The 55,468-nt window shown below is 41.4% G+C and carries 65 protein-coding genes, 2 tRNA genes, 1 other RNA gene and 1 pseudogene (1 of these 69 cut by a window edge); 39 read left to right on the top strand and 30 right to left on the bottom strand.

The genetic code is table 11. The features are described from left to right. The first annotated feature begins 247 nt into the window (after positions 1–247). The 13 genes from YK48G_RS08390 to YK48G_RS08450 are packed head-to-tail and all read left to right on the top strand — an operon-like array spanning position 248 to position 11,390. On the top strand, positions 248–949 hold the full coding sequence (locus YK48G_RS08390; RefSeq protein ID WP_203630284.1) for a cobalt-factor II C(20)-methyltransferase: 702 nt from the start codon (positions 248–250) through the stop codon (positions 947–949). Positions 950–964: 15 nt separating this feature from the next. Beyond that, on the top strand, positions 965–1,717 hold the full coding sequence (locus YK48G_RS08395) for an energy-coupling factor ABC transporter permease (RefSeq protein WP_203630285.1): 753 nt from the start codon (positions 965–967) through the stop codon (positions 1,715–1,717). Continuing rightward, positions 1,714–2,043 (top strand): energy-coupling factor ABC transporter substrate-binding protein, encoded by a 330-nt coding sequence (locus tag YK48G_RS08400; protein ID WP_203630286.1) that lies wholly within the window; start codon positions 1,714–1,716, stop codon positions 2,041–2,043. The genes YK48G_RS08395 and YK48G_RS08400 overlap by 4 nt, the downstream gene beginning before the upstream one ends. A gap of 21 nt (positions 2,044–2,064) precedes the next feature. Then, positions 2,065–2,778 (top strand): cobalt ECF transporter T component CbiQ, encoded by a 714-nt coding sequence (gene cbiQ / locus YK48G_RS08405; RefSeq protein WP_232365331.1) that lies wholly within the window; start codon positions 2,065–2,067, stop codon positions 2,776–2,778. Further along, positions 2,771–3,598 carry an energy-coupling factor ABC transporter ATP-binding protein gene (locus tag YK48G_RS08410; protein ID WP_203630287.1) on the top strand — a complete coding sequence of 276 codons (828 nt, stop codon included), beginning with the start codon at positions 2,771–2,773 and terminating at the stop codon, positions 3,596–3,598. The genes cbiQ and YK48G_RS08410 overlap by 8 nt, the downstream gene beginning before the upstream one ends. Next, positions 3,595–5,106, top strand: coding sequence for a cobyric acid synthase (locus YK48G_RS08415; protein ID WP_203630288.1), 1,512 nt, complete (start codon positions 3,595–3,597; stop codon positions 5,104–5,106). Before YK48G_RS08410 ends, YK48G_RS08415 begins: the two co-directional genes overlap by 4 nt. Positions 5,107–5,120: 14 nt before the next feature. Further along, entirely contained in the window at positions 5,121–5,585 is a 465-nt protein-coding gene (locus YK48G_RS08420) for a precorrin-2 dehydrogenase/sirohydrochlorin ferrochelatase family protein (protein ID WP_203630289.1), read from the top strand. A 2-nt stretch (positions 5,586–5,587) separates the two neighbouring features. Then, a complete protein-coding gene (hemA, locus tag YK48G_RS08425) occupies positions 5,588–6,850 on the top strand; it encodes a glutamyl-tRNA reductase (protein WP_203630290.1) in 1,263 nt (420 codons plus the stop codon). 12 nt (positions 6,851–6,862) lie between these two features. Continuing rightward, a complete protein-coding gene (gene hemC / locus YK48G_RS08430) occupies positions 6,863–7,774 on the top strand; it encodes a hydroxymethylbilane synthase (protein WP_203630291.1) in 912 nt (303 codons plus the stop codon). 25 nt (positions 7,775–7,799) lie between these two features. Continuing rightward, positions 7,800–8,783 carry a porphobilinogen synthase gene (hemB, locus tag YK48G_RS08435; RefSeq protein ID WP_203630292.1) on the top strand — a complete coding sequence of 328 codons (984 nt, stop codon included), beginning with the start codon at positions 7,800–7,802 and terminating at the stop codon, positions 8,781–8,783. A gap of 2 nt (positions 8,784–8,785) precedes the next feature. After that, the gene (gene hemL / locus YK48G_RS08440) at positions 8,786–10,078 is read left to right on the top strand and encodes a glutamate-1-semialdehyde 2,1-aminomutase (RefSeq protein ID WP_203630293.1); all 1,293 of its coding nucleotides are present in this window, start codon (positions 8,786–8,788) and stop codon (positions 10,076–10,078) included. A gap of 5 nt (positions 10,079–10,083) precedes the next feature. Beyond that, positions 10,084–10,677, top strand: a complete 594-nt coding sequence (locus tag YK48G_RS08445; RefSeq protein WP_203630294.1) for a bifunctional adenosylcobinamide kinase/adenosylcobinamide-phosphate guanylyltransferase — start codon at positions 10,084–10,086, stop codon at positions 10,675–10,677. A 20-nt stretch (positions 10,678–10,697) separates the two neighbouring features. Continuing rightward, positions 10,698–11,390: a uroporphyrinogen-III synthase gene (locus tag YK48G_RS08450; RefSeq protein ID WP_203630295.1), complete on the top strand. Its 693-nt coding sequence runs from the start codon at positions 10,698–10,700 to the stop codon at positions 11,388–11,390. Between the two features lie 128 nt (positions 11,391–11,518). Here the strand turns inward: YK48G_RS08450 and YK48G_RS08455 are convergent, their stop codons facing one another. Continuing rightward, positions 11,519–12,607: a helix-turn-helix domain-containing protein gene (locus tag YK48G_RS08455; protein WP_203630296.1), complete on the bottom strand. Its 1,089-nt coding sequence runs from the start codon at positions 12,605–12,607 to the stop codon at positions 11,519–11,521. A 468-nt stretch (positions 12,608–13,075) separates the two neighbouring features. Here YK48G_RS08455 and eutJ point away from each other — a divergent pair, with 468 nt between their 5' ends. Continuing rightward, positions 13,076–13,930: an ethanolamine utilization protein EutJ gene (gene eutJ / locus YK48G_RS08460; RefSeq protein ID WP_203630297.1), complete on the top strand. Its 855-nt coding sequence runs from the start codon at positions 13,076–13,078 to the stop codon at positions 13,928–13,930. A 438-nt stretch (positions 13,931–14,368) separates the two neighbouring features. Here the strand turns inward: eutJ and YK48G_RS08465 are convergent, their stop codons facing one another. Beyond that, entirely contained in the window at positions 14,369–15,001 is a 633-nt protein-coding gene (locus YK48G_RS08465; RefSeq protein ID WP_203630298.1) for a DUF3862 domain-containing protein, read from the bottom strand. A 289-nt stretch (positions 15,002–15,290) separates the two neighbouring features. On the opposite strand from YK48G_RS08465, the gene YK48G_RS08470 reads away from it, so the two are divergent. The 4 genes from YK48G_RS08470 to YK48G_RS08485 all read left to right on the top strand — a co-directional run bounded on the left by YK48G_RS08470 (position 15,291) and on the right by YK48G_RS08485 (position 18,820). Next, a complete protein-coding gene (locus YK48G_RS08470; RefSeq protein WP_203630299.1) occupies positions 15,291–15,890 on the top strand; it encodes an IS607 family transposase in 600 nt (199 codons plus the stop codon). Continuing rightward, the gene (locus tag YK48G_RS08475; protein ID WP_203630300.1) at positions 15,865–17,046 is read left to right on the top strand and encodes an RNA-guided endonuclease InsQ/TnpB family protein; all 1,182 of its coding nucleotides are present in this window, start codon (positions 15,865–15,867) and stop codon (positions 17,044–17,046) included. The genes YK48G_RS08470 and YK48G_RS08475 overlap by 26 nt, the downstream gene beginning before the upstream one ends. A gap of 155 nt (positions 17,047–17,201) precedes the next feature. Next, positions 17,202–17,843 carry a tyrosine-protein phosphatase gene (locus tag YK48G_RS08480; protein ID WP_232365332.1) on the top strand — a complete coding sequence of 214 codons (642 nt, stop codon included), beginning with the start codon at positions 17,202–17,204 and terminating at the stop codon, positions 17,841–17,843. A gap of 212 nt (positions 17,844–18,055) precedes the next feature. Further along, the gene (locus YK48G_RS08485; protein ID WP_203630301.1) at positions 18,056–18,820 is read left to right on the top strand and encodes a DUF4931 domain-containing protein; all 765 of its coding nucleotides are present in this window, start codon (positions 18,056–18,058) and stop codon (positions 18,818–18,820) included. Positions 18,821–18,879: 59 nt separating this feature from the next. Here YK48G_RS08485 and YK48G_RS13620 read toward each other — a convergent pair whose 3' ends face one another. The 3 genes from YK48G_RS13620 to YK48G_RS08495 form a co-directional block, all read right to left on the bottom strand. Beyond that, entirely contained in the window at positions 18,880–19,008 is a 129-nt protein-coding gene (locus YK48G_RS13620) for a hypothetical protein (RefSeq protein WP_284692030.1), read from the bottom strand. A gap of 64 nt (positions 19,009–19,072) precedes the next feature. Continuing rightward, positions 19,073–20,107, bottom strand: a complete 1,035-nt coding sequence (locus YK48G_RS08490; RefSeq protein WP_203630302.1) for a baeRF6 domain-containing protein — start codon at positions 20,105–20,107, stop codon at positions 19,073–19,075. 225 nt (positions 20,108–20,332) lie between these two features. Further along, entirely contained in the window at positions 20,333–20,944 is a 612-nt protein-coding gene (locus YK48G_RS08495) for a TetR/AcrR family transcriptional regulator (protein WP_203630303.1), read from the bottom strand. 256 nt (positions 20,945–21,200) lie between these two features. Here YK48G_RS08495 and YK48G_RS08500 point away from each other — a divergent pair, with 256 nt between their 5' ends. Then, entirely contained in the window at positions 21,201–22,727 is a 1,527-nt protein-coding gene (locus YK48G_RS08500; RefSeq protein ID WP_203630304.1) for a YhgE/Pip family protein, read from the top strand. Between the two features lie 129 nt (positions 22,728–22,856). Here the strand turns inward: YK48G_RS08500 and YK48G_RS08505 are convergent, their stop codons facing one another. Beyond that, positions 22,857–23,288, bottom strand: a complete 432-nt coding sequence (locus YK48G_RS08505) for a YjdF family protein (protein ID WP_203630305.1) — start codon at positions 23,286–23,288, stop codon at positions 22,857–22,859. A gap of 331 nt (positions 23,289–23,619) precedes the next feature. Between YK48G_RS08505 and YK48G_RS08510 the strand changes: the two genes are divergently transcribed. Together YK48G_RS08510 and YK48G_RS08515 are read left to right on the top strand one after the other, a co-directional pair. Next, a complete protein-coding gene (locus YK48G_RS08510) occupies positions 23,620–23,892 on the top strand; it encodes an AbrB/MazE/SpoVT family DNA-binding domain-containing protein (protein ID WP_203630306.1) in 273 nt (90 codons plus the stop codon). Then, positions 23,886–24,224 carry a type II toxin-antitoxin system PemK/MazF family toxin gene (locus YK48G_RS08515; RefSeq protein ID WP_203630307.1) on the top strand — a complete coding sequence of 113 codons (339 nt, stop codon included), beginning with the start codon at positions 23,886–23,888 and terminating at the stop codon, positions 24,222–24,224. The genes YK48G_RS08510 and YK48G_RS08515 overlap by 7 nt, the downstream gene beginning before the upstream one ends. Before the next feature lie 265 nt (positions 24,225–24,489). Here YK48G_RS08515 and YK48G_RS08520 read toward each other — a convergent pair whose 3' ends face one another. Next, on the bottom strand, positions 24,490–24,714 hold the full coding sequence (locus YK48G_RS08520) for a hypothetical protein (protein WP_203630308.1): 225 nt from the start codon (positions 24,712–24,714) through the stop codon (positions 24,490–24,492). Between the two features lie 247 nt (positions 24,715–24,961). Between YK48G_RS08520 and YK48G_RS08525 the strand changes: the two genes are divergently transcribed. Together YK48G_RS08525 and YK48G_RS08530 are read left to right on the top strand one after the other, a co-directional pair. After that, positions 24,962–25,360, top strand: a complete 399-nt coding sequence (locus YK48G_RS08525) for a pyridoxamine 5'-phosphate oxidase family protein (protein ID WP_203630309.1) — start codon at positions 24,962–24,964, stop codon at positions 25,358–25,360. Positions 25,361–25,571: 211 nt separating this feature from the next. Then, positions 25,572–26,105: a VanZ family protein gene (locus YK48G_RS08530; RefSeq protein ID WP_232365334.1), complete on the top strand. Its 534-nt coding sequence runs from the start codon at positions 25,572–25,574 to the stop codon at positions 26,103–26,105. 80 nt (positions 26,106–26,185) lie between these two features. On the opposite strand, the gene YK48G_RS08535 is transcribed toward YK48G_RS08530, so the two are convergent. Next, entirely contained in the window at positions 26,186–26,548 is a 363-nt protein-coding gene (locus YK48G_RS08535) for a nuclear transport factor 2 family protein (protein ID WP_203630310.1), read from the bottom strand. Positions 26,549–26,615: 67 nt separating this feature from the next. Here YK48G_RS08535 and YK48G_RS08540 point away from each other — a divergent pair, with 67 nt between their 5' ends. Together YK48G_RS08540 and ssrA are read left to right on the top strand one after the other, a co-directional pair. Further along, complete coding sequence (locus tag YK48G_RS08540) at positions 26,616–26,939, top strand: ArsR/SmtB family transcription factor (protein ID WP_203630311.1); 324 nt, start codon at positions 26,616–26,618, stop codon at positions 26,937–26,939. A 76-nt stretch (positions 26,940–27,015) separates the two neighbouring features. Next, positions 27,016–27,382, top strand: a transfer-messenger RNA (tmRNA) gene (gene ssrA / locus YK48G_RS08545). Positions 27,383–28,799: 1,417 nt separating this feature from the next. Here ssrA and YK48G_RS08550 read toward each other — a convergent pair. The 14 genes from YK48G_RS08550 to YK48G_RS08615 all read right to left on the bottom strand — a co-directional run bounded on the left by YK48G_RS08550 (position 28,800) and on the right by YK48G_RS08615 (position 35,868). Beyond that, entirely contained in the window at positions 28,800–29,180 is a 381-nt protein-coding gene (locus tag YK48G_RS08550) for a hypothetical protein (protein ID WP_203630312.1), read from the bottom strand. Continuing rightward, positions 29,177–29,662 carry a hypothetical protein gene (locus YK48G_RS08555; protein ID WP_203630313.1) on the bottom strand — a complete coding sequence of 162 codons (486 nt, stop codon included), beginning with the start codon at positions 29,660–29,662 and terminating at the stop codon, positions 29,177–29,179. Before YK48G_RS08555 ends, YK48G_RS08550 begins: the two co-directional genes overlap by 4 nt. Positions 29,663–29,693: 31 nt before the next feature. Continuing rightward, a complete protein-coding gene (locus tag YK48G_RS08560; protein WP_203630314.1) occupies positions 29,694–30,026 on the bottom strand; it encodes a hypothetical protein in 333 nt (110 codons plus the stop codon). Between the two features lie 106 nt (positions 30,027–30,132). Beyond that, positions 30,133–30,402: a type II toxin-antitoxin system RelE family toxin gene (locus tag YK48G_RS08565; protein ID WP_203630315.1), complete on the bottom strand. Its 270-nt coding sequence runs from the start codon at positions 30,400–30,402 to the stop codon at positions 30,133–30,135. Next, positions 30,399–30,632: a type II toxin-antitoxin system RelB family antitoxin gene (gene relB, locus YK48G_RS08570; RefSeq protein WP_203630316.1), complete on the bottom strand. Its 234-nt coding sequence runs from the start codon at positions 30,630–30,632 to the stop codon at positions 30,399–30,401. Before relB (YK48G_RS08570) ends, YK48G_RS08565 begins: the two co-directional genes overlap by 4 nt. A gap of 76 nt (positions 30,633–30,708) precedes the next feature. Further along, a complete protein-coding gene (locus YK48G_RS08575; RefSeq protein WP_203630317.1) occupies positions 30,709–31,017 on the bottom strand; it encodes a hypothetical protein in 309 nt (102 codons plus the stop codon). An 844-nt stretch (positions 31,018–31,861) separates the two neighbouring features. Beyond that, on the bottom strand, positions 31,862–32,164 hold the full coding sequence (locus YK48G_RS08580; RefSeq protein ID WP_203630318.1) for a hypothetical protein: 303 nt from the start codon (positions 32,162–32,164) through the stop codon (positions 31,862–31,864). 219 nt (positions 32,165–32,383) lie between these two features. Then, positions 32,384–33,337 carry a helix-turn-helix domain-containing protein gene (locus YK48G_RS08585; RefSeq protein ID WP_203630319.1) on the bottom strand — a complete coding sequence of 318 codons (954 nt, stop codon included), beginning with the start codon at positions 33,335–33,337 and terminating at the stop codon, positions 32,384–32,386. Between the two features lie 20 nt (positions 33,338–33,357). Continuing rightward, positions 33,358–33,606 carry a helix-turn-helix transcriptional regulator gene (locus tag YK48G_RS08590; RefSeq protein WP_203630320.1) on the bottom strand — a complete coding sequence of 83 codons (249 nt, stop codon included), beginning with the start codon at positions 33,604–33,606 and terminating at the stop codon, positions 33,358–33,360. Continuing rightward, complete coding sequence (locus tag YK48G_RS08595) at positions 33,596–33,880, bottom strand: hypothetical protein (RefSeq protein ID WP_203630321.1); 285 nt, start codon at positions 33,878–33,880, stop codon at positions 33,596–33,598. The genes YK48G_RS08590 and YK48G_RS08595 overlap by 11 nt, the downstream gene beginning before the upstream one ends. Continuing rightward, positions 33,877–34,080 (bottom strand): hypothetical protein, encoded by a 204-nt coding sequence (locus YK48G_RS08600; protein ID WP_203630322.1) that lies wholly within the window; start codon positions 34,078–34,080, stop codon positions 33,877–33,879. The genes YK48G_RS08595 and YK48G_RS08600 overlap by 4 nt, the downstream gene beginning before the upstream one ends. A gap of 55 nt (positions 34,081–34,135) precedes the next feature. Next, positions 34,136–34,372, bottom strand: coding sequence for a hypothetical protein (locus YK48G_RS08605; RefSeq protein WP_203630323.1), 237 nt, complete (start codon positions 34,370–34,372; stop codon positions 34,136–34,138). A gap of 461 nt (positions 34,373–34,833) precedes the next feature. After that, positions 34,834–35,523, bottom strand: a complete 690-nt coding sequence (locus tag YK48G_RS08610; protein ID WP_203630324.1) for a Rha family transcriptional regulator — start codon at positions 35,521–35,523, stop codon at positions 34,834–34,836. Positions 35,524–35,703: 180 nt separating this feature from the next. After that, positions 35,704–35,868: a hypothetical protein gene (locus YK48G_RS08615; protein ID WP_203630325.1), complete on the bottom strand. Its 165-nt coding sequence runs from the start codon at positions 35,866–35,868 to the stop codon at positions 35,704–35,706. A 332-nt stretch (positions 35,869–36,200) separates the two neighbouring features. Here YK48G_RS08615 and YK48G_RS08620 point away from each other — a divergent pair, with 332 nt between their 5' ends. From YK48G_RS08620 to YK48G_RS08630, 3 genes are all read left to right on the top strand, one after another. Continuing rightward, positions 36,201–36,635: a helix-turn-helix domain-containing protein gene (locus tag YK48G_RS08620; protein ID WP_203630326.1), complete on the top strand. Its 435-nt coding sequence runs from the start codon at positions 36,201–36,203 to the stop codon at positions 36,633–36,635. An 89-nt stretch (positions 36,636–36,724) separates the two neighbouring features. Beyond that, on the top strand, positions 36,725–37,141 hold the full coding sequence (locus tag YK48G_RS08625; protein ID WP_203630327.1) for a hypothetical protein: 417 nt from the start codon (positions 36,725–36,727) through the stop codon (positions 37,139–37,141). Between the two features lie 477 nt (positions 37,142–37,618). Beyond that, positions 37,619–38,767, top strand: coding sequence for a site-specific integrase (locus YK48G_RS08630; RefSeq protein WP_203630328.1), 1,149 nt, complete (start codon positions 37,619–37,621; stop codon positions 38,765–38,767). A 226-nt stretch (positions 38,768–38,993) separates the two neighbouring features. On the opposite strand, the gene relB (YK48G_RS08635) is transcribed toward YK48G_RS08630, so the two are convergent. The 3 genes from relB (YK48G_RS08635) to YK48G_RS08645 form a co-directional block, all read right to left on the bottom strand. Continuing rightward, positions 38,994–39,227 carry a type II toxin-antitoxin system RelB family antitoxin gene (relB, locus tag YK48G_RS08635; RefSeq protein ID WP_203630329.1) on the bottom strand — a complete coding sequence of 78 codons (234 nt, stop codon included), beginning with the start codon at positions 39,225–39,227 and terminating at the stop codon, positions 38,994–38,996. A gap of 189 nt (positions 39,228–39,416) precedes the next feature. Further along, positions 39,417–39,908 carry a hypothetical protein gene (locus YK48G_RS08640; RefSeq protein ID WP_203630330.1) on the bottom strand — a complete coding sequence of 164 codons (492 nt, stop codon included), beginning with the start codon at positions 39,906–39,908 and terminating at the stop codon, positions 39,417–39,419. Positions 39,909–40,120: 212 nt separating this feature from the next. Beyond that, positions 40,121–40,894 carry a Cof-type HAD-IIB family hydrolase gene (locus tag YK48G_RS08645; RefSeq protein ID WP_203630331.1) on the bottom strand — a complete coding sequence of 258 codons (774 nt, stop codon included), beginning with the start codon at positions 40,892–40,894 and terminating at the stop codon, positions 40,121–40,123. Positions 40,895–41,022: 128 nt separating this feature from the next. On the opposite strand from YK48G_RS08645, the gene YK48G_RS08650 reads away from it, so the two are divergent. From YK48G_RS08650 to YK48G_RS08670, 5 genes and pseudogenes are all read left to right on the top strand, one after another. Beyond that, a complete protein-coding gene (locus tag YK48G_RS08650) occupies positions 41,023–41,721 on the top strand; it encodes a C39 family peptidase (protein ID WP_203630332.1) in 699 nt (232 codons plus the stop codon). Positions 41,722–41,737: 16 nt separating this feature from the next. Further along, entirely contained in the window at positions 41,738–42,466 is a 729-nt protein-coding gene (locus YK48G_RS08655; RefSeq protein ID WP_203630333.1) for a response regulator transcription factor, read from the top strand. Beyond that, positions 42,466–43,940 (top strand): annotated as a pseudogene (locus YK48G_RS08660) (ATP-binding protein). The gene YK48G_RS08655 and the pseudogene YK48G_RS08660 overlap by 1 nt, the downstream one beginning before the upstream one ends. Before the next feature lie 37 nt (positions 43,941–43,977). Next, positions 43,978–45,312, top strand: a complete 1,335-nt coding sequence (locus YK48G_RS08665) for a glucose-6-phosphate isomerase (RefSeq protein WP_203630334.1) — start codon at positions 43,978–43,980, stop codon at positions 45,310–45,312. A gap of 194 nt (positions 45,313–45,506) precedes the next feature. Beyond that, positions 45,507–46,301, top strand: a complete 795-nt coding sequence (locus YK48G_RS08670; RefSeq protein WP_203630335.1) for a metallophosphoesterase family protein — start codon at positions 45,507–45,509, stop codon at positions 46,299–46,301. A gap of 349 nt (positions 46,302–46,650) precedes the next feature. Here the strand turns inward: YK48G_RS08670 and YK48G_RS08675 are convergent. Continuing rightward, positions 46,651–46,722, bottom strand: a tRNA-Gln gene (locus tag YK48G_RS08675). Positions 46,723–46,843: 121 nt separating this feature from the next. On the opposite strand from YK48G_RS08675, the gene YK48G_RS08680 reads away from it, so the two are divergent. After that, positions 46,844–46,917: transfer RNA gene (locus tag YK48G_RS08680), tRNA-Glu, on the top strand. A gap of 86 nt (positions 46,918–47,003) precedes the next feature. Here YK48G_RS08680 and YK48G_RS08685 read toward each other — a convergent pair. Both YK48G_RS08685 and YK48G_RS08690 read right to left on the bottom strand, forming a co-directional pair. Beyond that, complete coding sequence (locus tag YK48G_RS08685) at positions 47,004–48,362, bottom strand: matrixin family metalloprotease (protein WP_203630336.1); 1,359 nt, start codon at positions 48,360–48,362, stop codon at positions 47,004–47,006. Positions 48,363–48,558: 196 nt separating this feature from the next. Next, positions 48,559–48,888 (bottom strand): hypothetical protein, encoded by a 330-nt coding sequence (locus YK48G_RS08690; protein WP_203630337.1) that lies wholly within the window; start codon positions 48,886–48,888, stop codon positions 48,559–48,561. A gap of 192 nt (positions 48,889–49,080) precedes the next feature. On the opposite strand from YK48G_RS08690, the gene YK48G_RS08695 reads away from it, so the two are divergent. Beyond that, complete coding sequence (locus YK48G_RS08695; RefSeq protein WP_203630338.1) at positions 49,081–50,085, top strand: serine hydrolase domain-containing protein; 1,005 nt, start codon at positions 49,081–49,083, stop codon at positions 50,083–50,085. A 233-nt stretch (positions 50,086–50,318) separates the two neighbouring features. On the opposite strand, the gene YK48G_RS08700 is transcribed toward YK48G_RS08695, so the two are convergent. Continuing rightward, on the bottom strand, positions 50,319–51,023 hold the full coding sequence (locus tag YK48G_RS08700) for a type 1 glutamine amidotransferase (RefSeq protein ID WP_203630339.1): 705 nt from the start codon (positions 51,021–51,023) through the stop codon (positions 50,319–50,321). Next, on the bottom strand, positions 51,023–52,369 hold the full coding sequence (locus YK48G_RS08705; protein WP_203630340.1) for a Mur ligase family protein: 1,347 nt from the start codon (positions 52,367–52,369) through the stop codon (positions 51,023–51,025). The genes YK48G_RS08700 and YK48G_RS08705 overlap by 1 nt, the downstream gene beginning before the upstream one ends. 176 nt (positions 52,370–52,545) lie before the next feature. On the opposite strand from YK48G_RS08705, the gene YK48G_RS08710 reads away from it, so the two are divergent. The 4 genes in view from YK48G_RS08710 to YK48G_RS08725 are tightly spaced (at most 19 nt apart) and all read left to right on the top strand, a layout consistent with a single transcriptional unit that may run on beyond the window. Beyond that, positions 52,546–53,118, top strand: a complete 573-nt coding sequence (locus tag YK48G_RS08710; RefSeq protein ID WP_203630341.1) for a thymidine kinase — start codon at positions 52,546–52,548, stop codon at positions 53,116–53,118. A gap of 19 nt (positions 53,119–53,137) precedes the next feature. Further along, positions 53,138–54,223: a peptide chain release factor 1 gene (prfA, locus tag YK48G_RS08715; protein ID WP_203630342.1), complete on the top strand. Its 1,086-nt coding sequence runs from the start codon at positions 53,138–53,140 to the stop codon at positions 54,221–54,223. Continuing rightward, a complete protein-coding gene (gene prmC, locus YK48G_RS08720; RefSeq protein WP_203630343.1) occupies positions 54,216–55,073 on the top strand; it encodes a peptide chain release factor N(5)-glutamine methyltransferase in 858 nt (285 codons plus the stop codon). The genes prfA and prmC overlap by 8 nt, the downstream gene beginning before the upstream one ends. Positions 55,074–55,078: 5 nt before the next feature. Further along, positions 55,079–55,468, top strand: partial view of an L-threonylcarbamoyladenylate synthase gene (locus YK48G_RS08725; protein ID WP_203630344.1) — the 5' end (the start) only. The gene runs 633 nt beyond the window's last position; 390 of the gene's 1,023 nt are visible here — the first part of the coding sequence; it begins with the start codon at positions 55,079–55,081; its stop codon lies off the right edge, out of view.

Consider the following 55,468-nt stretch of genomic DNA (forward strand, 5'->3'; position numbering starts at 1 on the left):
CGCAAAGCAGAAAGCTGCACCTAAGCTCCTTTGTCCAAAAATCCAAGCCCGGGATTTCCGGCCAAAGAAACTTAGGCTCCAGCTTCTAACCGCTTTGCTCCGCTCACTATTTTAGGACAGCTGCGCCAGGCAGAAACCTCCATATAAGCACCTTCAACAAAAATCCCAAGCCCGGGGATTTCTGTTGAAGGAGACTTATATTCCGGTTTCTAAGCGCCTGGCTCCGCTCACTTTTTAGGAGGATCTTATGGGAACTTTTTATGGGATTGGTGTTGGGCCCGGCGACAGTGAATTGATTACTGTCAAAGCCGTTAACATCATCAAGAAATTAACAATTTTGTATGCGCCGCAAGCACGAAAAAATGGCCTAAGTTTTGCCGAAAAAATTGCGACACCCTACTTTACAGATTCATTGACAATTAAGCGCCGACATTTTCCAATGACCCATGATTTAGCTGAAAAGCAACAGAGTTGGAACGAAATTGCGGCAGAAATTATAAAAGATGTTAAAGCGGGCAACGAGGTTGGGTTTATCACCCTTGGCGACCCATCCGTTTATAGTACCTATAGTTACTTGGCTGATATTGTCAGAGACGATGTGCCAATCAAGACAATTGCGGGAATTTCTTCGTATAGCCAGATTGCTGCGGAGGTGTCGATTCCACTGACAATCGACAATGAATCATTGGAAGTGATTCCAGCAACCGCATCAATCGACCAGATCAGTCAAGCGCTTGATGTGAATGATAATGTGATTTTGATGAAGGTTTCAGCCAAGTTTGAAGCCATTTATCAATTATTAAGCGATAGAGAACTATTGGGGAATGCGTTGCTTGTATCCGATGCCTCCCTTGAAAGCGAGAGCGCCCGGAAACTTTCAGAAATGGCTATTTCAGAAAAGGTTCCGTATTTTTCAACTGTGCTGATTAAAAAACAGCTCAGATTTTAAAAGGAGGGAACGGCTATGGAGGATGCTACTAAGAAAAAGTTGACTATCACATCGATTGCGTTGAGCAGCTTTTCGTTCATTGCTTATTTATTATATCCAACCAATGCGAATGCCATGCATATCATGGAAGGCATGCTGCCACCAAAATGGTGCATCTTTTGGTTTGCAGTATCCGCACCGTTCTTTGTTTACGGACTTTACCGCATGAACAAAATCGTGAAGTCTTCTACGCAGAATGCCAAAGTGATGTTAGCGCTTTGTGGCGCCTTTGTTTTTGTTTTATCGTCATTGAAGATGCCCTCGGTCACCGGTTCATGTTCTCATCCAACTGGTGTTGGCCTTGGGACCGTGATGTTTGGACCCGGCGTGATGTCCGTTTTGGGCGTGATTGTGTTATTATTTCAAGCACTATTGTTAGCCCATGGTGGCTTGACAACGTTGGGCGCTAATAATTTTTCAATGACGGTAGTGGGGCCCTTCGTGGGGTTTGCCGTTTATAAGATTTGTCGTGCCTTCAAGGTAAATCGTTCCGTATCATTATTTCTCTGTGCCATGCTGGCCGACTGGTCAACCTACGTCACGACCTCATTTCAATTAGCGGTTGTCTTCCCGGATCCAAGTGGTGGCGTTTGGGGAGCCGTTATTAAGTTCCTTGGAATTTATGCCGTCACCCAAATTCCGTTAGCCATTGCCGAAGGATTCTTGACGGTGATCGTTTACAACTTGGTTATCAGCAACAACCTTTGGAAGGAGACTAGTTTGGGATGAAATCGCGATCAAAGACTAAGCAGAATTTGATTTTACTAGGAGCCGTTTTGATCTTGACGATTGTGCCATTCTTCATGGTGAAAGGCGGCAGCTTTACTGGTAGTGACGATCAAGGAACAGCACAAATTAAGAAATTTGATCCAAGCTACAAAGTCTGGGCGCACCCACTATGGACCCCGCCGTCAGGTGAAATTGAAAGTCTATTATTCACTGTCCAAGGGAGCTTGGGAACGGGCATTATTGCCTATATCATCGGCAATGCCCGAGGTAAGAAAAAAGCGTTAAAACAGATGCAGAATCAAAGTGAGAAAACAAGTAGTCGTTAATGATGCCAATCATTTAGAGGAATGGTGATTAAGATGCTGGTGATTGATAAATATGCTTATACCAACCGAATCGTAAATTGGTCACCCAAAGTAAAAGGGCTGGTTTGGCTATTATGTATGGTAATCGCCTTTCAGCCGGTTGTTTGGCTAAAAGCGATCCTCATTGTGGCAATGGCCGGCGATACAATTTTTGTGACGAAGGTTTCAATTCAGCGCTATATTAAGTGGTTCTACGTGATATTGCCGTTCCTGTTGTTAAGTATCATTGGGATTGTTTTTACAATGGCGACTTCAAAAGGCCAGTTGTATTTTCCAATCCGCCTGTTTGGTAATTATTTTGGCATTTCACGAATAATGCTGCCAAAGGGATTGTTGCTAGCGGTTCAAGTTTTAGCTGCTGTGGTAAGTACTTACTGGTTTGCGTTGACAACCCCGTTTCGCCAGATATTAGATTTGTTGGTTTCATTACATCTATCTAATCTCATTATTGAAGAAACGATGTTGATGTATCGATTTATCTTTATTTTCATCGATACGTTTGAAGAGATTCATCGAGCACAAAAATTACGCTTTGGGTATCGAAACATCCGAACCACGATTCATTCATTATCCATCTTGGTCAAAATGCTTTTTGAACAAATCATGATTAACTATGAAGCAATGACCCATGCTTTGGACGCAAAACTTTATGACGGTGAATTTAAGGTAGAAAAGAGCAGGTCTGCAAATGATTGAATTAAAAGATGTGAGTTTTGCTTACGAAAAAAATAAGCCAACCCTCAAGCATATTTCCCTGAAACTTGGTGGAGACCATGAAAATATTGTTGGGATCATTGGTCCAAATGGTTCAGGGAAATCGACATTATTTTTGAATTTAGTCGGGATGTTAAAACCTTCTGAGGGCGAAATTATTGTTGATGGAATGCCAATCAGTTATCACAAACGAGCTCTAAACAATCTGCGTAAAAAAGTTGGCATTGTTTTCCAAAATTCTGACCGGCAAATTTTTTATTCGATCGTCCAAGATGACATTGCCTTTGCGCTTCATAACCTAAAGTTACCCCAAGAAGAGATTGACGAGCGGGTTGATCGGGTCTTAAAGGAATTAGATATCGAGGCGCTGCGTGATAAACCCATCCAGTATCTAAGCGGCGGTCAAAAAAAGCGGGTGGCAATCGCCGGCATTCTGGTTTTGAGATCAGAATGGCTGTTGCTTGATGAACCCACCGCTGGATTGGATCCAGATGGTAAGCGGCGAATGCTGATGTTGATGAAGCGGTTGGCTGCCAATGGTCAAAAGATTATCGTTTCGAGTCATGATATGGACTTTATGTATGAAATCTGTGACCATTTCTTTATCCTAAACGATGGTCAAATTGTGAAGTCTGGTCGGAAACAGGATGTTTTCTTAGATGAGCAGCTTTTACGTGACTGTAAATTAGCGCAACCTTGGTTGGTTAAACTCCATCAAAAGCTTAAGTTACCTTTGTATGCTAACCAACAGGCGTTATTTGAAGCCCAAGAATCTGAATTGAAAGGTGGCGAATCAAAATGAGTGCTCAGCGATTGATGTTTGTGGGAACGACGTCTGATTCCGGGAAGAGTTGGGCGACGACCGCACTATGCCGAATTCTCAAACAAAGGGGGCAAAAAGTGGTCCCGTTTAAATCTCAAAATATGGCTTTAAATTCTTTTATTACGGCTGATGGTAAAGAAATGGGCCGCGCACAAGTCTTTCAGGCCGAAGCGGCGGGCGTTAAACCAGATGTTCGAATGAACCCAATTTTGTTGAAACCATCAACGGATGCCGATGCTCAAATTGTTTTTATGGGTAAAGTAACCAGGAATATGGGAGCGGCGGAATACCAAAATTATAAGCCGAAGCTGCGAGCTAAGGTGGCTGAAATCTTTAATGCACTGGCTCAAGAAAATGACGCTGTCATTCTTGAGGGCGCTGGCAGTCCAACCGAAATTAACCTCAGCGATAACGATATTGTCAACATGGGGATGGCCAAAATGGCAAACGCGCCGGTAGTCCTAGTTGCGGATATTGATCGTGGCGGGGTCTACGCGACAATTTATGGCACGATTAAGTTACTGCCTCAAGAAGATCAACAGCGCATCAAGGGCATTATCATCAACAAATTTCGGGGGGATGAATCGCTGTTAAAATCAGGTAATCAAATGATTGAAAATTTAACCGGCGTTCCGGTAATTGGCGTTTTGCCGATGACAGACATTGATTTGGATGATGAGGATAGCGTCTCGCTTCAAAGTAAGCGAACAACCCGGGATGTAACGAAAGAACTTGACGTCGCCGTAATCGCACTCTCAAAGATTTCTAATTTTACCGATTTTCACAGTTTAGAAATTCAACCAGATGTTTCAGTTCGCTATGTTCGCCACGCGGATCAAGTTGGGACACCAGATATTTTGATTATCCCGGGGAGTAAGAATACCAATCAAGATATGGCGTTTCTTCGTGAAAAGCATTTGGATTTGGCCATCAAAGAAGCATATAAAAACGGCAGCCAAATCGTTGGCATTTGCGGTGGTTATCAATTACTCGGCAATGAATTAAAAGACCCTGAGTCAGTTGAATCTGATCTAAAAACCCAAATCGGCCTTGGCTTATTAGACACCAACACGATCTTTAATGAGGTAAAGACTACCACACAAGCCGAGGCTAAGCATGGGGATCGGCGCTTAACTGGTTATGAGATTCACATGGGGACAACGACATTGGGGCCTAAGATGCGACCATTTGCGAAGATTATTTCAAATAATGGCCAGCCGGCGAATCGCGATGATGGGGCGGTTAACGAAGATGGCAGCGTCTTTGGAACGTATTTACACGGGCTGTTCGACAATATTGATTGGACCCGCCAATTTTTGAATTCAATCCGAGAAAAAAAGGGCCTAAAGCCGCTTGGCAAAGCCGCTGAACGTCAATTTAACCAGTATAAAGAGAATCAATATGATCGATTGGCCGAGGTGTTTAGAAAGCATGTGGATATGAAAAAAATCGATCAAATCTTACTTGATTCTGAAAAATCTGAATAAGGAAGGTCAATCAAATGCAAAAGCCTTATCCGATTTTGTTAGATTTATCGGCTAAAAAAGTCGGTGTCGTAGGTGGCGGCAAGGTGGCCGCCCGAAAGATTAAGGGTTTGTTAGCTGCTGGTGCTGACGTTACGGTTGTCAGTCCGTTCCTGAATGATCAAATTGATGCCGACGCTGTCCACTGGATTCAAGCTCGTTACGCCAAGAAATACATTCGCCAAATGAATTTGGTCTTTGCTTGTACGGATGATTTGGCTGTTAATCAGCAGGTAAAAGCGGAAGCGGCTCAATTTCAGTTAGTCAATAACACGAGTAATAAACACGATTCTGATTTTTATAATGTTGCCAAAATTGATACGGAACACTTCATGATCACAATTTCGACAAACGGCGTGTCACCGAGTGCCGCTAAAGAATTAAAGGCCGAAATGGTGACGTGGCTTACCGGTCAGTATCCAGATGAAAGAAGGTCGCATTAAAATTGTTCATTATTTACGTTGGCATTGACGTTAATTCGGTCCCAATTGATGTCAGGGAAAAGTTTGTCTTTTCAAAAGAAGAACTTGCTGAAGCCAATTCAAAGCTTAACCAAGAAAAAAGCGTGTTGGAAAACGTTATCTTATCAACCTGTAACCGGACCGAAATTTATGCAGTGGTGGATCAGGTCCATACTGGTCGTTACTACTTAAAACGTTTTTTGTCACGGTGGTTTAATTTACCGTTGGAACAAATTGATGGCTGGGTTAATATTGGTGTTAAGGAGAATGCCGTTAAACATCTCTTTGAGGTAGCCGTGGGTTTAGATTCTTTAATTATGGGCGAACCACAAATTTTGGGCCAGGTTAAACAAGCGTTCTTTAATGCAGAAGAAACTGGCACGACCGGGGTTATCTTCAAACATTTATTTCAGCAGGTCATTTCGTTTTCAAAACGGATGCATACCAAGTATCCAACGAGTGAATTATCACTAACATCCCATCAAGCCGGTTTACACCAAATTAAGACCCATTTGGGGACTGTTAAAGGAAAAACGTTAGCAGTTGTTGGCCTGGGAGATGTTGGGATTCACTTACTTAAGAACGCCAGTACCATGGGGTTTCAGCACATTTACACGTTGAATCGAACCGACAGTAAAGCAATTGCTGTCGCGGATCATCTTGGCAACAACGTATCGGCAGTCAGGTATCGAGAATTACCAGACATGGTTAACCGGGTGGATGCCATGGCAACCGCGACTGCTAGTAAAGCACCGATTTTAAAGTTTGATTCAAAGATTGATGCGCCGATTAAAATTTTGGTTGACTTGGGGGTTCCTCGAAACGTTCAAGTTGAAGCAAAAGAAGTCGGCTTTGATTATTTTGATATCGATGATTTGCATGAAATTTTAGATGACAACAATGAATTGCGGGATCAAATGCTGGCAAAAACGGCCCGGGAGATTCCCCAAGAAGTAGCTGATTTTTATGTTTGGCAAAAGGAACTTCATGTTGTCCCCGTTATCCGTGATCTGCGAAAGTCCGCATTGGCAATTGAAAGCAACGTTTATGAAAGCTTGATGAACAAATTGCCTGATTTGGATGAACATGAGCAAAAAGTCATTCGAAAACATCTCAAGAGCGTGATTAACCAGATGATTAAAGGCCCCATTAAGCAAGTGAAGGAGCTATCCGTCAAGGATGATGCCAGCGTTGACTTGGCATTCTTCTGCGACATATTTGGTTTACCTAAGGAAGATATTAAATAAGGACGGGTGCGTATGAAACAGGTAAAAGTTGTTGGTACTAGGGGCAGCAAATTAGCAGTTTGTCAAACCAAGATTGTTGTGCACTCACTAGAAGAAAAATTCCCTGATACCAAATTTGAAATAAAGACAATCACGACTCAAGGGGATCGTAACTTAAAGGACAGCTTGCAAAAAATTGGTGGCAAAGGGGTCTTTGTTAAGGAAATTGAGCAGGAACTTTATGATCACACGATTGATGTTGCCGTTCACAGCTTAAAAGACGTCACCCCAAAATTGTCAGATGGGTTAGTGATTGGCGCGGTTCTCAAACGGGCATCGCCATACGATTGTCTGATTACCCCGCAGCCAATTAGTAATTTTGATGAGGTTCCCAAAGGTGCTCGAATTGGGACAAATAGTTCTCGGCGGCAGGGTCAGTTATTACACTTACGACCAGATCTAACGATTGTCCCAATTCGTGGCAATATTGAAACCCGACTCAAAAAGATTACTACTGAGAATTTGTTTGGCGTTGTTTTGGCCACTTCCGGCCTCAAGCGACTTGGAGTTGATCTTTCGGGTTATACCCAGCTGCCACTAAACGATGTGATTGTCCCAGCCGCCGGGCAAGGGGCCATTGCGGTTGAATGCCGGGAAGCCGACGTTGAGACTCGCCGATTACTCAACGCGGTCAACGATGTGGAAACTCAAAATTGTGTGACCATCGAACGGCACTTTTTGGGCGAACTTGGCGGCAGCTGCAATTTTCCAATTGGTAGTTTTGCGGTTAAAACGGGTTCTGACTACACCTTTAGTGGCTTGGTCGCATCAATTGACGGCCAACATTTATTTAAGAAACAAGCGCACCAGTCATCGATCGACGGTTTTGGTGAACGAATTGCCGATGAATTGATTGATGAAGGTGCTTTGAAACTCATTCAATAATTTAATTTGAAAGGAAGCAATTATTTTGGTTACTTTTGATCGTCATCGTCGTTTACGAACCAGTCCGGAAATGAGGGCGCTTGTCCGCGAGACACATTTAATGAAGGATGATTTAATTATGCCGGTATTTGTGGATGCCAATATCAGCGACCGAAAAGAAATTCCATCGATGCCAGGGGTCTATCAATACAGCTTAGCTTCAATTTTAGATGAAATTAAGGATATTGTGACGAAAGGAATTAAGGCCATCATTTTGTTTGGCCTGCCTGACCATAAAGATGAAGTTGGCACAAGTGCTTTTGAAGATAATGGGATTGTACAAGAAGCTATTCGAAAAATTAAGCAGACTTATCCAGATTTGATTGTCATTGCCGATACCTGTTTGTGTGAATATACTTCAACTGGGCACTGTGGCGTGGTAAAAGATGGTGTGGTGCTAAACGACGAGTCGTTGAAGTACATAGTTAAAACGGCGGTTAGTCAAGCAAAGGCCGGTGCCGACATCATTGCGCCGTCAAACGCAATGGACGGCTACGTGGCTGCCATTCGCGCGGGGCTTGATGATAACGGCTTTAAAAACTTGCCAATCATGTCGTATTCAATTAAATACGCCTCCAGTTTCTATGGCCCGTTTCGGGATGCGGCTAATAGTGCGCCTGAGTTTGGTGACCGCAAAGGGTATCAAATGGATCCGGCCAACCGCTTGGATGCTTTGCGAGAAGCTGCCAGTGACGTTAAGGAAGGCGCAGATTTTTTAATGGTTAAACCCTCGATGGCCTTTTTAGACGTCATGCGAGAAGTTCGCGATCGATTCGACCTGCCACTTGTTGCCTACAACGTTTCTGGTGAGTATGCCATGATTAAGGCAGCCGCCCAAAATGGGTGGATTAACGAAGACCAGATCGTGCGTGAAACCTTGGTCGGCATGAAACGAGCTGGTGCGGATTTAATCATTACGTATTTCGCCAAAGAAGTTGCCGATCGGATGAATAATGGGGAGGACTTTTAAACGTGAGATCAATTGAAAAATCACAACAAGCTTTCAAAGACGCCAGTAACTATTTTCCGGGCGGCGTTGATAGCCCAGTTAGAGCTTTTAAAAACGTGGGCGGAAATCCTTTGTTCATCAAAAAAGGTGCCGGCTCGCACATTTACGATATTGATGGTCATGATTACATTGATTACGTTCTTTCGTGGGGACCGCTGATTTTGGGGCACGCTGATGCTAAAGTGGTAACGGCACTTAAAGCGGCGGTTTCAAATGGCACCAGTTATGGGGCGCCGACTTTATTGGAAACGACATTGGCTAAAAAAATTCAGTCAATTGTGCCTACTATGGAAATGATGCGGATGGTTTCTTCCGGGACTGAAGCGACCATGAGTGCTATTCGGGTTGCCCGTGGCGTGACTAAACGGGATAAAATTGTTAAGTTCATTGGTAATTATCATGGCCATAGTGACTCGCTATTAGTAGATGCTGGCTCTGGAGTTGCCACCTTTGACATTAATACCTCACCCGGCGTTCCCAAAGCGCTGGCTTATGACACGCTGACATCACCGTACAATGACGTGGCAACGATTAAGCAGATTTTTGAAAAGCACGGTGATGAAATTGCTTGTGTCATCGTAGAACCAGTGGCTGGTAACATGGGGGTTATCCCAGGAACTCAAGATTTTCTACAAACGTTACGCGAGCTTACACAACAGCATGGGTCAATTCTAATCTTTGATGAGGTCATGTCAGGCTTTCGGGCGGCTTATCGTGGCGCTCAAAGTCTATATGGCATTCAGCCAGACATGACAACGTTAGGTAAAGTCGTGGGTGGTGGCCTGCCAGTCGGCGTCTTTGGTGGTCGGCGTGACATCATGAAACAAGTTGCCCCACAAGGCCCAATTTATCATGCGGGCACACTGTCTGGGAATCCATTGGCAATGACTGGTGGAATTAGTACCCTTGAGCAATTAACGCCGGCGCTATACGACCAAATGACTGAAAAGGTTAATCGGCTTGCAAAAGGCATTAAGGACGCCGCGGCTTCTCATCATATTCCAATTGTGGTTCATCACGTGGGCACCATGTGGAGCTATTTCTTTAACCAAGGGCCGGTAAACAATTTTGACGACGTTCAAAGAAGCGATATGGCCTTTTTTGCCAAGTTCTTTAACGCATTGCTGGCGCAGGGAATCTACACCGCGCCTTCAGAGTATGAAACCAACTTTATGTCAAGCAAACATACAGATGATGAAATTGATCAAACGATTGCCGGGTTTAACCAGGCCTTCGATGACGTTTTGAAAGGTTAATTTAAATGGCAAAGCTAACTTTGATTACTGGTGGTGCCAAAAGTGGTAAATCTGAAGTTGCTGAAGATCTATATGGCAAGGAACATGGGGTTTGCTACATTGCGACCAGTGTCGTTCGAAAAAATCAAGATTCGGAAATGACGTTAAAAATTAAAAAGCATCGTCAACGTCGCCCAGCCGATTGGACAACCGAAGAGCGTTACAAGGATGTGAGCATTTTTGTGCTGATGACAAATTATCACAAGTATTTGCTGGATGATGCAACGATGATGGCAACCAACTTATTTTTTGACTTGGTCGCAAAAATGTTTAATGATTTTCCCGGTAACGTCGATGAAGACATTGAAAAAATGGATCAGGACCAAATTGAATCCATCCAATCAACGATTCTTCAGGAGTTCGCTAAAATAGCGGATTCTCTAAAGCGGACCGATCAAGAAATGATGATTGTGACCAATGAGGTGGGGTTGGGGTTAGTACCGGCCTCCAAAGAATCACGAATTTTGCGGGATACTTATGGCTTGGTCAATCAGCTGTTAGCAAGGCAAGCCGATGAGGTTTATTTTGTCGTTTCAGGATTGGCTCAAAAAATCAAGTAAGCGTTGAGAGAAGGGAAACGATGGCTTTTTTAATCACATATCCTAAGCAAGACGTGAGTGAAGCCTTGCGTCAACAGCTAGCAGCAACGGCGCCGACCCTTTATTTGCCGCTCAGAAAATTTCAGCCGTTAAGTTTGTCCGATGCAGCGATTGCCAAAATTCGAGCTAGTCATTTTCTTATTTTGACCAGCCCAGTTACCGTTAATTTATATTTAGAAAAGTTACGGTCATTGAACCCTACCGCTGTCTTGTTGGTATTAAGTCAAAAAATGGCCGTAAAATTAAAAGCAGCAGGCGTTGACGCCGTTTGGCAGGCAACGGCTGAAAACGCCCGTTCCTTGGCAGACCTGGTAACGCCAACAATCGAACGTGAAGCCTGTCTACTACGAGGTGATCGAAGTGTCATCCAGACATTTTTGCCGTCAACGGTTAAACAAGTCATGGTTTATCAAAATGTATGGGATCAACAAGCTCAACAAGCCGCAATGGCGCAACTAGCTGGTAAACAATTTACGAAAGTACTGGTAACCAGTCCCTCCAGTTTTCAACGGCTGGCTCGATTGATGGCTGACCTACCGGCGGCCTTTACTAAGGTAACGTATTACACCCTTGGCCAAACGACTGCCAAAGCAATCCCGTCAAGAAACGTTGTGGTTGCCAAAGGCCCCGGTGTTTTACAAAACGCGATTATGCAGATGTGTGAAGACAAATAAATCAAAGTGGGCACTGAATTAATTGGTTGCTCTGTTCGACTTAATGTCAACATTAAAAGACCTCATCTTGGCTGGATCATCCAGCTAAAATGGGGCCTTTTAACGTTATCGTAAGTTGTTATCGGCAATTATTTAATGTAAGCCGCTGCATAAGTCCATTGAATAACTGATTTTTTGTTAACCGTGATTTCTGCGGCAGGGGCCATTGGCTGGCCGCAATCGATGGTATAAATCCAGCCACGTTCATCACCGGAATCAGTGTAGTCGCCGATTCGGCTAATATAGGGATAACCGTTGACAGAATGGAAGTAGTAGGGAATATGATGCCGGTTAAAGAATCGTTTGGAAACATCATAGACGCTGTCACTACTACTCCAAGAAAGGTCCCGAGGAATCGTATAAATTTTGTCGACTGAGGCGTTTCGCTTTCGGTAGACAAGGGGGGTCATCCCGGCATAAGATTTAAATATTTTGGTGAAGTAACTTGTTTGAGAATATCCTAATTGACTGGCAATTGCACTTACCTTTGAATTGGTTGTTATTAATTTTTCACATGCAAACGCGATTTTTAGACTGTTGACGTAATTGATAAAATTAACGCCTAACTTTTGTTTAAATGCTTTGCTTAGATATGATGGTGATAAGAAAACGGCTTTAGCAACCGATTCAAGCGACAGGGGCTGGTTAATATTGGATTTAATAAATGTTAGGGCCCGTTGGATGTTAACTTGTGAATCGTTATTAAGATGCGTCATTGAATTGATTGCCAAAGTCGTTGAGCGCGAATCATTTAGCCCGCTGATATCGATTAATTTGCGTAAAACGGTCACGTTGGCCAGGTCATCGATTTTAAGTGAGTTAAGAACGGCCACTTCGCCTGGGTTGGTGGGCTTAAAAGCATTATTAAAAATATTTCCCAAAAAGGTTCGGGCAAGCTTGATTCTTTCAGGCGTAATCCCTGAGCCCTCACAGATAATGAAACCGGCTAGATCATTTTTTAAAATAACTGGGAAAATAAAAAAGGAATTGGTATTGGCTGTTGGTAAGTTTTGAATAATCTCTGTTGGGGACGTAAAAACGTGGCCATCGATTAGTAACCGATTATTGAGATCAAAATAATAGCCGTTGATCTGGCTCACTTTTGAAAACTGATTCATTTCATGAGCAATCGTTTGATAAAGCGCTGATTTGGTTTTATTGGGAGTAATTGTTGACACCCTCTTTCGAGTTAAAGTATATAACAATATCTTGTGATTAACTGAATAATGCTAAAAATAATGATCAAATTTTAGATTTTGGGCAACCAAAGAAGCATTCTGACATTATTTATTTGCTGAATTAGTTAATTTTTGATATTTAGTATTATTTTGTTGGTGATTACTGAATAGTGATAAATCAATTGCTAATTGTTGGGGTAACGACAAAAAGTCGCAGTTCCCACCTGAGGCTACTTATTTCTAATACCCAGCTTAAAGAGCTTAACTTAACAAGTAATATGCTGGTTTCTAGGCGCTTGTTTCGCTCATTCTATGAAAACTAAGCTTTATATTATCGTGTTACAATTGCAAAAGTTGCAAGCGTTTCCACCTAAATGCTGTTATAATTGAAACAGTTATTTGAAGCCAACATTGTGAAGCTTTTATAGATTAATGCTGGACTATTAATTGAAAAGGATGAGGGATGAGATGAATATGGCTACCAAACAGTCAGTTGATTTAAAGGCAGCTGACAAACGATTAAAGCAGTTCGCTAAAGTCGTCAATAGTGATCACGCAACTCGAAAAGTCAAAAGCAGTGAAACTTTGAGCTGCGGGGTTGACTTGGGAACTTCTTCGATTGTCCTGACCGTGTTAGATCAAAATGATCAAATTATTTATGGTGCGTTTGAATACGCTAAGGCCGTTCGGGATGGAATTGTTGTGAACTATGTAGATTCTGTTAATATTTTGAAGCGCTTAAAACATCAGGCTGAAACGGTGTTGGGCGTTGAGTTGACAACGGCTTGCGGTGCCATTCCTCCTGGCACTGGTGATAGTAGTGCCAAGATTGTCGCCAACGTCATTGAAGCAGCTGAACTTACTTGCAAACATGTGGTGGACGAACCGACCGCGGCCGCTAAATTTTTAAACCTCAAGACCGGCACCGTGGTAGATATCGGTGGCGGGACAACGGGAATTAGTGTCTTTAATCACGGCCGATTAACGCAGGTGCTGGATGAAGCAACTGGCGGCTTTCATATGACGTTGGTATTAGCCGGCAATCATCAAATTAATTCTGATGATGCTGAATTATTGAAGCGGGATCCGGATAAGGAGCCAGAGGTCTTCCCGGTTATTCGGCCAGTTGTCGAAAAAATGGCAACAATTGTCAAGGATTCAGTTGGCAATTCGATTAAACAGCCAGTTGTCGTTGTTGGCGGAGCGATTAATTTTAAAGATTTCATTCCAGCTTTTAGCAAAGTGCTTGGTATGCCAGCATACAAAACGGTTTTCCCCCAATTCATTACCCCATTAGGGATTGCAATGTATGATCATGATTAACCGGTAGTAGTGAGGGAATTGAGATAAAGCGCGTTTTGATCCCAGCGTTTAACAGAAGCTTCCAAAAATAGAGTGAGCGGAGCCAGGCGCTTAGAAATCGGAGTATAAGTCTCCTCTAACAGAAATCCCCGGGCTTGGGATTTTTGTTAGAGGTGCTTATACGGAGATTTCTGCCTGGCGCAGCTGTCCTATCATTCTTGATTCTGGAATGGTTGGTGGTTTTTAGTAAATTCTGGGATCAGCTGTTTGCTAAATCAGCTAAACGTTTCACGGCCATCGTAACAGCTTTGATCTAAATATGGGTGGTGACCTAAGTTGCAATACATGGATGGCAATCAAGGTTTGGTCTATCTTTGTTTCTTAGAGGGCACAATAATCGCTCAATAAAAATGAAACAAAAAGCGGCTATCAATGAATAGATGACTTCCCTTTCATATCTTAGTAATAGATTGACGTGTGATATTTTTGATTTAACTTATCGTCTGTAAATGATAGATTAATCGCTGAACCGTCTTGACTAATCACATAGGTGAGATACTTGCCAGACATGGGGCCTTGGCCGGTATCCGATTCGCTATTGGGGTTACCCAATTGATTGACAACGGCTTGGTAAGTCGCCCCTAAGCCAAGTTGGTTAATTTTTGATTTTGAAACCACGTGATGATTGCCCGTGGAAGAGCCAGTATATGATTTACCAATCGCCTTACCATTTAGAAATTGAACGGCAACCTGACTGGCTTTGAAAGAAGCCGAGCGGTTTTTCCAACTATATTGGCTTACCGGGCGGCTAATGCCATTGATTGAAACCGTACTGATTTCCGCAGGCGAACCAAACCATTTGACAACGGTAGATTTCGTCGAGCCCCCGTAGCCATTGTTGATATCGCCGATTGTGATCAAATCATATTCTGAACGAGAAATGTCAGCTGAGCGTTTGTTAATTGCCATTTTTTCAGAGGTAGACTGCTGAGAATGGGCGTCATGATGGTTAGACTTGACCGCTTGTGGGCGACAGGCGCTAAGCAATAACACACTCATGATGAGTTCACCTATTAACCATTTTTTTGCCATTATTTGCCCCCAGACCATCCGCGATGTTTGTACTAGTTTTACCTAATGATGATTAACGATATTATATACGAATGATTATTATAATAAAAGCCTTGGCTGACTGATTAGGGGTTAAAGGCTAATCCGATAATGCCAACTATGATCTTGGCAACGTTGCTAATCAGATGCGGCCAAGCACTGAGTAGCGTAAACTAATGGCATAGATCATAGACAAGGAGTGTGAAAACTATTATTAACAATATGCTTTAAAGTGTTCCAATATGAGATAATGTATACGAGGTGAGTATACATGAAACCAAAAGAACTGGGTGAACGTTTAGGGGTATCGGTTAAAACCTTGCAAAAATGGGATCGTCAGGGAAAACTCCCCGCTAAGCGCACCGTCACGAATCGGCGGTACTACACTGAAGCTGATTATTTAAAAGCAATTGAAAAACCCACCGCCAACCGCCAAAATGTTATTTATGCCCGAGTATCAACTGCCATCCAACAGGATGCTTTACGGGATCAAGTCAAATTCCTGCAACAATATGTTAATGCAAAAGGCATCATCGTTGATCAAGTCGTCACCGATATTGGTAGCGACTTGAATTACAAACGCAAAAAGTGGAACCGATTGCTTGATGAGGTCATGCAATCGAAAATTAATCAGATCTATATCGCCTACCCAGACCGATTTATCAGGTTTGGCTTTGATTGGTTCCGGCAAATTTGTGCGAAATTCGGCACGGAAATCGTGGTGGTTAACAATGAGCAACTCTCCCCCGAAGCGGAAGTCGTTCAGGATTTAATTTTAATTATTCACGTGTTTTCCAGCCGAGTAGGTGGGCTGAGAAAGTACGAAAAGAAAGTGAGTGACGATCATGGCCTTAATCACTTACAAAGTTGAAATTAAGCCAACCAAGGAACAGGCATATTTAATCGATCGCCACATCGGCGTTAGTCGTTGGGCATATAACCTTTTTCTGGAAATGAATCAGCAACGCTACCAAGACGGCTATTGGTATATGGGCGCTTACGAGTTTTCAAAGTGGTTTAACAATGAATATTTACCCGCCAATCCCGATGACTTGTGGATCAAAGATTTCTACGCGAAATCAACAAAACAGGCGTTTATCGACGCTGATACGGCGATGAAACGGTTTTTTAAGCACCAAAGTGGCTACCCCAAATGGCGTTCCTATAAACGACATCAAGGATCGTATTACTTTGTTAAAAATAGTTCCAAGCAAACGATCGTTTCTGAACGTCACCGCATTAAACTCCCCAAGCTCGGTTGGGTGCGGTTCAAAGAATATGGTTATTTACCTACGAGCTCAGAGCATCATGTGATTAAATCCGGCCGGATTAAAGAACAAGCGGGACGTTATTATCTCACGTGTTTGGTTGAACAACCGAAACAACCCCCTGAGCTCTTGTTAGGTGATCCAATTGGGATTGATCTCGGGGTCAAGGAATTTGCCATTATCGACGATGGCACTATTTATCACAATCGGAACAAGGATCGTCAAGTTAAACGAATTCGAAAACGATTAAGACGTACTCAACGAAAATTATCCCGTCAGTATGTTGCATATAAAGCTCGTAAAACGAAAGAAGGAAGAACTGCTACTGATCTTGACCTAGCCAAAACAGAGCGGAAAGTGCAACGTCTGTATCAACGATTACACAACATTCAAGCCGATTATCAAAATAAAATTGTCGCTAACTTGGTGAGAACCAAACCGAATTGGGTGTCGATTGAGGATTTGAATGTTAAAGGTATGACTAAGAATCGCCATTTAGCTAAAGCTGTTAACCAACAGGGGTTCTACACATTCAGAACCAAATTGGTTAATAAGTGCCAACAATTAGGAATCCCCGTTCACCTGGTCAATCGCTTTGAACCCACGTCCAAAATTTGTCATCAATGTGGCTTTAAAAAAGTCGGTTTGTCATTGAGTGAACGCCTTTATAAATGCCCGAATTGTGGCAATGTGATTGATCGCGACATTAATGCCGCGTTGAATATTAGAGATACTGACAACTTTGTATTAGCTTACTAACCAAGCAACAAAGGATGTACCGGTGGCTAGCCGGGAATTGACGCTTGTGGACTATTATATCAACCATAGTAGGGAGCTTCTGTCGAGGTGGGATAGGATGAAGCAAGAAAAATCTGGGTATACATTCAGGTATATTTTCAGTAGCAGCAAGCCAAATGAATGATAAAGGGATCGTAAACTTTCGGGATATCGGGGATGTCCCAGTTGCCAGTGGTCGACTTAAGCCCGGTTATTTTTATCGAAGCGGCGAATTGAGCAACTTAAATCCTCAGCAAATTTCGTTCTTAAAAAACGATTGTCATTTGGGATCGATATTTGATTTTAGAAGTGCTAACGAAGTTGAAAAGGCGCCAGACACCGTTGTGCCAGGGACTCAATACTTTAAGGATGATATTCTAGCAGACCAAACAACTAATGGGGCCAGCTTGGCGGGAATGTTTGCTAATGGTGGTCATATTCGGGATGCGATGCTGAAGACTTATGAAGAGATTGTGTTAAGCAATTCAGCTCAGACGGGATACCGCACCTTTTTTAACGAGATTATTCAAGCCAAACAACCCACGTTATTCCATTGCTTTGCGGGCAAGGATCGAACTGGGTTTGCGGCAGCAATCATTCTCAAAATGTCCGGGGCGAGTGATGCGACGATTATGCAGGATTATTTGTTAACCAATAAGCTTCGTAAAGCGGCCAATGCAAAGCTGTTAGCCACGTTCAAGCCGCAAGTCAATGACAAGCAGCTGCACAATTTAAGTGTGGCGTTGGTTGTCGATAAAGCGTATTTGCTACACGCGTAAAAAACGATTCAAGAAACCTTTGGCAGCTTTGAGGGCTATTTAAAAAACGGCTTGGGGTTAGAATCAGGCTATGTTGAAGAATTTCGACATGTCTTTGTAAACTGAACTATGGAAAATAATTGCACAGAGTTATCTGGATAATCTAGATATGACTAAATTCGTGCTGGTTTAACGGGTAACTCCAAAATTGATTCAGGAAAAAGGTGACTTAAATGGCCAATCAACCACTTGTTTTTGATTTTAATACGGCCCAAGGAAAGCCAGAAAATATTAAACATCCGGATGATTATTGCCCGTTTTGTGATGTTGATCATCTCACGAATGTTTTGGCGCAAGAAGATGATCGAATCTGGTTGGTCAACAAGTTTCGGACGCTAGAAGACACTATGCAGACAGTCTTGATTGAATCTAGTGATCATAACGGCGGGCCATCAACTTATTCGGTCGCAGAAAATCGAAAGGTATTTGAATTTGCGTTTCGCTGTTGGCATCAAATGATTGCTTCAAATCAATATGCAAGCGTGGTGATGTACAAGAACTTTGGCCCGCTATCGGGCGGCAGCTTGCGGCACCCCCATTTTCAAATTGTTGGCCTTAACCACTATGATGTTTACCAAAACGTTGGTGTTCGCAACTTTACTGGGGTCACTGTTTCAACCAATGATGACCGGCAGATCACGTTATCAACTGATCCGATCATTGGATTTGTCGAAATTAACGTTGCCATTACCAACGAAAAGAAAATTGATGAGTTAGCAGACGCGGTTCAAGCAATTTTAAAATATTTATTGAAGGATTATATGCATGGCAGCATGACCTCCTATAATTTGTTTTTCTACAAAATTTACAGCCGCTTTTACTGTAAAATTGTTCCTCGATACGCAACCTCGCCTTATTACGTTGGCTACAAAATTGCTCAAGTACAAAACATGCCCCGACTAGAAGAAATTGCTGATGAAATTCGTCAACGGTTATAGTTTAACGGTCAAAAACAATCGAAAATAGGGATGAGCAGTGTTTCTTTGGACCCTACAATTTAAGCAAATAGCGCAACCATCACCAGTCTTGGAATGGTTGCGCTATTTGAATTGGAATTAATTGTTTGCGGATAGGTTAAGTGCTCATCGTAGTTATTGTTAACACTTTGGCCAACTGTTAGCATCATCTATAAGCTGTCTTGACAAACAAGCAACTTATTTGTTCCAGCCCTGTGATTCTAAAACCACTTTTTATACCGCGCTTACCAGTGGGATTGATGGGTCATCATTGACAACGGTGACGTTGGTATCCTGCGCTAGCGCTTGTTTAATCATCCGATTGACTTCGGTATAGATCGTGGGGTCGTTTTGGTTGATTTCATCGCGAGAAGCAACGAATAGGTGGCGAATATCTTTAGAATTTAAGAGATTTTGAATGTTGGTGAAATCAGTGAATAATTTATCTCGGAATGTCTTATTAATCGCATCAGTCGTGTTAGCTCGATTATGTTTATCGACTTCAGCGTTCACCAATTTAGCAATTTCAGTGGCTGATAAATTTTGAACGGATTGATCAATTTCTACTGGCGCAATTTTTAGACTATTATTGAGTCGTTTAAATAAATTAATGTTTTGAGATAGGCCCATTAAAATGAATTGGTGGCCAGTTAAATCAGTATCTTTGTTGATGACGTCGATAATGTAGCGGTAATAACGTTCCTGATCAATTTTCTTTTCTTGGCTGGTCTCATTATGACCGTGGTATTGAGTAGTGCCACCCTTACCGCTAAAGTTTAATTCCCCTCCACGAATTTCCGTTCCAAGGGCATCTTGGACGGTTGCCGGGTAGTCCTTGATGGTCAAAGGGGTTACCTGCCGATTTTTAAGCTCATATAGTCGACTATTGTCACGATTGATTTCAATTAAGTCATAATCTGGATTGGGAGCTTCACTGAGTAATAACAGCCAGTCAATTGCGTCCTCAATGCGATAGTCAGGCTCATCAACGCTTGTGCGAATTAAGTGATAGACGTTTGCGCCAGTCTTATCGGTAATGACAGAAATCCCTTCGTATGGAAGCTGTTGGCGAGTTAAATCATCAACGTCGGTGATAAACGATTTAATCCCATTGCCAGCTTTCTTTTCAATTTCTCGAAGCATGCTTCTAACCCGAACCCGCTCACTTTGATCGAAAGCCAACTTTCGGAGATTCAAGTTCAAAGTAATCACCGGTGCCTGTAGATTGGGTAATTTTGCTAAATCGGAAACACTTATAATAGTTGCCATAAATCGGACACTCCTTTATCTAGAATTGTTATAGATTGTGAAAACTATAACTACTATTTTAAGTGTATCAGATTCAGTGCGGGAAGTCGTGTTTATAGCTTGTGAAAATACTTACATCAATAGAGATGCACCTGCTGGCCAGCATAAAATGAAGCGGCCAATTTATCTATTAAAAAAGCGAATCGGTTTCTGCTTCGAATTTCTGGCTAAGCGATCCGACTTTCCTTAAAAAGGGTTTCTTTTTTTGATGATAATTTGGACGAGCTGGGCGGGAGTTAGCGAACGGCTTTGCTGAAAAATTTGGTAGGCATGGTTAGGGTCCAAGGGAGACTTCTGGTTAAGCCAAAATGTCACTAGGTCAAGGATTCCTTGGGAGACAATTTCTTTGGCAAACGGAACTGGAAAATCTATCGTGGTTTCGCTAGTTGTTGCTTGGGATTGGACGAGTACAGATTCAATGAGGTGTTTCACTTTTATGACTAATTGAGTCGTATGGCCGTTTAGGAGAAGCGAAGCTAACTTTCGTTGGCGATATAAATATTTGAATAGTTGAAAGAAGGCATTGTGCTCCTTATCGGTTTCATCGACAGCTGAATTCAGTTGGGGCTTTTGATAGCGTTTAAAAATTTCGTTGATGTTCTCGACAATTTCGTCCTCGTAGTGAGTGAGTAAGTCGTATTTATCAACATAGTGTAAATAAAACGTACCGCGACTGATTTTGGCTGCTTGACAAAGGGACTGGATGGTTAGTTTATCAAACCCAATTGTCTGGGTGAGTTGAATAAACGCTTTTTGAATCTTAATTTCGGTCGCGAGCATTTTAGTGTTTGCTTCCACAAGCTTCATCTCCAATTAACAATCTGTTTATTTCACCTCAATTAAACGCCTTTTTTTAGTTGGTTGCAATTAACAAAATCGGGTGAGTTGTTCACTAGGTTAAGCCGCGAATGGACTTAATTTATTAAACGGATAAGTCAACGACGACGATGCTTTCAACTGAACAGTTTTTGGCTAATTGCATATTGTCATTGACACATGAGTCGCCTACTATTTCAAATGAACATTGTGTTAATTTGAAAGGCGGTAATGAACGATGATAGCAAGTGAATGGCAATATTTAAGTGAACGCAAAATGAGGCTGATTGTTTTAGTAGCAATCGCATTGATCCCGGCGATTTATTGTTTTATCTACTTATCGTCAATGTGGAATACATATGGGCGAATGGATAGGCTACCAGTTGCCATCGTGAATCATGATCGATCACGATCTTATCAGGGCGAACAGTTACACATTGGTAAAGACTTAACTCACCAACTTATCAAATCAAAGTCGTTGGATTTTCACCAGACTTCTTCCAAAACAGCGTTCAGTCAATTACGTCAGGGGAAGTATTATATGGTTCTGACAATTCCCAAGGACTTTTCCGGCAAAGCAACCACTCTTCTAGGCAAACGGCCGCAGCAAATGAAGCTGCGGGTTACTTTCAATTCTGGGCAAAACTTTATTGCTTCTAAAATGACAACCGGGGCGGCAGCTGCCATTAAATCAAAAGTTGCTGCGCAGATAACCACCCTTTACACGCAAATAATTTTAACAGCGTTGGCAAACACGCACACTGGCATGAAGGCTGCTGCGTCCGGAAGCAAAGCGATAGGTCAGGGAACTCAAAAGTTAGTGGCTGGGCAAAGTGCGCTGGTAGCGGGCACCCAAAAAATTCATTTTGGGATTGGCCAATCGATGGCCGAAAATCAGCGATTGAAAGACAACTTGTCTAGGGAACAAGCAGGGATTGGGCAGCTTGTTAAGGGAACAACCGCTGTTAAAACTGGCCTTGATCGGCTATCCGCGCGTAATCAACTTTTGGCCAGCAAGCTGAGTCAAAGTGTCAATCGGCTAGCTCGAATTCATACGAAAAGCGCCAACGCCAGCGTTTTAGCCAATCCAGTGCGTGAAGTCACCACAGATATTGCGAAAGTTCCGAATAATGGCACGGGAATGGCACCGTTTGCTATTGCAATCGGGTTATACGTTGGGGCAATTGCGTTGGGCACGATGTACGATGGCTTTTTGCCCCGGCGACGGCCAAAACGCGCTATTAGTTGGTGGGCCAGCAAATCATCAGTCATTGGGGCCGTTAGTTTACTACAAACGATGCTATTAGTTTATTCGTTGACTGATGGTAACCATTTAAAAATTGAACGGCCAATCATGTTTTTCACTACATTGCTCTTAGGCTCAGGGTTATTTTTATCACTTATCTTTTGCCTTAGACTATTACTAGGTGGCTTTGGCACTTGGTTGGTTTCAATTATCTTGGTTTTACAATTAGCCGCGTCTGGGGGCTTATACCCAACTTATTTAACTAATTCATTTGCAAGTTCGTTAAATAAATGGTTGCCAATGACTTATTTGATCAATGCATTGCGGAGCCTAATTTCGACTCATCAAGAGATAACCGGTGATCTGGTCGTCATTTTAGCCTTAATTGTGGGCTTGAACGTTTTGATGATCTTGCGGTTTCAGATTGGCTTGCATCAAAGCGTGATTGGGATTGGAACTGATTTGCAGTCAGTGGCAAGCCCAAAAGATAATCGTCCCTTGGCGTCGGAAAGACGTTAGGGTTTAATTATTATTAATGAAAGAAGATCCAGTCATGACAACCTTCCACTGAGGCTAACACCGCCGTGTTAACCTCGCTGAAGTTGCCAGTGACCGGATCTTCTTGATATCTATCTAAATAACCAATTTTTAATGACCTTTATGTTTCTCAATTCGCTTAATTTGCTTTGCTAAATAACGCTGTTGATTAACTACTGTTCGTTCTTGTGTATGGTGATGCTTTCGGGACCGCTTTGATTGTTCAAACTGAGCCTTTAGCGCAGATTGGGCTTTCGTGCCAATTCCTTGATGCAAGACCGCTTTGCGAGCTAATCGTTGGCGGCGCTTGGGGTTAATGTGTCGACTAACAGCCAGTTGGGATCCCAAATCACTAGTTGCTGCGTAAAAGTGGATAGTTGGCCGCTTTTCATTAATGAGTTTTAAAATAAGCGGCGTTTTGGATTGAGTCGTGCCCAAAACAACTTGAGCGACTTCATAATGGGCATTGAATTCCCGTTCAAAAATAGCCTTATAAAAGGGTGGGTCAAAGATAATTGATAATTGACTTATAATTTGGTTCATTTGATAGATCCTCCTAAAGTTAATACGAAAAGCTGGACGACCTAGGAGGAAGGATACTGATCGTATGATGAAAGCCATACGATATTCGAACTACCAACCAAATCTGTGTTTTTGCTTTTCAAAGTTTAATGTAGCAGATAATTGCAATATCAAGCAACCAACTATTTTAAGCGCCACATTCAGATACTAAAAATCTCACATTATATAATTTAAAGCAGTGAACTATCAAATATAAAATTTTTAAATTTGAATTTTAAAAATCACTTTCGTTGACTCGGGTAGATACATTGTATATATTTTACTCATAAAGAATAAAGGAAGTGTTCTACTTATGGCTCAAGCTTTGAATGAAGATGGCAAAACGAAATTATCCAAGTGGGGCAATTCACATGCCACCAGAATACCTCAAAACCTCATTGAACAATTGGGCTGGAAAGATAACGAGAATTTGTCCATTAATATCGAAAATAATTCATTGGTTCTAAAACCGGTATCTAACCGACCTGCTAATATCCATGAATTATTTGCTAGCTGGAAAGATGATGGCAAACGTGACATCGAAATGGACTGGGGAGAAAATAAAGGTAATGAGTTGAAATGGTGAGACAGGGCGACATTTTTATGGTTAACTTTAATCCCAGCAAAGGACATGAACAAATGTCACAACGTCCCGCAATTGCATTAAGTAATGATTTAGTTGCTGAAACCAGCAATATGACAATTGTTGCGCCAATTAGTAGTACGTCAAGGCATTATCCAGCGTATCATCGGCTACAATCTACAACGAAGATCCATGGGCAAGTTCTCTTAGACCAAACAATTGCATTAGATTTACCTGCCCGTGGCGTTAACGATGATAGCATTGTTGAACACCTTTCTAGACAAGAACTTAGAGATATTATTTATCAGTACACGTTATTATTTGATATTGATTAATAAAATCACGATTTTATGCAAAACAAAAATGAATTAGTATACTAACACCGTACAAACGGTTCCCAACGCTCAAAGTGTCAAAGATTTGGGGATAACTTTCATATTTCATTTGGTGAGTTTGAAAGGCTGGTTTGCTATCGTAACAACACAAAGAGATTAATCGGTGCGGACACCAGTTTCACATATCGCAAAAACGCTTCAAAAAGGTGATTGATACCTTCAAAATAATGGGGGCATCAATCACCTTTTAGAACTGAGTTTCAACTTAATTATTTTGATGATCCGCCAGCAATAATTTCAGCACCTCATAAACGAGTGAGTTTGCGTATTCCATTGAGGCTTTATCACCATTGCGAACTAGCTGGGCAAGCTGATCGGTTGAATCACTGCCAGTTGCATCGTAACGACCGCTTTTGACCCGTTCGTTGTGACGTAAGGTTGCTTCCTTGATTGCTGATCGGATAAGTGCCTGTAACTTTTCATCGTCCATATAAATGGCCACCTTTCCACTGACAGTATACCAGATTGGTTGGGCCTGAAGGGTAAATGATTGCCTGAATCCGCCGACGGCATTAGAATGTCTTTGTTTAAATAATTTAGACGGTGGTGTTGGGCAAAAGCTTAAACCCAAGTTGCTTGAGCAAAAACTCTAAAACTGAAGCTTCTGACTCAAACAGACTAAAGTGCTAAGCTTTAAACTGCTCTGCACCGTTTACTATTAAAAGGGGGATGTTTTCATGGTAAAGTTGAATCAAGCAATGAAAGACATGATTGCAGGAGAATTATCCTATATCTCAACGGTTGATGCAAATGGCAACCCAGACGTTGGGCCAAAGATCTCAATGCGGGTATTGGACGATGAACACCTTATCTACAATGAAATGACAGGTGGCCAAACTCAAGCTAATATTAATGATAATGGCAAGGCAATTGTTGCCGTAGCGAATGCCAAAGCTTTAAAGGGCTTCCGATTTGGTGGGACAGCCAAGCTATACACAGACGGTCCTTACTATGAGCAAGCAGCCAAATGGGCTGAGGGTAAATTTCCAGTGCCAAAAGGGGCTGGTGTCATCACGATTGAAAAAATTTGGACTTTAGATCCGGGACCAAAAGCCGGCAAACTATTTGAAGAATAGTGGCCAACTGAAAATAAAAATTGTGACGTTGACTTCATACATCATGAATGCGGCCTGATGACTCAGACCGTTTTTTTGTGCCCAATTTCTTACGTTTCTAATAAGCATGATGAGTCCAGTAAAGATTTAAGCTTCGTTTAATCACCCGCCAATACAATGATAATAACAAAGTTGTTAAGGACTGGTTAATGGTAGGAAAGGCAGGTGATTAATGTTGGTTCGATGGCTCCCGTTTTTTCTGAATGTTACGGCACTCTTGATCGGCATCAAAATGAAGTCACGACAATTGTCAAAGTTGTCGGCTTGGCAACTTTTCACAATTTGTTCAGCCGTGGTTTACGTCATGGCGATTGGGTATCTAACTTTAGCGCCAACGTCGTATGCTTTCGTTAAAAATCAGCAAGTTACCGTAATGATGGTTGGCTCGGCACCTGTCAATCTCATTCCGTTTTGGAGTACGACCGCCGACTTTTATCAAAATATGATTATGATGGTGCCGTTGGGCGGATATTTGGCCCTACTAGTTCCAACGTTCAAGCTTAAAGATGTGGTGCTTACTGGTATCCTGGTGAGTATCGGAATTGAAACCCTTCAATTTGTGTTGGATCTTACAATTAATTTGTCACGATGGGTAGATGTAAATGATGTGTTGACAAATGCTCCCGGGGTTGTAATTGGCTGGCTGCTAATCGTGCTTATCAAGCACACACCATTACGGAAAGTGATTAAAAAATGGATGCTTTAGCGGGTTTAAAGGCCGCAGCATGCAACGAAAAAGACTTTTGTTGTAAGCTTGGATTGCTATTCTACTGACAAATGAGTCAGTTATCTAGCAATTGCGACTTGGAGGCGCGTGATTTGATTGGCCGAATTAAATTCATAAGTGTCATAACCATGAAGGGCAAATAACTCACCGGATTTTTTACGTCCTGAGACGGCCCATTCAGCCTTATATTCATTGTTATCAACAAACACATGACAGAGGTGCTTCAGTTGGACATTGCGTTCAAAAAAGGCTGAGAAAAAAACTGTAATAGCATGGATTCCAGTACAAGATTCACCGGTTGCACTCGTGATCGTCGCATTGTTAGCGAAAAGGCCAATAATTGCACTCAAAGCGTCTTGACTTTTTGAGGCTTCATCTGATAATTGAAAGTAGCGATTAATAAGTTGTTCTTTTTCTGACATTGATAATTCCTTCTTTCAACTGTTTAGTATATACTAAACAGTTGAAAATTAAAGGGGGTATTAAAAAATGACTAGCCAGCAGTTTGAAAGTCCAAGTTTAACGGATATTTCACTGACTCAACTACTGAAATCATTGAGTGATCCAACGAGACTAAAAATTGTACAAACGCTCCTAAGGGTAGGGACGGAGATATCCTGTGCGCAATTTGAAACCTTGGGTAAGAAAAGCAACTTGTCTCAGCATTATCGAAATTTGAGGCAAGCTGGATTAATTTCCATTCGGCGAGAAGGAAGGCATAGTTACTTAACATTACGAAAGACCGATCTAGATCGGCGTTTTCCGGGACTAATTGAAGTAATTGTTAAAAATAGTGACGGTCGGGATGACTGAGTTCCGTTGTTTGGACAAAATTCAAGGTGAGTTGCTTCTCTATTTTGACTATGTATGATAAGATAATTAATGTATCGGGGTCGTTATGGATTCGACGGGTATAGGTCGAGCCTGGATTGCGTTTCGTGCAGCGCCACGTAAAAACGCCCAGTTTATTATAACTGCAAAAAATAATAACAATTCTTACGCTTTAGCTGCCTAATAAGCGCTTAACGTAGATCCTCCTAACTTCGCCCATGAGTTAGATCTGGGTCCTAAATTTAGTGGGCTTACGCAAACTGCTCCCACCTGAAGCCGTTTGAAGAGATTAACCAGGTTAGCCATCTGTGGGTGCCTTGATTTATGGCGTTTCAGTTGGTGAACTTCAAATAATAGATCTATGAGCGTAGATATCTAGGTGGCGATATGCTCGGACGCGGGTTCAACTCCCGCCGACTCCATTGATGGTTAAAAACCAGTCGTAATTAACGCTTGAAACGTTGATATGACTGGTTTTTTATTTTTCTAGTAAATTGTCAAATATCACCAAATGGCATTCAATGGCATTCAATTTGGCATTCATTTTTGAATCAATTAACCGTGGTAGGGATGGGCTGCTATCCGTTTTGGATAGCAGTTTTTATTTGCCTTGATAAATGAATGTCAGTCAAAAAAGGTGTTGGGGTTAAATACAGGTCTGAGATGCATCCCTTTTGAGAAGTGATAGTGAGCAACCTGACAAAACCTTACTTAAAATGATTATGTTCACCTCTTGAACAACCTCATAAAACCTCATATTATTTCCACTTACCCAACCAGTTAACCTACTTTATCTAAACCAGTTGGCCTACTTTTATCTGTTTGAGTTGGGTTACTGGTTGGGTAACAATTTGTGTACCTTGGTAATTGATGCCTGCGCACCCTCGAAATTCGGATAGCATCCGTTAACATCTCCCCCAAATTGGGGATGTCTTTTTATCGTGCATCTTATTGGAAAAGGTACCAGCATTTACCTCCCCAAAACCTCACCACTTTTGCGCCATGATTTGCCATGATTGCTAAAAAGAGTGCGTACAAAATAAACTAGTAAAAACTAGCATCTTTGTCAGGGCTTGCAAGGGTCAATAATGCCGAAAATGCTTGCCGTTTCAGCAAATAAATAGGGTGCATACAAAGCCAAAAAGGGCGCACACAAAAACGCAAGAATGCTAACACTTGCTAACGCTTTTGCGAGTGTTCCACATGACAAAACATGACATTAAAACCGGATAAGCCTCATCATTTCTCAGCATATAATCTTAACAATTCTTAACGGGCAACAACCTAAGAAAATCTAAGATTAAGCACGCCTGAACGAGAATTATCAGGCGGTGAAGACGTTACAACAATAACAAACGATCTTCCTAAAACGGACGCAACATTGATGCAACGTATCCCAAAAAGTGTTGCACCCGTTTTTATTGTTGTATGCACACCAAAACCAATATTCACAAATATTTATACTAGGGTTTACTAGGGCTAAAGACCAATGATTACAATAACAGAGCTTAACAAAACTTAACATTTTTTCGCCTCATATCTTCAAAAGTCTTCAAAAGGTTGCGGAAGAATTATTGAGTTTTCTTAATAGTTATCAGTGTGCGCAAAATTGCGCAGACCCCTTTTTAGGGTGTTAGATTTGTCAGATTGGTCTTCAATTACTCAGCTGAAAATTTAACTCAGTCCCTTTTTAGGGTGTTGGATTTGTCGGATTTGCCCTTGAAAGTTTTGCCATTTTCTTTAGGGCGTCCGATTTGTCCGATTATGGTACTTGACCGGGCTACAAATACTGTGGTTGGCGTGATTACCAAAAATGTTAATGACGGTTTGGACGTTAACAAACTATTCAAACATTTCAGGAAAAAGCTTTTTGAGTTCAGCCAGCTTATTGAACTGGTTTGCTGGTTGATCCCGTTTCTTGCGCAGGCGTTCGATAATTGCTAGCCGGTATTGCCGGTAATGGGTCACGGTCATATGGTGCCGGTTAGCTAGTTCAGTATCTGGAAGCATATCTTGCGGGTGATCGACATAATACTTTTCCGCCAGTAGTTCCCGTTGCGGGTCGGTTAAGTATGATAACCGGTAATATAATGCTCTAACTTGCTTTATTTCAACCTCGTTCAAGTCATTCAAATGGGTATCGTAGTGTTTCCACTTGCGTAAGAAGAACATTACTTGTCGTGAAGTCCAATTCATTTCATAGATCGGCTTAAATTCTTTCATCCCAACATCCCCAAGACTTGCCTCATATTCCGATTAATATCCGCAGTGATATCAACCGCTTGCGTAACAGGTAGATTAAACCGGTACCCAGTGGCTTCTTCGATCTGATTACATTCATTCAAAGCTTGCTGGTCAATTTCGGGGTTGTTAGGGATATCTTTGCCAGCATAATAAGCATCTCGTAAATAATCATAATCTGCTGCCGGTAATGAATGCAGAAACTTCTGAAAGTAATCACGTTTAAACGTTAAGATGTCAGCATTCAAGTTAGTTTGGGCTTCTAAGTCGATGAGGGCATCAACTTGTTTGTCATAACGGGCAACGTGTGTGGGGTTGCCGTTAGCGTCAAAAGCATCTGGACAGCTCATAAACGACTGCTGCCAAAATAGCCATTCAGCATACTCAAAGCGTTTCTGCTGCCGCTGTATCTTGTCACTGAGATGCATGTAACCTTTAATCAATAACTTGTCTAACTCATCCATTGCAACACCCTCACAATCCCCAATATGCGGTTTAAACAGTCAATGCGTACATTTGAGCTAACTGAATAAGGCCTTTTCGATAGGCAACGTAGATTTGACTGATGCCACACGCTAATACAGTTGATAAATCAGCCGCACTCTGCCCTTGAATGCCATGTAAAATAATGACCTGCTGCGATCGTTCAGGGGTGATTAAGTCAATAATACGGTCAATGCTGTCAATATAGCGTTGGGCGTGCTGCACAAGTTGGGTGCCCTGATGATTGAGGGTTAATGAGCCTTGTTGCGCTAATAGACGATTATGCTTGTATTCCTTGATGATCTGCTTTCCTTGCTGAATGAGTTCTTTTTCTGCTAATTCCACGACAAAAAGCCACCTCCGCCAAAGTTTAAAAAATGCTATAATATAGACAAATCTGTTTATCCATATCAAGCTGTTTCCTTTGGGGGAAATGGCTTTTTATTTTGTTTTAACCCTTATAAATATCTCGTCTATGACCGATTGAGACGACTAAGACAACTAGCCGATCTTCATGAATTTCACAAATGACGCGAAAATCCCCGATCCGATAACGCCAGTAACCGGATAAGTTTGAAGTTAAGGCTTTACCACGACTATGAGGATCATCAATCCCATCAATGTTCATATACAGCCAACGGGTAATTAATGCGGATTGGTGCTTATCCATTTTTTTAAGTGCCTTGTGAGCTTCCTTAGAAAATTCTAGTTTATAGCTCATTTATCCAGACCGCCAAATTCTTTTAAAATTTCATCCATTGAATAAGTCTTTTCGCCGCTTTCTTCAAACCGCTTATGGGCAATATCAGCCATCTGTTTATCGTACTCATCTTCTAATTGCTCCATGGAATATTTTTTTACTAAGTCTGATAAGGAAAGGCCATAAAAATCAGCCATGTACTTGAGCCATTCCTTTTCATGGTCACTAACTCTAATTGTAATCATTGCCATTGGTGCATCCCTCCCTTACGTATTACATTGTAATATTATTCGGAATAAAAGTCTACGATAGGGATGCATCCTTTCTTTAGATTTTAATTTGTTTCAGTTTTTGAATGTGTAGTTCCATATTTGCCGTGTGGCTTTGCAGTGGGGCAAGGGCTTGTTTACGTTCATCCTCGTTGGTAATGATGAAATAACCTCGATTACCCTCACGCATGGCACCGATGGGCACATCATATTGCATTAATAGTTCATTAAGGATGGCATACACCTCCCGTTGTTCAATGCCGGTGAGTGAACTCAACTCTTTGGCTGTAATTGAGTGGCTCATGCCACGAGGTAACAAGTTATAAATTTGCTGTTGCTTTGAATCATGAATTATTTGAGCTGTCATGTAATCACCTCGACATTTAAATTGATTATAAGATAAATTTATCATAACCGTCTTTTACATAAACAATATTAATTTAACTAGAATGAATCTCATAGCTGAAAGTTTGGCCGCTAAATGTTTCTTTGGGGTGTGTCCATTTTTGGATAGGCCTTAACAGATGTGCGCAAAATTGTGCTGATTTGAGTAGGTATGCTGTTTTTTAAGCAGACTAATTAGGGGCTGCAACTAAGTAACTTTAGTGTCACTATTCTGCATAGAACCTCGTGACACTTGATTACTTCGTTGTATACTCCGTTGCACACTATCTTGCGTAGAATTTCATGCTACATGCATGAAAGTATCTCAACCAGAGTTAATGTATACATAAATCCCGTTTAAGTTAGGTTTTTGCGTCAATAACTGAGTTTCCGACACCCATAACCCCGTTTTGGACAACGGAAATCCCGAATAAGTTGCGTTTTTGCTACTAAAACCCTTATCGCTGCATTTTCACGGCAAACGTATGGCAATGCCATTATTTCAACATGGCAATGCTATGGCTAGGCCATCTCACAGGCATGGCAAGGCCATAACCAACCTAAAATATCTCGATTATAAGGGTAATGGTGCATCTCATGAGCCGTGAAGAATGGTACAGCTATAAACGGTACAGCTATAAACGGTACAGGTATGGATTGTACAACGATAATTACCAGCTTTTGAATTACCAGTTTTAGAATTACCAGCGTCATCATCTAAAGAGCAATTTCGGGGGAAATTTCTCGTTTCCTCTTTAATAAATTCAAGACCATTAGAAACGATCTTTAAAGACAAAACTAAGATGATTAACCGACCAACTAACAAACTAGATCATGAGTTTTCCCGATAATTCGGGAATACTAGTAGGTTTATCCGAAAAAACGGAAAAACCATTGCTAAAGCGAGTGGTGTTGTCTGCACCAGTGACCACACTCGTGACCGCAGTCGTGACCACACTACTGCCCACACTATATGTGGGCAGTGTTGCCCGAACTGTTGCCTGAACCGTTGTCTGCACCATTGCACATAAATTTGTCTGTAGGACTGTCTTTACCATTGCCTGTACTATTAGTAGACAGTTGTACAGACAAAGAATAATTGTTAACGGGGTTGTTGTTCGCATTGCCATTCGCATTGTTACCCATATTGAACAGCAAAGCGGTTAACAATGCGAACATCACTTATAGATCTAATTTGGTACCTCAAACGGTACCCCAAGGAAGTAGCTCAGATGGATTGGATAAAGTAGCTCAGAAGGTAGCTCAAACAAAATCTTCTATTAACCCGATTTAGACTAAGTTTCGAACAGAAAAGTACGAAACCATGTTTAATCAAATACAGGCCAAAATCAGAAAGGAAGTTCATCCCAATAGTCAGTATTAAGCGGACGATCATTTTCAATGTTTTCTTTACCTTTGTCGGCGTACCATTCATCTTGAAAGTCCATGACGTCATTAATATCGACTAGGCTCAGATTATGCCACTGCTTCATTAACTTGTAGGCATAAGCATAGGGGCGGTTTCTTCTTTTGGCTTCATACAGCGCATAATTTACCCAAACTTGATTATGATAATGGCCAAATTCATTCATTTGGTCTTTTTGCTGTTGGGTGGGGTCATGACCGTAGAGGGTTTCAAAATAGACGAGGGGGCTTTGAGTCATTTCATCATAGTCTAAATAGCGCCGTCCTTCATTCATCCCTTGATAGGGTTGCTCATTGTCAGCAAACAACTTTGTATTAGGGATGAGGGTGTAGATATTATTCTGGTTCTTTCGACCATCAAAGCGGCGGGTAATTTTAATAAGTCCTCGTTTAACCAATGGTCTTTGATATTTGTAATAGGTGTTGTGGTTCATTCCCAATGAACTTGCAACAAGGCCAACGCTAGGGTAAGTAATCCCACTTTGACCGGCATAAGCTGCCAGAAACGCATAAATGAGTTTGGAATTACCGTCTAACTCCGGGTCAAGCATGATTGCTTTGGGGAGATAGCCATAACCTTTAGTCTGAATCTCTTTATTACTCACGTTAGCTTCATTTACTTTGAGGAAATATGAATTCCGGCCATCTTTCGACTTGGAAACAATCACGAAGTCATGCAAGGCATCACGGTACTTACGAAACGTTTGGGCGGTCATGCCTAACGAGTAGCAAATAAAATTAACTTTTGGATGAGCTTCCCATGTGGTGCTATCGGCGAACACAGTCAAAAAACAATAAAGTAGTTTAGCCTTGCGGGGTAACGCTGACCGCATCATTGACGCCACGACATAGCCATAACCTGTAATCTGTTTATCCAAAACAACCACCACCGATCTAGTTACAGGTAGTAGATATTGCCGTGATGAGTAGCACTGTTTTCATACTTCACTCGTAAGAAGCCTTGCTTTTCTAACGGTTGCCGGTATTTGTAGAACGTGCGCTTGCTGATGCCCAAATAACGGCAAATATCAGCCACTGAAAGCACTAATTTATCATTCTCGCTAAAAGCCTGCATCAAGCTATAAATGCCCTTAGAATAAATATTTAGCTTGTCATTGAGCATTACTTTTTCAAAATTACTCATCATGATGGCATCCCTCATTAGTGGCGGTTGGTATGTTGTTGGCTTGCTTTTGGTGGTGTTGCTCATACATTTTGATAACCATGTCAACCGCCCCACGGATAGCATCGGCATTAATACCAATAGCGAACATTTCCGATACGTAGAAAATGACTAAGTCGGTCATGATCTCGCTGTCGGAGTGATAGCCATTAAACTTTCGAAAATAACCGCCGTTAGCTTCTTTTCGATAGAGAATATATTTCTGTTGCTTTTGGTCAGTTAATTCAGTTTTGCTCATTTGTCAGCATCTCCCTTAAACAGTTCATCCATCAACTTCAAGGCATCTTCGAGGGTGTTAATTTCTTTGGTTAGGGTATCCTTGATACGGTCTGATTCATTTTTTCCTAGCCAATGTCTGAGAATCTTCAAGTTACCGTTTGCGTCAATCACATTCGCATAAGCATTTGATAGCGTTCTGGATTCTTTATCGCTTAACATAAGTTGTCGAACTCCTTTCAGCTGAATACAAGTTATCACCAGTTTTAACATGAAGTTATTCGGGTTTAGTATCCAACTGTTTCAGCTTTTGCGATAAATCGCCATTATCCGCAATGATGTCAATATCATGAATACAGCGAGTCAATCTAGCAATTTGTGCGTCAATGGTTTTCCGAATAAATGCCGGTTCTTTTGTGGAAAGTTTCTTTTTGAGCGTTTTCAGATCATCATAGGATTGCAACAATTCCCGTGACAGGTTCATCAAAGTATCATATTGTGTTTTACTCAACATTTTCATTACTCCTCTTATTTTGGTAAAATAAAAGGGCATTGAGTGCATATCTGAATGCAGTAGACCATCTTCCGTCCAAAGTTGAATGGTCTATTTTTATGCCCTTTTGTCATATTGAATTACTCCAATTCTAAATTGCTTGTAATCACCGTTATAACAGTGCTATTGACACTGCCAACATCATTTTTTCGGACGCCGCTATGATGGGTGAGGGGTGTCGCAAATTGCGACTTCCTTTGTTGGCTAGTATCGCAGTTTGTGGCATTATCTTTTAATTAATCGAACCACTGATGCGGGTTGTCATAAATACTTTTGGCCAATACGCCCAAGCCAAACGCCGTTAGGAACTTAACCATAAAAATCAGCCATGCCCCAAGTTCTGCCATCAACATATAATCACCTTCTTTTTAAGACTGGAACAATGTGCCCATAGATTTAACTTAATGCCCACTGATTCGCCATTATTTGACCGCTGTCGGCGTTGGTAAAGTAATTTGATAGATAATGCCTTGATTGCCTAAAGTGTCTTTAATCTGTTGATAATTGAGTTTCATATCAAGCAAGGCAATGACTTGATTCTTAACCTTTTGAACGGCTTTGCTTTCGGCGGTATTGAGGTACTTGGTAATTGGTTGATGGTCAGGGATGCGCCGCAGTTGTTTGATGCGGTTGCTTGAGATCCCTAACGCCTGTTTGTAGATTAGACGGTTGTAATTGGGATATGAGTGAACATCTGAATAGGGATTATTCTTGATGGCATCCCCAAGGTCTTTAGAAAAGTCTTTACCAAATTCATAAACGGCTTGGCGTTCGATCAGTTCTTTGCGTTCCTTTATGAACGCATGTGTTAAGGCCTTTTTAAACTTTCTTACTGGTTCAGCATTGGCGAGGTATTGAAGTAGCAGCATAGATTGACCCTCATTCAAATGCCAAACCTTCTTTGGACGGCCAACAGCTTTTAATTTACGGATCTCAAATCCCAAAATTCCAAATTCTTTTAAGTCATCTTGATACTTTCGAATCAGCCGATTAACCGAATGTAAATCAGTATCAGCAAAATTTGCGATTATATCCGGTGTGGTATAGGGTTCCGCATCCACACTCTGAGAGTTAAGAAACACTAGCTTGCTATCAAATTCCAGTAAATTCATATATTTTGCTCCTTTCAATCTGCCTTGTTGATGCTGTCAGCAAGGCTTTTTTGCATCCTGCCACGGACTATAAAATTAGTTGTTTAAAATATACTTAGTGAGTTCTGCTTTCTCGAAGAAGTAACGACCTCCGATAAAATGCATAGGCAAACCTTGTTTAACAAGAGCTGATAGCGTTCCTTATGAGATGCCTAACCATTTGGCGGCCGCTCGTTTGCTATTTAACCACGGGCTATCAATGCCGGTCTTTTGTCGGGCGTCTGTTACTGCATCTTTGATTGTTGCGAATACTTGTTTCCTGAGTGCTTCATCATACTCAGGCGATAATGTTACCTGAACAGCCATGTAATCACCCCCTTTCAATCCAATTATTTACATTTTTGTAAACCTTAGCATTTACGATGACGGGTGTATTAGAATTTAAAATTTTCCTAAGTGTCGGTAATGACAATCCTATGTCATCCGCTATCTGATAGCGCCATTTACGTTTTAGAGCCAATTTAATCAGTATTTTTTTCTGCTGATCTTGATCGATTATATAATTCATATCATCACTCCCAAATTACATTATTTGTAAATATGAATTAATTTTAGCTTACATTTTTTGTAAATGCAAGTTTTATTTGCATTTTGTGTAAACATGGTTTTTAATGATAGGTGATTGGAAGTGATAACAAATGTCTGAATATCCGCCATTAAAATATAAAAATCGAATTAAACAACTTAGGACAAGGGACAAATTGACCCAAAAACAGCTTGCCACTAAATTTAATGAGTACATAACAACTAAAAGACTGGATGTGAAGCCGGTTTCTTATGCGACAATTTCAAGATGGGAAAAGAATATCTCCCAACCACGAAACGAATCTATTGAGGCTCTGGCATCGTTGTTTCATGTTAGTCCATTATATGTGAGTGGCTTACAAAATGAGCCTTGGTCTGGTTGGGAAAGATTAGACACAGCAGTTCAATCTACGGATTTTTCAGATCCAGAAGCTGCAAAAAAAACATTGAATTATGTTGTATTAGTTTTGTCAAGCCAAATAGATGAGCTGCAAGAACGAGTTCGTGAACTGGAAAATCCTAATTCAGATTATGATCCATATGGATAAGGGTGAAGGGGTTATAAGTTGGGGCTTTCAGGATGCTATCCAATCATTAGTAATATAATCCGAATACATATTTTTGAGGGGATGCAACAATGAACAGAATTACGAAATATGCTTTATTAGCATTATCCAGCATCACATTTGCTACAACAGTATCAACTGTACAGAGTCATGCCGCAACATGGCATTATGGCACACCAAAGACATTGAGGGGAACGTATAAAGTAGCCCGACATGCTGGAACTGGTAAGTATCGTTTTAAATATTATGAGGGCGTACGTGTAACTGGAAGAGACTTTGAAACCTTTGGACTCGGTGATGGCTTTGCTATGAACCGTGTAAGTTATAAGCGTTATGGCCGGTATACGTATGTATTGCGTGGAGTTGAGTACCGATATTCTCACAAGGTCAATTATGTTAAATTAAGAGCCACTCATTACAAATTAAAAGAACGTATCATTACCCCACATTACGCCGATAAGCATTTCTCTAGGGTGTACTACTGGTAGCCGTTTCAATTTTAAAGTTATAGTTATAAATGCTGTTACGATACGATTGACTGAATAAACTGCAAATAGTAGCATACTGAGTTAGGAAAGGACGGTTCGACCGTTCGCTAAAGTATTAGCTTGCCTATTGCCTTGGTTATGTAGTGAGAAAGACCGACTCAGTTAAGTAATTGCTGGGTCGGTCTTTTTTTTACATTGGTTTATTCAATTAAAAAAGCGGTTTGTTAAAGCCTATTAGACGGATCAACTGGTTAGGTTGACCACTTACAACGCAAATAGTAGTATATGCACTAAGGAAAGAACGATTCGATCGTTCGCTAACCTAGGTACAGCCGAAAGTTAGTTATTAAGAAGTCAGCTAGTGCATAACGTACTGGTTGGCTTTTTTCGTTTCTTCATGTTCGTCCAATCACTGAATGACGTTAAAAGCTGTTGTCCGATCTTCATCCCTGCCACGGACGGAAAGGACAAAGCATTATGGCAAGTATCAGAAGTTACCTGACTAAATCAGGCGAAAAGCGTTACATGTTTCAAATGTATGGTGGGACTAACCCGCAGACCGGCAAGCCCAAGAAAACTACCCGCCGTGGGTTCAAGACACAAAAAGAAGCCACCCTAGAGGCTTCAAGGCTTGAACTTGAAATCTCAAAAGGTGGCATCCCGCAGCAAGATAATATTCTGTTTGAACAAGTTTATAAGGAATGGTATCAAGCATATATTAATACCGTTCGAGAAAGCACGTACGCCCGTACTTCTCAAATGTTCACTAACCACATTCTACCTTATTTTGGCAATAAACGCATCCGCACAATTACGATTGCGCAATGTCAAAAGGCGGTGAACGATTGGTTCAAGTTGGCACCCAATAACTACAAGAAGTGGTTCAATTATACTTCAAACGTGTTTGATTATGCCATCAAGCATGAATACATTGAGAAGAACCCGACTAATTTAGTTAATGTTCCCAAAAAGCAAGTGGATTTTGGTGATAAGCCGGCCAACTTTTGGGATAAGGATCAATTACAGCAGTTCTTTACGTATATTGATCCGCATAAAGAATTAGAGAAGTTTACGCTGTTTCGGGTGTTGGCCTTTGCTGGTCTTAGGCGAGGTGAGTGCTTGGCGTTAACGTGGGATGATGTTAATTTCTCTGATAGTACCATCCGCATTAATAAGACACTGACGCAGGGAATGCGCGGCGTGCAGATTGTTCAAGCGCCGAAAACTCGCAAGGGACGGCGAACGCTGACTTTAGACCCGCAAACGATGCATTACCTGAAAGCATGGCGGGTTGAACAACGCAAGTATTATTTGATGCTAGGCTTTAACACCATGAATAAGGGGCAGCTCATCTTTGCCAACACTAAGAACAAGTTTAAGTCACTCAACACACCAGCCAAGTGGTTAAAGAAAATTATCAAAGATCACGGCTTGAAGAAGATTACGGTTCATGGCTTTCGGCATACCCATGCATCGGCTTTATTTGCTGCCGGTGCTAGCATTAAGGAAGTGCAGGAGCGATTAGGGCATGAGGATATTCAAACCACAATGGATGTGTACACGCATGTCACGAACCAACAGAATGAAGAAGCCGTTCAAAAACTAGAAGCCTATCTTAATTTCTAGCAAATGGCATTCATTTTGGCATTCAGTTTCATTTTAAGGACGTCTAAAACGTTGATAAACATTGGTATAACAAGCATCTTTGGAAAGTGGTATTCAAAACCCGCCGACTCCATTGATAGATAAAAGCTGGTAATCATGAGTGTTTCAAAACTCATCATTACCAGCTTTTTAATTCTATAGCGATACCAAAAATTACCAGCTTTATTATGACTGTGCTGGTGATAACTTACTCGTTCAAACCGCCAAATTCTTTTAAGATATCTTCAATTGGGTAGGATTTCTCACCACTCTCTTTATAGCGCTTGTATGCGATATCTGCGACTTGTTTGTCATACTCATCCTCTAACTGTTCCATTGAGTATTTTTTAATCAAGTTAGATAACGAAATTCCGTAAAAATCTGTCATATATTTAAGCCATTCTTTTTCTTCGTTAGTAACAGTAATGGTAATTTTAGCCATTCCAGCAGCTCCCTGTGCGCTTTTTGTGTAATAATAGTATAGACTAAATGATAAAAATGACCGATTAAAAAGCCCTCGTTTACCATATATTATCAGGTAACTCAGTAAAAAGCCCAGCAATTCTACTGGGCAGGCTTTAGTAAGTACTTGATAATCGTGATACCGCTTTGCGTTACTATTTTAAGTTCATTATGAACCGTTACTGTTCGAACTATTCATTTGTCGCAGCGCTGACATCAACTGGAGGAGTTGGGCATGATAAATGTCTGATCGAAGCGCCTGGTTCTGTGTGCTAAACCAATATTGTTTTGCCGGAGCAACGTAAGTTTCTGGAACATGGTATTTAGTCGCAATTTCTTGAAAGGTCGTGGGATTATCGGCTGCTTGTTGGAGTCGATACAGCGGTTCTTGTTCAATAATTTGGACAACTTGTGGGCGGACTTCTTGGGGTAGCTTTGGCTCGACCACTTTGATAACCGTTTGCTTAATTGGTTTATCCAGAATCGTGTTGGTTTGGCGTTGGGCATCGGTTAATTCATGGACCTGATGACCAATATATAGCGCTCCGCCTAGAATAATCGCTAAAATAGCAAGGATAATGTAAAGCTTGGTATGACGTGATTTTTTGGCTCGTTGAGTTGTTTGGCTGCGCCTAAGTCTCGATGGCGTTTGGTCTTGCATGGCGACACATCTCCTTAAATAACCCCGTTTGCCTTAGTTTATCATCTATCCTGACAAGTGGGCTTTTAAACGCTTTGATCTTAAAAATTATGTAAAAAAATGGCGAGCCGCTTCGACCTTCGGAACGCATATGCGCCGATCGTTGCTGACTCACCGTGGTTTGGCACCAGTAGAAACTATAACAGGAAACCATGAACTTAGCAAGTAATGGATTATAATAAATTGTAATGTTTTAAGCCGTTGACGATGCCATGTTCTGTATTTTTGCTAGTAATAAATTCAGCGTATTCTTTGACTTGATCCAATCCGTTTCCCATAACAACTGGATGGTCAACGTAATCGAGCATTGGGATATCATTGTTACCATCGCCAAAACCATAAGTGGGGATGCCATCCAGTTTGGCATTTTTGATCAGTTCTTGAATGCCCCGCTTTTTGGAGCTCCCCTTAGCGACGATGTCCATGCTGTAAGGGGTGTTCCTGAAAAAGGTTAGCGTATCTTTAAACTGGTCCGTATAGATTTCATCAGGTCCTTCAGTATTAATCAACATCATAATAATTTCATTATTCTCAATAAAATCGTCAACACCAAACGGGGGCTTCCTAGAATTAATAAATTGATAATTATGCTCAACAATCTCATTGATAAAATTAATGCGCGCCCCTTGGCTATTCATGACAGTGGTCGCTTCGCCGCGAGCTTTGGCAAATTGAACAAATGACGTCACGACATCTTGTGACAGGCTGGCTTTGTAAACGGGCTTGCCCTCAAAGATGACGTAACTACCATTTGCTGAAACGACAGTGTCGATACCAGTCGTTTTCATTGTGTCTGGAATCTCGAAAAGATTTCTTCCGGTTGAAATAACTGGTAAAACATGATTAGCCTTGAGTTGATGCATTGCCTCGGCAACCTCTGGGTCAACTCTGGTTTGTTCATTATACAGTGTGTGATCCAAATCAAAAAAAGCGATTCCTTTATACATGAGTACAACCATCCTGTCTTAAATAGTCTTCTTACAGAAGCATTACCATATTATGATAACAATTTACACGGTTTTCAAGCAAGTTTGTCAATTTATTGTTAAAATAGAGTACATACGGGGTGAGATGAGTGGAAAAAACGACTATTGCCAATGAAAAAACAAATCGATTCTTTGTCAGATTAAGAAGAATCCCTGGTGAACACTGGTACTTAGCAACTAATGATGAACGAAATGTCACAGGAGATGATCGGGTTAAAATGCCTGATAATCTCAAAACTCGCGACTTCTTGATTGATCAAATTAGTTTTTTTAATAAACAAATCTGGTATCATTTTACCCGCGATGATTTGGTGGGTTGGCTGCCCAAGCGGAACATTCGAAAAACGTTTCGTCGTTTGGACGTTGAACCAATTAAGCAGAAAACCCAGGCAGATGTTGATAATCAATGCGCAGCGGTTAAAATGTTATTGAAAAGTGCTGGCAGCCGAATATCAGATCAGGACTTGAAGGCTGCAATTGAAGCTTGGCGCAAAGATTCGGATCAATTAATTGATTTGAGTGAGTTAGTCATTGCCCAAACCCATTCAATTCGTGATCTTAATCGGGTTAATTTTCGTCAGCTCAACAAGCAGCTTTTAAGAAGGCGCCCCATTGTGATAAAGGTTGCAAGCGTTGATAACTTAAAATCCAGCTTGATTGTGTTAACCGGGTTTAATCGAAAATTGTACTATTATAATGATCCCTGGACCGGCCGGCTGGAATCTATCTCCCAGAATCATTTACGAAAGCACTGGCAGCACGGCAATTTAGAAGCAATCAGCTATTAAAGGTGGGGAACGAATAATGAAATTGTTGATGATCGAAGATAACAAATCGGTATCAGAAATGATGCAGATGTTCTTCCAAAAAGAGGGCTGGGATGTCTCGTTTGCCTATGATGGCATAGAGGCGGTCGATATGTTCAACGAAGATCCGGATAGTTGGGATATGATCACGTTGGATCTTAATCTGCCAAAAAAAGACGGCATGGAAGTCGCCAAAGAGATCCGAGCGAAGTCAAAAACGGTGCCAATTATTATGCTGACTGCGCGGGATTCAGATAGTGATCAGGTACTGGGCTTTGAAATGGGTGCCGATGATTATGTTACCAAGCCATTTTCGCCAATTACACTGGTTGCCCGGATTAAAGCATTGCAGCGGCGAGCCCACACGGAACAGCAAGTAGCAGAAGAAGATCAAAAAGCGACTCAAGACGATTACCAAGTTGCAACGACTCACTTCAAGTTGAATACTAACACTAGAGAGGCTTACTTGGATGGTAAGTTAATTCCAGACTTAACCCCCAAAGAGTTTGAACTGTTGAAAACGTTAGCTCAAAAGCCACGACAGGTCTTTTCCCGGGAGCAATTGCTCGAATTGGTTTGGGACTATGAGTATTATGGTGATGAACGAACGGTGGATGCCCACGTTAAGAAGTTACGGCAAAAAATTGAGCGGGTTGGCCCACAAGTGATCCAAACCGTTTGGGGCGTTGGTTATAAATTTGATGATAGTGAAGTGGATAGCAAATAATGAAAATGATCTATCAGCAGTTAATGGCATTTTTTTAGTCATTGCAACGACCATTGTCCTCTTGGGATTTTCATTTGGCCGCATGTCAAAGACGTTTGTATATGACACTACTTGGAATAATTTAGAGAAGTATTCTGATAGTTTGATTCAGCATTCATTGAAAGTTAATTCCAAAACCAACGGCCAGGTAACTTTTAATATGAGTCGGATCAAAATGACCCAGTCAATTTTGGAGAATCAATCCGTTCACTTTACGGTCTTTTCGGCTAAAAATCAGGTTGTTTACCCAGCTGATGGCGTTTCGCCACAAATCACCAAGAGTGACTGGCACCATTTACAAAAAGATCAGATTGTCCGCAAAGTTAGTAATAAAAACGCGAAGTTGAAAAACGGTAAGACCCGTCCGGCCATGATTGAGATCATTAAGCCTTATTACTATCGGAACAAGTTAGTAGCGGCCGTTTCAGCAGGCGCTTTTATTGCCGGGGTTAATTCAAACGTTGCCCGGATTAATCGGTACCTGTTAAAGGGGTTGCTGGTGTCCTTGATTATTTCAATGGTTGTCAGTTTCTTCATTGCTAGGCGGCTTAATCGGCGAATTGCAATGCTTCGAAGCGGTGCCAATCAAGTTTCGAATGGTAACTATAAAGTGAGGTTAAAACCTGGTGGTAAGGATGAAATTGGTGAATTAATCAATGATTTTAACCGCATGACGGCGTCGCTGGAAAAGGCAAACTTGGAGATCCAACGTCAAGAAGAACGCCGTCAAGAATTCCTAGCTGACGCTGCTCACGAAATGCGAACGCCGCTGACGACGATTTCTGGAATCCTAGAGGGAATTAAATATGACGTTATCCCGCAAGAATCAAGGGATAAAAGTATTCAACTGATGAGTGATGAAACCCAGCGATTAATTCGCTTAGTTAATGAAAACTTGGATTTTGAAAAGATTCGCTCCAATTCAATTCAATTAGATAAACGGCATTTCAATGCGGCAAAAGTCTTTTCTAATATTGTGGACCAATTGACTAACAAGGCGAAAGAATCTGGTGACCAATTAATTTTGAATTCGCCGGATGATTTACCGATTTACGCAGACTATGACCGGTTTGTCCAAGTTGTCTTCAACATCATTACTAACGCTATTCAATTTACTAATCACGGAACCGTCACAATTACCGGTGAACGTGGTTATAATGAAACAATTATTAAAATTGCTGACACGGGAATTGGCATGACGGAGGAACAACAAAAAAATATTTTTGAGCGTTACTACAAAGCCGATGCGTCAAGGCGTAGTGGTAAGTATGGAGAGTCAGGTTTGGGCCTGGCAATTGTCCACCAATTGGTGAAATCCCACGGCGGCAAGATCTCTGTTGCCTCTAAAAAGGGAAAGGGATCGACTTTTACGATTATCTTCCCTGATGAAACGGCTGCTGAAAAGAAACAGCACGACACTGGCAGCAACAACTAACATTTGGTTACAAAATTTAAAAAGGTGAGGTTTTATCATGTCATATATTAACTTCGATAGTTCTAAACTTTCCAAATTTGTCAATAAAAATGAGTTACCAGAAATCCAGGCAATGGTTAATGCCGCCAATGATGAACTTAGAAAGGGAACCGGGGCCGGCAGTGCTTTTCGGGACTGGCTTGAATTACCCACTCAGTATGATCATGAAGAAGTCAATCGAATTTTGCAGGCAGCTAAGAAAATTCAAGGCGACTCAAAGTACCTGATTACGATTGGAATCGGCGGTTCGTATCTTGGTGCCCAGATGGCAGTGAACTTTTTGCACCACAATTTTTATGAGCGGACAAATTCAACGACACAAGTTGAATTTGTTGGCAATTCACTTAGCTCATCGTATGTAAATGATTTGCTTAATTTAGTTGGTGATGACGATTTTTCAATCAATATGATTTCTAAATCTGGTACAACAACTGAACCAGCGATTGCATTTCGAATCTTTAGAGAAAAGTTGGTTGCCAAATACGGTGAAAAAGAAGCTAATCAACGAATTTATGTGACGACCGATAAGGCGCATGGTGCGCTTCGACATGAAGCCGATGTTAACGGTTGGGAATCATTTATCATCCCCGATGGTGTGGGTGGTCGATACTCTGTGTTGACGCCAGTTGGGTTATTACCAATTGCAGTATCCGGTGGCGACATTAAGGAACTCTTAAATGGTGCTGCCGACGCGCAACATCAATATACCGATCCGGTTTTAGACCACAATGATGCTTATCGTTACGCGGCCTTGCGCAATATTTTGTATCGTAAGGGGTTTACTACCGAGATCCTGGAAAATTATGAACCAAATTTACGGATGTTTGCTGAATGGTGGAAGCAGTTAGCCGGTGAATCAGAAGGTAAGGACAATAAGGGCATCTATCCATCTTCTGCAAACTTTACAACTGACTTGCATTCGTTCGGCCAGTATATCCAAGAAGGCTTACGAAATTTGTTTGAGACCGTAGTTAAATTGGACTCACCAGCCAGCGATGTGACTATTCCAAGTGCTGATAAAGATTTGGATGGCTTGAAGTATTTGGAAGGTAAAGCCTTAGATTGGGTTAACACGAAAGCTTACGAAGGGGTTGTATTAGCGCATACGGATGGCGGCGTTCCGGTAATGACCGTTCATATCCCGGATGAGAGTGAATATTCACTGGGGTATTTAATCTACTTCTTTGAAATTGCAATTGCAATTTCTGGTTATCTAAACGGAATTAACCCATTTAACCAACCGGGAGTTGAGGCTTATAAGACTAACATGTTTGGTTTGTTAGGCAAACCTGGATTTGAGGAAATTGGTAAGGAGTTAAATAAACGACTTTAATGTCAAAAAATAAAAGTTTGTTTGAAAATTGGAAACTATCTAAAACTACTTTTATTTTGCAGATAAGTTAGGATTTGAAAGACGAGGCTTTATCTCCCTTTTTAGGGTGTTGAAGTCTCGTCTTTTGGAACAAATAGGAAAAATGTTATAAAGTTATTGAGATAATGCGACTAAAAGGTTGGAGGAGAGATTTTTTGACAAAAGTAGCAATTTTTTCGGATATTCATGGTAACTTAAATGCCTTAAAAGCATTCTATAGCGATTCTAAGAAAAATGGTGCTGATGATTATTGGTTCTTGGGTGATCTCTTCGGGCCTGGACCGGATACTCAAGAGCTTTTAGAAGCATTTAAGGAAATTGAGCCTAGTGTGAAAATAAGGGGGAATTGGGAAGACTTTTTGATAAATAGTGTGCATAATGACGATAAAGAATTACCGGATTCAATTCGAATCATTGAATCGTATGTAACCAATCATTTGCAGAATCCTAAGGAAATCAGTGAAAATATTTCTAATTGGCCATTACACCAAGAGAAGACTATCAATGGCGTTAGAATTGGACTTTCTCATAATTTACCCGATAATAATAGTAATGATACGCTTTCTATAAGATCAGAAAGCCATGAACTTGTTGAACTGTTTCAAGGGCCCCGGCAAACTTTAGATATTGCAATTTATGCACATATACATCATCCAACTATGCGTTATATCGATTTGAATTGTTTGATGCCTAATGCTAAGGACTATAATTATTCTCAAGCTGATGAAAGACTAGTCTTAAACATTGGTTCAGTAGGACTGCCCTTTGATAAACCTACACATCTTTACAAAGAACGGCGGGCAGAATATTTGCTTCTTGAAATAGGTGAAGGTGGAGACGTTTACCCACACTTTAGAAGAATTCCATATGATAATTCATTGGAATTCAAGAAAGCCAGTGAAAAGAAATTACCTTTCAAAGAGCGGTATAAAAATAGTTTTAACTTATAAGTTACCTTAAATTATCGAGAATCTTAAGTGTGCCGATAAAAGTTACCTGGAAATAGAAATTACGGTAAATGTTCACAAGATTTTTTGTAATAAGTGGTGAACTTTTCTTCACAAAGAAGGCCTGTTTGCCAATGAATGAAAGATTAAAAAGTATCTTTATTAAAAGAGATACACGCCAATCTGAGGCCGATGCATTGATTCTGTAATAAAAGGATATGTGATGATCCGTGCTTACCAAAATGCTTACCATTAATTACGTGTGAATCAATTTAAATCGACTTTCAAAAAAATAAAAAGCCTATTATATCAACGCTTTCGGCGTCAATCGTAACAGGCTTTTTAGTATCAATTGGGTATACTGGGGTCGAACCAGTAAATTACGGATTCAGAGTCCGTTGCCTTACCATTTGGCGAATACCCAATGAATATCACAACTAAGTATTCTATAGATTTTTTGGCGTCTTGTCAACATTGGATTTGTTTTTTTATTAGTTGACAAAACCAGTTAATTTAGATAAACTATTATAGTGGTTTGAAAGCATTGCCCGCTGGTCAAACTGGTTTAAGACGTCGCCCTCTCAAGGCGGAGTTACGGGTTCGAGCCCCGTGCGGGTGATAAACATTGATATGATGCGGTTAATAAGAAGTTACCAAACTATTTGGTAACTTCTTTATTTTCTATTATTTTAATATTGGTTGTCTTTACCAATACCCCAATAATTTCGTCAACTTAGCCCGATTGATATCTCGCGAGGAAAGAGTTGCTGTTTCATAGGCTTTAGGTGCATCTGGGTCTTTGGGATCGGTCCAAGAATATTTAACCGGACTGGCAGTTGCTTCAGTTTCGTTATCCGTTGGGGCATACATGATGTCATTTTGATAAGGCGTGTGGTAAAGCCCTAAAGCATGGCCTAACTCATGTGTTATAACTGTGATCCAATAATGAGTTTCCAATGTCGTAGAAGCCGTTGCCTGCTCCTGGTTATAATCGGCCTTTATTTGATCCTTTATCTTTTCAATTTGCGCATTGTATGCATCCTTGATGGCTTGCTGATTAGCTTCATAGCTGTTGGTCAAGTTGGTAAGTTGGGTCGTAATTTGAATCTGTTGATCAGGGGTCGTTGCCTTGGATAATTCTGTTTTGAGCTGTTGCGACTGGGCTTCATATGCTTGCTTGCTGGCAGTCAACTTGGCATTTGTTGTAGCTAAAAATTGACTTGCTTGATTGGCGAGAGCCTTAATTTGAGCTTGAAGCCCTGGGCTAACGGTATTGGCACTCACATAATGATCGTTTTCAAAATTCTGCTGGTTAACTTGAATGCTAAAACCATTGAAGAGACCATCCCAACCAGTAGCTGAGCCATCGCCAAATTTGACAATTAAGCTACTGCTTGGCTTGGATCCAAGCGAAAAGACCATACTGCCAAGTGCATGATTCCATTTGGAGATAGCTGCTGAAACATCATTTTCCAATGCTTTGTCTTCAACGTAAATCGTGGCATGGTTTTGAAAGAAAGTTCCCGGAACTGAAAAGTTGCCGACATTATATTGCTTATTAAAAATTTTGGCGTCCTGATGATAAACGTCCTGATTGAGGTTTAAAATTTGGTGATCTGGCTCTAAGTCTGGCGCAGCTGAAATGAGCTGGTTTAATTTAGCTTTGGTCATTGTTTTTGACGAAGACTTAACAGTTGCTTTAGTCAAATAACCTCGCCAAATCCACCCTTTGATGCTTTGTTTGGTAGCACTCTTGGCAAAATAATAAATCCGGTTTTGCCCATTGACCCGCAACTTTTGGTGATAGTAAACGGTGAACGACTGTCGGCGATAGTTAGCCAGCCGAAACTTGCGGTGGGCAAGTTGCGCAGAATAAGCGTATGCTCGTTTGGTTGTCGTTTGATTGAGCTTAAATTTGGTTGGGCGAACTTGATGGCGCCAAATAACTTTCACTTGCTGTTGAGTTTTGGCTTTCAAAGAAATGGGTTGACTTAGAACCGTTGAAACGGTTGTAGACAATGTCGATAATAAAAGAATTGAGATGAGCTTATTTCTGAAATTCAATCCAAATCCCCCCTGTAGAAAAATAAATGAAACAAAGCGCTTAAGAATTGGTATGCAAGCCTTTTAAGCGGCAATTCCCGGTTCTGAGCTCTTTATCCTCTTGTGGACACTGCCCCAAGAAACCAAGTCTTGCTCCCCAACGCCGAAGTATCGTAATGATTTAAAATATCGGTTCTAACATGGCCGTGGAAGTTCATTATTCAAATGACAAGTCAACTAAATACTTATGCCGTTTGATAAGATGTGACGTGGTAATCCATAATTCGTGGTAACTGGTGTCTTTTACCCGGGTTTGATCGTGAAAGTAGTCTAATAATTCATTGTTCATTGAAATAAATTCGGCAGCCATGCGATTCACCATTAGTTTGTGTGGTGGGAAATAGATTTCTGGGTTTCCTAATTTAACCGTATCGTCTAAATACATCACGATGGCGTTGTCGTACTTACCAGGTTCAACGATAACCCGATCAGGATGCGCTTTGATGTACGAAAGAACGTGATAGATTGTGTCAGAATTACTTGCCATAGTTTTTGGCCTCCATTATTTAAAGCTAACTTACCACTATTGTACCAAATCCGATGGTTGGCAGGGGTGGTTAGCTGAAGTTTTCGGTATGACTGAATTTATGAGTCTTGCTTTATCCGGGGCATTATTCGCAGTATAATTAAAAAACAAATGACCCGTTGGTAAATAGTTGCAAAAGAAAGAAGGCTGGCGATGACGTATTCTGATACGATCGCTTTGATGCACCACTTTGTAGACGATCGGATTGTTCCCGGTGTTTCATACGGCATTATTAATCAACACACGTTGACCTCTAGTTATTTTGGCCAACAAGAATTAGTGCCCGAAATACTGCCATTACAGCAAGGCGAACTATATGATTTGGCTTCATTGACGAAAGTTGTTGGGACAACAAATTTAATTCTGCGGTTATTATTTTTAGGGAAGCTATCATTGACTGATTCGGTTAGCCAATACCTACCACAGTGGCAGTCACCGCAAGTCACCATTCGACATCTATTAACCCATACATCAGACATTGTTGGCTACATTCCGAATCGCAACCAGCTGCCAAAGGCCGAACTTGAGCAGGCTATTTTGGGATTAAGTAGTGGCCAGGAGTTGGGTAAAGTGGTCCATTATCAGGATTACAACTATCTTTTTTTGGGATGGATTGCTTCCAAAATCCTTGGTGAGCCGGTTCAGCAGCTCATTTCAAAGTACGTGATCAAGCCACTTGGGCTTCGGCGAGCAACGTTTTGTCCTCAAAATCCCAATGAGGTAGTACCAACGGAAGTCATTGACGGACAACCCTTACGAGGGACCGTCCATGATCCGAAAGCAAGAATTTTGGGAGCTGACTGTGGCTCAGCTGGGCTGTTTGCGCCCCTCAGTGATTTGGTTCATTTTTCAAAATGGCTGCTTGGGCAAATCCAGTATCCTCACTTTTTACCGGCTGAATGGTTGGACCAATTTTTTATTGATCAAACCCCGGGAAGGACAAAGAATCGCTCATTTGGCTGGATTTTAAGGGAGTATGCCGGTCATCTTTATATTTTACATACTGGTTTCACCGGCACCTTAATTGTGGTCGATAAAACGGCACAACAAGCGTTAGTGTTCTTATCCAATCGGGTTCACCCCAACGCTTTAAATCAAGATTTTTTTCGTTATCGCAGCCAACTAATCCGAACGTTTATTCGAGAGGCGAATCAATAAAACAAGTGAAGTGCCGGTAAGATCACTCAAATAAGTTAGTAGGTGAGGGTACCACAACCCTAAACGCTGTGTTGAGTAAAAGCGGATTTGCGTTATTTGAATTGACTTAACTATTGAAACGCCATCACTGGTCATCAGCGAGGGTGACCTATTATGTAAAACGCGCCTCAATTCCCCTTAAGGTAAGGAAACTGAGACGCGTTTTAAGTTAAATGAGTTTGCATGTGAGTCAATTAAAACGTATCGCCAACCTTTAAAGCTTCTGGTTGTGATAAATCGGCATCCGGATATTTACGGGTCAAGGCATTAACTAGCACGTGCTTGGCAATTTGATTATTCCGCGCCAAAATGGGCCCGTGGAAGTATGTGCAGTAAACATTCTTGTAAATAGCGCCTTCAGTTTGATCTTGGCCGTTATTACCATGGCCTTCTAAAACCTTCCCCAAAGGCCGCTCCCCTTTGCCAAGAAAAGTTAATCCCTGATGGTTTTCAAAGCCGTGGTAGCGTTCGCCAGTTTCTTCGTTTTCAATGACGACGTTACCGATAAAACGATGATCTTTTTGTTTATCAGTGTAGTGATCAAGCGCACCAATTCCCAACAGCTTCTCACCATTGGCACCAATGTAATAGTGGCCTAACAACTGGTAACCACCACAGATAGCGACAACCGAACCGTTATCTTCAATGAAATTGGTGAGGGCCGTTTTCTTGGTCTGAATATCTTTTGAAACAATGGACTGCTCAAAGTCTTGGCCGCCACCGAACACGACAATGTCATACTTGGTTGGGTCAAACGGTTGGCCTAAGCTCACAACTTCGGATGTTAATCCAACCCCCATTTGGTTAGCAAGATATTTAAGCACCAAGATATTTCCCAAGTCACCATAGGTGTTCATTAAGTCACCATAGAGATGACAAACATTTAGTGAATATGCCATTATTCAAGCCCTCCTTTAATGAAGCCCTTGGCCGCAAAGACTTTTCTGAGGTGCAGCATGGCGGTATACGTCGCCAAGATGTATACTTTTTCGGTCGGGGCGTCTGGAATCATATCGACAACTTTATCTAAATCTGGTTCAACGAGATGCTTGTTGGGATCAACGCCGGCAACTTGCAGTCGGTAGGTGATATCACGGTACCGCTGACCGCCGGTGATATATTGCTTGATATTCATCTTTGGCAGCCGTTCAAAATCACCATCCCAAATCCAACTGGTATCAATCCCGTCAGCATAATTAGCATTTAATAGGCCAATAAAGGTAAATGGTTCCTGGTCGGTTGAAATCATGTCGATGACTTGGTTTAAGCCAACTGGGTTTTTTACCAAAATCAATGTGACTTTTTTGCCATCAACGTTGATTTCCTCTTGACGGCCAAAAATGTGCTTACCTTTGCTAAAGGCCTGTTGCGTTTGGGCAGGACTCACGCCCATAAAGCGGCCAACACTATAAGCGGCCAAGGCGTTATAAATGTTGTAAACCCCGCCGATTTCAATTTTAATCGGTTCGCCATCAATTTCAAAGCTAGACGACTTGGGCGTTAGATTGGTGATTTTGTTTAACGCGAAGTTTAATTCTGGCCGCTGATATCCGCAGTTAGGGCAGAAATACTTGCCGAGGTTCGAATAAGTGATGTAGCGATAGTGAAGGATGTGTTGACACTGAGGACACAAGACCCCGTCAGTATTAGGAGTTGCCTTAACATCGCCTTCCGGTTGGTTGGCAAACCCGTAATAGATCATTGGATTAGGCAGCTGCTTAGAGTGAAAGATTGGTGCATCGCCATTGGCAATGATGGTTGCATTGGGAGCCAAAGCGACCCCGTTTAAAATTTTTTGGTAAGTCGTGTAAATTTCGCCGTAGCGATCCATTTGATCGCGGAAAATATTGGTAAAGACAAACGCTTTTGGTTTGATATACTTTGTTACCATGATGACATTTGCTTCATCAACTTCTAAGACAGCTAACGGGCGTTTATTCCGCGTTCGCGGCGCGTGAAGAAATGTTGTAATGATCCCTTGTTCCATATTAGAACCAGTTGGGTTGGTCAAGATATTTTGGTATTTTTCTTTAAGCACTTGAACGGTTAACGCAGTCGTTAAAGTTTTACCGTTTGTGCCGGTGACGACGATAACGTCATAATTTCGAGCTAAAGTTTGTAAAATATTTGGGTCTAATTTTTTAGTGATTTTGCCGGGCAGGGAACTGCCGCCCTTGAAGAAAGTGTGTAAAAACCAGTAAGATGATTTGCCGGCAACAGTTGCAAATGAACTTTTTAGTGACATAAAATTACTCCTTAAGCTAAGTACCTATCGTACTAATCAAAAACTAAGTTTATCATATGGAAGCGGGTTTGAACACGGTTTGGCCTATCTGACTGGAAAAATTATCAGTTATATCGATATTCGATGGAATTTTCTGTATAATGGAAAAGAAGCTTTGAAGGGAAAAGGTGGATATATTGGCTCAATTATTTTATCGCTATGGCGCCATGAACAGTGGCAAGACGATCGAAATCATTAAAGTCGCTCATAATTATGAAGAGCAAAATAAAAGTGTTATCATTATGACTAGTGCGCTTGATACTCGTGAAAAACAGGGAATGATTGAGTCACGAATCGGACTAGAACGCAAGGCTGATCCAATTTTTGAAAAGACCAATATTTTTGAGCGGGTTCAGGAATTAGATCCGAATGCGAGCTGCGTGTTAATCGATGAAGCACAGTTTTTAACAAAGAAGCACGTTTTTCAATTGGCAGAAATTGTTGACGAGTTAAACATTCCGGTTATTGCTTTTGGATTGAAAAATGATTTTCAAAATCATCTATTTGAAGGCTCTGAATATCTCCTTTTATATGCTGATAAGATAGAAGAGATGAAGACAATTTGCTGGTTTTGCGGTAAAAAGGCAACTATGAATTTACGTTTCCATGATGGCAAGCCGGTTTACGAAGGTGAGCAGATTCAAATGGGCGGTAATGAGTCTTACTACCCGGTGTGCCGGAAACACTACTATAATCCACCTATCAAGTAACAAAGTGAGGAATTAATTAATGGACGAAATTTTCGACAAATTACAAGCGGTTGTCGACCGATACGACGAGCTGAATGAATTAATTAGTGATCCGGAAATCATTGCGGATACTCAAAAATTCATGAAATTGTCAAAGGAAGAAGCTGACCTTCGAGATACGGTCGCAGCTTTTAAGAAGTATCAAAAGGTCACTGGCCAATTGAATGACGATAAAGACATGTTGCGAGAAAAAATCGATGACGCGGATTTAGAAACCATGGTTAAAGATGAAATCTCTGATTTAACAGACCAAAAGGAAAAGCTAGAAGACCAATTGAAGGTGATGTTGCTGCCTAAGGACCCAAACGATGATAAAAACATTATCATGGAAATTCATGGGGCAGCCGGTGGTGATGAAGCAAGTCTGTTTGCGGCCGATTTATTTAGCATGTATTCTAAATACGCTGAACGTCAAGGTTGGCAAGTTGAAGTGGTTGATAAGAACGAAACTGAAGTTGGCGGCTTCAAGGAAATTGCATTAATGATCACCGGTGATAAAGTTTATTCCAAGTTAAAGTATGAAAATGGGGCCCACCGGGTTCAACGAGTGCCGGTAACTGAATCGGCCGGCAGGGTGCACACGTCAACAGCAACCGTGGGCGTCATGCCTGAAGAAGAAGATGTCGATATTGATATTGACCCGAAGGATATTCGGGTGGACGTTTATCGATCTTCTGGTGCTGGTGGTCAGCATATTAATAAGACATCATCTGCCGTTCGAATGACCCACTTACCAACTGGTATCGTCGTGGCCATGCAAGATGAACGTTCACAGCAGCAAAACCGGGCTAAAGCAATGAAAATTTTGAAAGCTCGGGTTTATGATTACTATGCTCAAAGGGAACAGGACCAATATAATGCGGAACGGAAATCGGCCATTGGGACGGGTGATCGTTCTGAGCGGATTAGAACATACAACTATCCGCAAAATCGAGTAACTGATCATCGAATTGGCCTAACCATTAATAAATTAGACCGGGTTATGAATGGCGAACTTGATGAAATTATCGATGCGCTCATTTTATCTGACCAGGCCAAGAAACTCGAGAATTTGAACAATGAATAATCAGGTTACTTTTTTTGAAGCCCGGAAATGGGCTTCTTTTCGTATTAAAAATCAATCTGAACTTGATATGTATGACGTTGATTTCATTTTACAGCACCGCAGTCGATTTTCCGCGACGGATTTGCTGATTCATTATCAACAGATAATGCCGGCACAACTGTGGCGCCAGTTTCAAGCTGACATTGAGGCATTGCTTGCTGGAATGCCGCCACAGTACATTGTTCATATGGCCGAGTTTTATGGCCTGTCGCTCATGGTTAATCCGGCAGTGTTGATTCCCCGGATTGAAACCGAAGAACTAGTTGATTGGATTTTAAACGAAACGAGTCTTCAAGCCCGTGACCGGTTAAGGATTTTAGATATTGGAACTGGCAGCGGGGCAATCGCGCTTGCCCTTAAAAAGCAGCGGCCAAATTGGCAGGTGGTGGCCAGTGATATTTCACGGCAGGCTTTATCCGTTGCCCAAACAAATGCTGCGCGATTAAATGTTAAGATTGACTTCGTTGAAAGTGATGTTTTTGAACAGATTAGCGGTCAGTTTGATTTGATTGTGTCAAATCCGCCGTATATTTCAACAAAAGAAACCCCCTATATGGATCACCGAGTGCTTGAGCATGAACCCAAATTAGCGCTATACGCTGCCGAGGATGGCTTGGCAATTTATAAACAGCTCGCGCTTGGAGCAAGCCAGCACCTTAAGTCGGGCGGGCGGTTATTTATTGAAATCGGCTTTCACCAAGAACAGGCGGTTAGCAGGATTTTCCATCGGGCGATGCCGGCGGCCCAGATCAGCACGAAGCATGATACGGCGGGGCATCAACGAATGATTCAAGTCAGGAAAGGAAGTTAAACGAAATGCAGACAGTTATGTTAACTGGCAGTCAATTAGACCAGGCAGCCGATTTCATTAAGCAGGGCCAATTGGTTGCCTTTCCAACCGAGACCGTTTACGGCTTGGGGGCAGACGCTACTAATGAGGCTGCGGTTAAAAAGGTGTATCAAGCCAAAGGGCGTCCAAGTGATAATCCACTAATCGTGACGGTCGCCAGTGTTTTGATGGTTGAAAAGTACGTGCAGTCTTTTAGCGACGATGCCAAAAAGTTAATTAAAAAGTTTTGGCCAGGGTCGTTAACCATGATTTTTAAGTTGAAGCCAAACGCGCTGTCTAAGACGGTAACTGGTGGATTGGACACGGCAGCCTTTCGATTCCCTAATAACCAGTTGACACTGAACTTGATTACCAAG

Origin of the sequence: Lentilactobacillus fungorum (genome assembly GCF_016860605.1) — a bacterium.
Taxonomy (GTDB): domain Bacteria; phylum Bacillota; class Bacilli; order Lactobacillales; family Lactobacillaceae; genus Lentilactobacillus; species Lentilactobacillus fungorum.

What these genes read in the sequence shown, in the direction of transcription:
- YK48G_RS08390 (WP_203630284.1), top strand. Translation starts at nt 248, where the DNA reads ATGGGAACTTTTTATGGGATTGGTGTTGGGCCCGGCGACAGTGAATTG.
- YK48G_RS08395 (WP_203630285.1), top strand. Translation starts at nt 965, where the DNA reads ATGGAGGATGCTACTAAGAAAAAGTTGACTATCACATCGATTGCGTTG.
- YK48G_RS08400 (WP_203630286.1), top strand. Translation starts at nt 1,714, where the DNA reads ATGAAATCGCGATCAAAGACTAAGCAGAATTTGATTTTACTAGGAGCC.
- cbiQ (WP_232365331.1), top strand. Translation starts at nt 2,065, where the DNA reads ATGGTGATTAAGATGCTGGTGATTGATAAATATGCTTATACCAACCGA.
- YK48G_RS08410 (WP_203630287.1), top strand. Translation starts at nt 2,771, where the DNA reads ATGATTGAATTAAAAGATGTGAGTTTTGCTTACGAAAAAAATAAGCCA.
- YK48G_RS08415 (WP_203630288.1), top strand. Translation starts at nt 3,595, where the DNA reads ATGAGTGCTCAGCGATTGATGTTTGTGGGAACGACGTCTGATTCCGGG.
- YK48G_RS08420 (WP_203630289.1), top strand. Translation starts at nt 5,121, where the DNA reads ATGCAAAAGCCTTATCCGATTTTGTTAGATTTATCGGCTAAAAAAGTC.
- hemC (WP_203630291.1), top strand. Translation starts at nt 6,863, where the DNA reads ATGAAACAGGTAAAAGTTGTTGGTACTAGGGGCAGCAAATTAGCAGTT.
- YK48G_RS08445 (WP_203630294.1), top strand. Translation starts at nt 10,084, where the DNA reads ATGGCAAAGCTAACTTTGATTACTGGTGGTGCCAAAAGTGGTAAATCT.
- YK48G_RS08450 (WP_203630295.1), top strand. Translation starts at nt 10,698, where the DNA reads ATGGCTTTTTTAATCACATATCCTAAGCAAGACGTGAGTGAAGCCTTG.
- eutJ (WP_203630297.1), top strand. Translation starts at nt 13,076, where the DNA reads ATGAATATGGCTACCAAACAGTCAGTTGATTTAAAGGCAGCTGACAAA.
- YK48G_RS08465 (WP_203630298.1), bottom strand. Translation starts at nt 15,001, where the DNA reads ATGGCAAAAAAATGGTTAATAGGTGAACTCATCATGAGTGTGTTATTG.
- YK48G_RS08470 (WP_203630299.1), top strand. Translation starts at nt 15,291, where the DNA reads ATGAAACCAAAAGAACTGGGTGAACGTTTAGGGGTATCGGTTAAAACC.
- YK48G_RS08475 (WP_203630300.1), top strand. Translation starts at nt 15,865, where the DNA reads ATGGCCTTAATCACTTACAAAGTTGAAATTAAGCCAACCAAGGAACAG.
- YK48G_RS08480 (WP_232365332.1), top strand. Translation starts at nt 17,202, where the DNA reads ATGAATGATAAAGGGATCGTAAACTTTCGGGATATCGGGGATGTCCCA.
- YK48G_RS08485 (WP_203630301.1), top strand. Translation starts at nt 18,056, where the DNA reads ATGGCCAATCAACCACTTGTTTTTGATTTTAATACGGCCCAAGGAAAG.
- YK48G_RS13620 (WP_284692030.1), bottom strand. Translation starts at nt 19,008, where the DNA reads ATGATGCTAACAGTTGGCCAAAGTGTTAACAATAACTACGATGAGCAC.
- YK48G_RS08490 (WP_203630302.1), bottom strand. Translation starts at nt 20,107, where the DNA reads ATGGCAACTATTATAAGTGTTTCCGATTTAGCAAAATTACCCAATCTA.
- YK48G_RS08500 (WP_203630304.1), top strand. Translation starts at nt 21,201, where the DNA reads ATGATAGCAAGTGAATGGCAATATTTAAGTGAACGCAAAATGAGGCTG.
- YK48G_RS08505 (WP_203630305.1), bottom strand. Translation starts at nt 23,288, where the DNA reads ATGAACCAAATTATAAGTCAATTATCAATTATCTTTGACCCACCCTTT.
- YK48G_RS08510 (WP_203630306.1), top strand. Translation starts at nt 23,620, where the DNA reads ATGGCTCAAGCTTTGAATGAAGATGGCAAAACGAAATTATCCAAGTGG.
- YK48G_RS08515 (WP_203630307.1), top strand. Translation starts at nt 23,886, where the DNA reads ATGGTGAGACAGGGCGACATTTTTATGGTTAACTTTAATCCCAGCAAA.
- YK48G_RS08520 (WP_203630308.1), bottom strand. Translation starts at nt 24,714, where the DNA reads ATGGACGATGAAAAGTTACAGGCACTTATCCGATCAGCAATCAAGGAA.
- YK48G_RS08525 (WP_203630309.1), top strand. Translation starts at nt 24,962, where the DNA reads ATGGTAAAGTTGAATCAAGCAATGAAAGACATGATTGCAGGAGAATTA.
- YK48G_RS08530 (WP_232365334.1), top strand. Translation starts at nt 25,572, where the DNA reads ATGTTGGTTCGATGGCTCCCGTTTTTTCTGAATGTTACGGCACTCTTG.
- YK48G_RS08535 (WP_203630310.1), bottom strand. Translation starts at nt 26,548, where the DNA reads ATGTCAGAAAAAGAACAACTTATTAATCGCTACTTTCAATTATCAGAT.
- YK48G_RS08540 (WP_203630311.1), top strand. Translation starts at nt 26,616, where the DNA reads ATGACTAGCCAGCAGTTTGAAAGTCCAAGTTTAACGGATATTTCACTG.
- YK48G_RS08550 (WP_203630312.1), bottom strand. Translation starts at nt 29,180, where the DNA reads ATGAAAGAATTTAAGCCGATCTATGAAATGAATTGGACTTCACGACAA.
- YK48G_RS08555 (WP_203630313.1), bottom strand. Translation starts at nt 29,662, where the DNA reads ATGGATGAGTTAGACAAGTTATTGATTAAAGGTTACATGCATCTCAGT.
- YK48G_RS08565 (WP_203630315.1), bottom strand. Translation starts at nt 30,402, where the DNA reads ATGAGCTATAAACTAGAATTTTCTAAGGAAGCTCACAAGGCACTTAAA.
- relB (WP_203630316.1), bottom strand. Translation starts at nt 30,632, where the DNA reads ATGGCAATGATTACAATTAGAGTTAGTGACCATGAAAAGGAATGGCTC.
- YK48G_RS08575 (WP_203630317.1), bottom strand. Translation starts at nt 31,017, where the DNA reads ATGACAGCTCAAATAATTCATGATTCAAAGCAACAGCAAATTTATAAC.
- YK48G_RS08580 (WP_203630318.1), bottom strand. Translation starts at nt 32,164, where the DNA reads ATGGCAATGCGAACAACAACCCCGTTAACAATTATTCTTTGTCTGTAC.
- YK48G_RS08590 (WP_203630320.1), bottom strand. Translation starts at nt 33,606, where the DNA reads ATGATGAGTAATTTTGAAAAAGTAATGCTCAATGACAAGCTAAATATT.
- YK48G_RS08595 (WP_203630321.1), bottom strand. Translation starts at nt 33,880, where the DNA reads ATGAGCAAAACTGAATTAACTGACCAAAAGCAACAGAAATATATTCTC.
- YK48G_RS08600 (WP_203630322.1), bottom strand. Translation starts at nt 34,080, where the DNA reads ATGTTAAGCGATAAAGAATCCAGAACGCTATCAAATGCTTATGCGAAT.
- YK48G_RS08605 (WP_203630323.1), bottom strand. Translation starts at nt 34,372, where the DNA reads ATGTTGAGTAAAACACAATATGATACTTTGATGAACCTGTCACGGGAA.
- YK48G_RS08610 (WP_203630324.1), bottom strand. Translation starts at nt 35,523, where the DNA reads ATGAATTTACTGGAATTTGATAGCAAGCTAGTGTTTCTTAACTCTCAG.
- YK48G_RS08615 (WP_203630325.1), bottom strand. Translation starts at nt 35,868, where the DNA reads ATGGCTGTTCAGGTAACATTATCGCCTGAGTATGATGAAGCACTCAGG.
- YK48G_RS08620 (WP_203630326.1), top strand. Translation starts at nt 36,201, where the DNA reads ATGTCTGAATATCCGCCATTAAAATATAAAAATCGAATTAAACAACTT.
- YK48G_RS08625 (WP_203630327.1), top strand. Translation starts at nt 36,725, where the DNA reads ATGAACAGAATTACGAAATATGCTTTATTAGCATTATCCAGCATCACA.
- YK48G_RS08630 (WP_203630328.1), top strand. Translation starts at nt 37,619, where the DNA reads ATGGCAAGTATCAGAAGTTACCTGACTAAATCAGGCGAAAAGCGTTAC.
- relB (WP_203630329.1), bottom strand. Translation starts at nt 39,227, where the DNA reads ATGGCTAAAATTACCATTACTGTTACTAACGAAGAAAAAGAATGGCTT.
- YK48G_RS08640 (WP_203630330.1), bottom strand. Translation starts at nt 39,908, where the DNA reads ATGCAAGACCAAACGCCATCGAGACTTAGGCGCAGCCAAACAACTCAA.
- YK48G_RS08645 (WP_203630331.1), bottom strand. Translation starts at nt 40,894, where the DNA reads ATGTATAAAGGAATCGCTTTTTTTGATTTGGATCACACACTGTATAAT.
- YK48G_RS08655 (WP_203630333.1), top strand. Translation starts at nt 41,738, where the DNA reads ATGAAATTGTTGATGATCGAAGATAACAAATCGGTATCAGAAATGATG.
- YK48G_RS08665 (WP_203630334.1), top strand. Translation starts at nt 43,978, where the DNA reads ATGTCATATATTAACTTCGATAGTTCTAAACTTTCCAAATTTGTCAAT.
- YK48G_RS08690 (WP_203630337.1), bottom strand. Translation starts at nt 48,888, where the DNA reads ATGGCAAGTAATTCTGACACAATCTATCACGTTCTTTCGTACATCAAA.
- YK48G_RS08695 (WP_203630338.1), top strand. Translation starts at nt 49,081, where the DNA reads ATGACGTATTCTGATACGATCGCTTTGATGCACCACTTTGTAGACGAT.
- YK48G_RS08700 (WP_203630339.1), bottom strand. Translation starts at nt 51,023, where the DNA reads ATGGCATATTCACTAAATGTTTGTCATCTCTATGGTGACTTAATGAAC.
- YK48G_RS08705 (WP_203630340.1), bottom strand. Translation starts at nt 52,369, where the DNA reads ATGTCACTAAAAAGTTCATTTGCAACTGTTGCCGGCAAATCATCTTAC.
- prfA (WP_203630342.1), top strand. Translation starts at nt 53,138, where the DNA reads ATGGACGAAATTTTCGACAAATTACAAGCGGTTGTCGACCGATACGAC.
- prmC (WP_203630343.1), top strand. Translation starts at nt 54,216, where the DNA reads ATGAATAATCAGGTTACTTTTTTTGAAGCCCGGAAATGGGCTTCTTTT.